Origin of the sequence: Streptomyces sp. x-80, assembly GCF_046549095.1 — a bacterium.
Classification (GTDB): Bacteria; Actinomycetota; Actinomycetes; order Streptomycetales; family Streptomycetaceae; genus Streptomyces; species Streptomyces celluloflavus.
Genome location: NZ_JAJPWM010000010.1, coordinates 230,687 through 288,357, shown reverse-complemented (window position 1 = coordinate 288,357; position 57,671 = coordinate 230,687). Strand labels below are relative to the sequence as shown.

Below are 57,671 nucleotides of genomic sequence, written 5' to 3'. Positions count from 1 at the left end.
GAAGAGCAGCACGAACGGGTCGACGCCGTCCGGGACGACGATGCGCGCGCCCTTGCCGCCGCGCAGGCACGACTCCACCAGGGCCTGGATCAGACCGCCGTCGGAGAGGTCGTGCGCCGCGTCGACCATGCCGTCCCGGGACGCGGAGATCAGGATCTCCGCGAGCAGCTTCTCGCGGCCCAGGTCCACCGTCGGCGGCAGGCCGCCCAGGTGGTCGTGGACGACCTGCGACCAGGCCGAGCCGCCCAGCTCCTCCTTGGTGTCACCCAGGAGGTAGATGAGGTGGCCCTCGTCCGCGAACGCGATCGGGGTGCGGCGGCTGATGTCGTCGATGACGCCGAGCACCGCGACCACCGGCGTCGGGTGGATCGCCGCCTCACCGGTCTGGTTGTAGAGCGAGACATTGCCGCCGGTGACCGGCGTGCCCATCTCCAGGCAGCCGTCGGCCAGACCGCGGATCGCCTCGGCGAACTGCCACATGACGGCCGGGTCCTCGGGCGAGCCGAAGTTCAGGCAGTCGGAGACCGCCAGCGGCTTGGCACCGGTCGCGGCGACATTGCGGTACGCCTCGGCGAGCGCCAGCTGCGCGCCCGTGTACGGGTCGAGCTTGGTGAACCGGCCGTTGCCGTCGGTGGCGATCGCGACGCCGAGGTTGGTGTCCTCGTCGATACGGATCATGCCGGAGTCCTCCGGCTGCGCCAGGACGGTGTTGCCCTGCACGAAATGGTCGTACTGACCGGTGATCCAGGACTTGGACGCCTGGTTCGGCGAGGCGACGAGCCGGAGCACCTGGGCGCGGAGCTCGTCCGCGTCCGCCGGGCGGGCGAGCTTGTTCGCGTCGTCGGCCTGGAGGGCGTCCTGCCAGGCGGGACGGGCGTACGGGCGCTCGTAGACGGGGCCGTCGTGCGCCACCGTCCGCGGGTCGACGTCGACGATCATCTCGCCGTGCCAGAAGATCTCCAGCCGGTCGCCGTCGGTCACCTCACCGATGACGGTGGCGGTCACGTCCCACTTCTCGCAGATGGCGAGGAAGCGCTCGACCTTCGACGGCTCGACGACCGCGCACATGCGCTCCTGCGACTCGCTCATGAGGATTTCCTCGGGCGAGAGCGTGGAGTCGCGCAGCGGTACGTCGTCCAGCTCGACGCGCATCCCGCCCGAGCCGTTGGAGGCCAGCTCGCTGGTGGCGCAGGAGAGGCCGGCCGCGCCGAGGTCCTGGATACCGACGACCAGCTTCTCGGCGAACGCCTCCAGGGTGCACTCGATGAGCAGCTTCTCCTGGAAGGGGTCGCCCACCTGGACGGCCGGGCGCTTGCTGGGCTTCGCGTCGTCGAAGGTCTCCGACGCCAGGATGGAGGCGCCGCCGATGCCGTCGCCGCCCGTGCGGGCGCCGTAGAGGATGACCTTGTTGCCGCTGCCCGACGCCTTGGCGAGGTGGATGTCCTCGTGCCGCATCACACCGATCGCACCGGCGTTGACCAGCGGGTTTCCCTGATAGCAGGCGTCGAAGACGGTCTCGCCGCCGATGTTGGGCAGGCCCAGGCAGTTGCCGTAGCCGCCGATGCCCGACACCACGCCCGGCAGGACGCGCTTGGTGTCGGGGTGGTCGGCGGCACCGAACCGCAGCGGGTCCACGACGGCGATCGGGCGGGCGCCCATCGCGATGATGTCGCGGACGATGCCGCCGACGCCGGTGGCCGCGCCCTGGTAGGGCTCCACATAGGAGGGGTGATTGTGCGACTCCACCTTGAAGGTGACCGCGTAACCCTGGCCGACGTCGACGACACCGGCGTTCTCCCCGATACCGACGAGCAGTGCGTCGCTCTCGGGGGCTTTCTCACCGAACTGCTTCAGATGGACCTTGCTGCTCTTGTAGGAGCAGTGCTCGGACCACATGACCGAATACATGGCCAGCTCGGCGCCGGTGGGCCGGCGGCCGAGAATTTCCCGGACGCGCTCGTATTCGTCCTGCTTCAGGCCCAGCTCGGCCCACGGCTGGTCGATGTCCGGCGTCTCGGTCGCGTGCTTGACGGTGTCCAGAGTCATCAGGCGTTGACCAGCTTCTTCAGGATCGAGGTGAAGAATCCGAGACCGTCCGTACGGCCCGAACCGATCAGCGGCTCGACGGCGTGCTCGGGGTGCGGCATGAGGCCGACGACGTTGCCCGCCTCGTTGGTGATACCGGCGATGTCGCGGAGCGAACCGTTCGGATTGACGTCCAGGTAGCGGAACGCCACCCGGCCCTCGGCCTCCAGCATGTCGAGGGTGCGCTCGTCCGCGACGTACCGGCCGTCGATGTTCTTGAGCGGGATGCTGATCTCCTGGCCGGCCTCGTACTCCGCCGTCCAGGAGGTGTTCGCGTTCTCCACCCGCAGCTTCTGGTCGCGGCAGATGAAGTGCAGGTGGTTGTTGCGCAGCATCGCGCCGGGCAGCAGGTGGGTCTCGGTGAGCACCTGGAAGCCGTTGCAGATGCCGAGGACCGGCATACCCGCCCTGGCCTGCTCGATCACGGTCTCCATCACCGGCGAGAACCGGGAGATGGCCCCGGCCCGCAGGTAGTCGCCGTACGAGAAGCCGCCGGGCAGCACCACGGCGTCGACCTGCTTGAGGTCCTTGTCACGGTGCCACAGCGGCACCGCCTCGGCTCCGGCGAGCCGGACCGCGCGCTGGGTGTCGCGGTCGTCGAGCGTGCCCGGGAAGGTGATGACACCGACCCGGGTGTTACCGCGGCCCGATGGGCCGTCGCCACCTGCGGTGGCGGGCGACGGGCGGGCGGTCATGAGTCGACCCGCACGGTGAAATCCTCGATGACGGTGTTGGCGAGGAAGGTCTCGGCCATCTCGCGGATGCGGGCGAGGGCGGCGTCGTCGACCGGTCCCTCCACCTCAAGTTCAAAGCGCTTGCCCTGACGGACGTCGGCGATTCCCTCGAAACCCAGGCGTGGCAGTGCACGCTGCACCGCCTGCCCCTGCGGGTCGAGGATCTCCGGCTTGAGCATGACGTCGACTACGACGCGTGCCACTGGCACTCCCGGTGGTGTGGTGCGTAAGGCGGTGACCTCACAGTACCGTGTTCGAAAATCTACGCGCATAGATACCGTTGCGTGCATCATGGCCGGGCGTCGGCGGGGACGCCTGCCGGGGAAAATCCTCGAAAAGATCCAGGCTCCGGATTGCGGGGTGACACGCTGACGAAATTAACTGGGCTTCACAATGCATTGCCCACCGCTGTACAAATGAAAAAGCATTGATCCCGATCAGCCGGATCTGGAGCATCACCCCATGTCAACACGGGGTCGCTCCCTGAAAGGACCGATATCCGTGGCGCAGCGCGTAGTAGTAATGCTCTCCGATGACATCGACGGGGGAGAAGCCGCAGAGACGGTCACCTTCGGATTGGACGGGAAGTCGTACGACATCGACCTCAATCCCGCCAATGCGAAGAAACTGCGCGACGCCCTCGCGCCGTTCGTGGCGGCGGGCCGCAAGCGGTCCAAGTCCGGCAAGGCGTACCACCGGACCGCGGTCACCCCCGACCCGGCGGCCGTCCGCGCCTGGGCCCGCTCCCACCATATGGACGTCCCGCCGCGCGGCCGGATCCCCAAGAAGGTCTACGAGGCGTTCAACGCCGCCAATCACTAGCCGACTTGCCGGCGCCCCGCGGCCGCGCGGAGCCGACTTGCACAGCACCCCTACTGATCAGCTAGAGTCTGGAGCACGCCGAGGGGCCAGGCCGAAAGGCCGAACCCCAAGGAGTCACGCGGGTGTAGCTCAGTAGTAGAGCGCCCCCTTTCCAAGGGGGAGGCGCAGTGTGCAATCCCTGTCACCCGCTCTGACTGCTCAACCAGTCCAATGGATCAGGTAGAGTAGCTGTCGCGCCGCTCGGTGAAAGCCGAGTGGATGCCTGCGGACGTAGCTCAGTTGGTAGAGCGCAACCTTGCCAAGGTTGAGGTCGCGAGTTCGAGCCTCGTCGTCCGCTCAGAAAAAGAAGGCCCCGGTCATCACGACCGGGGCCTTCTTCGTTTCCCTTCCGCTCCCTTCCGCCGTCTTCCGCTCCCTTCCGCCTCTTCGTCCGGCCGTCGCCGGTCTGGCAACTGACATTTGTCATCGACTGTGATGACAGGACGCACTGCCCGAAGCCCTGGCCCGGCGGAACGCTGGACACATGAACATCGGGGAGAAAACCATCGGGGGCGCCGGCCGTAGCGGGGCCGCGAGCGTCGGATCGGGCGAGAGCGTGATCGACGTCACCGGTCTGCGCAGGCGCTACGGCGCGGCCGGCCGGCGCGCGAGTGCGGGGAAGGGCTTCGAGGCGGTGCGCGGGATCGACTTCTCGGTCGCGCGCGGCGAGCTGTTCGCACTGCTGGGGACCAACGGCGCAGGCAAGACCTCCACCGTCGAGCTGCTGGAGGGCCTGGCCCCGCCCACCGCGGGGCAGGTGCGGGTGCTCGGCCACGACCCCTTCACCGAGCGGCACAGGGTGCGGCCGCGCATCGGCATGATGCTGCAAGAAGGCGGCTTCCCCGCCGAGCTGACCCCGGCCGAGACGCTGCGTATGTGGGCGGGCTGCACCAGTGGGGCGCGGCCGGTCGACGAGGCGCTGAGCTCCGTCGGGCTGACCCGGCGCAGAGACGTCCGCGTCAAGCAGCTGTCCGGCGGCGAGCGGCGGCGGCTGGACCTCGCCCTGGCACTGCTGGGCAGGCCCGAGGTGCTGTTTCTGGACGAGCCGACGACCGGACTGGACACCGAGGCGCGCCACGAAACCTGGAAGCTGGTCCGCGAGCTGCGGGATGCCGGGACGACGATCGTGCTGACCACGCACTACCTCGAAGAGGCGGAGGAGCTGGCGGACCGGCTCGCGATTCTGCACGGGGGACGGATAGCACAAGCCGGATACGTCGCGGATGTGGTCGCCGCGCATCCCTCGCACATCTCCTTCGAGCTGCCGGACGGTTTCCATCTCGGCGACCTCCCGCCGCTGGGAGAACTGGGCGTCATCGGACACGAGACGGTGGGACGGACCGTCCGGCTGCGGACGGACGAGCTGCAACGGACCGCGACCGGGGTGCTGGTCTGGGCCCGGGACCAGGGGATGGAGCTGGCCGGCCTGGACGTCCGGACCGCATCTCTCGAAGAGGCATTCCTGCACATCGCGAAGGGACTGGAGAACGCATGAGCGCGAACACGGTGGAGGCCCGCGCGGAAGAGCGGGCGGGCGCGCCCGCGGAAACCGGCGCAGGGGCCCGGCTGGTCGCCCTGGGGCGGGCGGAGCTGACCCTTCTCGTACGCAACAAGACCGCGCTGTTCATGACGCTGGTCATGCCCCTCACCATGGCGTTCGCCATGAAGCAGGCGGTCAGCGGCATGGACCTCGCGGGTACCGGCCTGTCGGTGGGGACGGTCCTGCTGCCGGCGACGCTCGGCTATGTCCTGCTCTTCGCCGTCTACTCCAATCTGACCGGGGCCTACGCCGCGCGGCGCGAGGAACTGGTGCTCAAGCGGCTGCGCACCGGTGAGCTGCGCGATCCGGAGATCCTGGCCGGTACCGCCCTGCCCTCCGTGGCCATGGGGCTGGCACAGTGCGCGCTGCTGGTGACGCTGGGCGGAATCGTGCTGGACACGGGCCTGCCCGGTGCCCCGCATCTGCTGATCGCCGGTGTCCTGATCGGCATGGTGATGGTGGTGGCGCTCGCCGCGGCATCGTCGGCGCTCGCCAAGTCGGCGGAGTCCGCACAGCTCGTGGTGCTCCCGATCACTTTTCTGTCGTTGGCCGGCTCCGGGATGGTCCTGCCGCTGGACATGCTGCCGGACCGTATCGCCGACGTCCTCGGGCTCCTGCCGCTGTCACCGGTGATGCAGCTGATACGCGACGGCTGGACCGGCGGTGCGGACGCCGTGGAGACGCTGAAACGGCTGGTCATCGGCTTGGTGTGGGTAGGAATCGCGGTGTTTGCTGTGAAGCGGTGGTTCCGCTGGGAGCCGCGGCGGTAGGCGACACAGCCGTAGCGCGCGACGCGCGGCGACCAGGACGACGGGGGCACGGGGCACATGATCGAACGGGTACAGGCGAAGTGGCGGCGGCAGAACACCCTGTCCAAGGTCGACACGTACTTCCGCTGGACGCTCTACTTGATCCCCTGGTTCGCCGTAACCGCCGGAGTGACACCGGTCACCCGGGCGACCACCGGCGGGGCGCTGCCCGTCACCCTGGCCAGTACGGCCCTCGGGCTGAATGTCGTGCAGAGCATCCTGACGATCACCCTGCTGAACCGCGCCTTGCAGCGCTATCTGGACCGGGGCCCGACACCGCACCGCCTGATGGCCGTCTCGGGTGTACTGACGATCGCGGCCGAGGCCGCCCTGCTCAAGCTCATCATCGTCGAGGGGATCAAGAGCCCGGACGGTATCGGCACGGTGACGCTGGCGATGACCGCGGCCCTCACCCCGTTCTTCATGGTCTACTCCCTGGTCGTGTCCAAGCGGAGGTATATGGCGTCACTCGGCGTGGGGACGGCGGTGCTGGTGCTGCTGACCGGCCTGGTGACCGATGTGTGGGCGTTCGGCTTGTATCTGGCGATCCTCTTGATCGTCGCCGGTCTGTGGAGCTTCGTCATAGCGCGCCCTTCGGGCTGGCTGCTCGCCGTGTTCTGGGAGCTGGACGCGGCCCGCAAGAACCAGGCGCTGCTCGCGGTCGCCGAGGAGCGGCTGAGGTTCGGCCGCGATCTGCACGACGTGATGGGCCGGAATCTGGCGGTGATCGCGCTGAAGAGCGAGCTGGCGGTCCAGCTGGCGCGGCGGGAGCGGCCGGAGGCCGTGGAGCAGATGGTGGAGGTGCAGCGGATCGCGCAGGAGTCGCAGCGGGAGGTGCGCGAGGTGGTGCGGGGGTACCGGAAGGCCGACTTTCAGGCGGAGTTGGCCGGTGCGCGGTCCATATTGCGTGCGGCCGGCGTCGACTGCCGGATCGAGGGCGAGGAAGACCCGCGGCTGCCCTCGGAGGTGCAGTCGGCTCTCGGCTGGGTCGTCCGCGAGGGCACCACGAACGTGCTGCGGCATGCCGCCGATGCCCGGCGTTGTGTCCTGCGGACCCGCCTCGACCCGGAGCGTGCGGTGCTGGTGCTGACCATGGAGAACGACGGTGTCGTGACTCCCCCGGAGGGCCGGCCCGCGCCGCTGTCCGGAAGCGGTCTCAGGGGCCTGCGGGAACGCCTGTATCCGCTGGGCGGAACGCTGGAATCGGGACCGGGACCGGACAGCTCCTACCGCCTGACCGTCGAACTCCCGATACCGGCGGACGGGCGGGCGAGGGCCGGTGAGGTGGTGAACGGCGCGCGGGCGTGAGGTGCCGTGAGTGAGACGCCATGGGCGATGGGACCCGCGGACGGGCGCCTGCGGAGAGCGGGTCCGGGAAGGCCGGTCTGCGGAAGGCGATCACGGGGTGACGGAGCGGGAGGAATCGAGTGGCGAGGCGATACGTGAGAGGCGGGGCCGTGGTGGATGGCAGGGCTGTGTCGGGCGACAGCACCATGAGGGACGGCCGGGCCGGAGTGGGGAGGCGGGGTGAGTGAGGGGGTGATCCGCGTGCTGCTGGCGGACGACGAGCATCTGATCCGGGGGGCGCTGGCGGCGCTGCTGTCGTTGGAGGACGATCTGCTGGTCGTGGCGGAGGCGGCGTCGGGGCCGGAAGCACTGGCGATGGCACGGGCGCACGCGCCCGATGTGGCGGTGCTGGATCTTCAGATGCCGGGGGCGGACGGTGTGGCGGTGGCCACATCGTTGCGGCATGAGCTGCCGGAGTGCCGGTCGATGATCGTGACGAGTCATGGGCGGCCGGGGCATCTGAAACGGGCGCTGGAGGCCGGGGTGCGGGGGTTCGTGCCGAAGACGGTGTCGGCGCAGCGGCTCGCGGAGATCATTCGCACGGTGCACGCCGGAAACCGTTATGTCGATCCGGAGTTGGCGGCGGATGCGATCAGCGCCGGGGATTCCCCGCTGACGGTCCGGGAGGCGGAAGTGCTGGAGTTCGCCGAGACCGGGGCACCGGTCACGGAGATCGCGGAGCGGGCGGCGCTGTCGCCGGGGACGGTACGCAATTACCTCTCGTCGGCCACCGCGAAGCTGTCCGCCGAGAACCGCCATGCGGCAGCGCGCATCGCCCGCGAGCGGGGTTGGCTATAGTGGACCCCGCACCGCGCGTCGGCGACTGTCTCCGGACGTTCTGCGCGGCGCCTGCGGACGTAGCTCAGTTGGTAGAGCGCAACCTTGCCAAGGTTGAGGTCGCGAGTTCGAGCCTCGTCGTCCGCTCAGCGAAGAAAAGGCCCCGGCCGGTAGCGATACCGGCCGGGGCCTTTCGTATGCGCGCGGGGCGGCGGTTACGACCAGGTGAGGCCGGTGAGACGCTCGTACGCCTCGATGTACTTGGCGCGGGTGCGGTCCACGATGTCCTGCGGGAGGGCCGGCGGCGGCTGCTCGCCGGTACGGTCCCAGCCGGCGGCGAGCGAGGTCAGCCAGTCGCGGACGAACTGCTTGTCGAAGGACGGCTGGGCGCGGCCCGGCTGCCACTGGTCGGCCGGCCAGAAGCGCGAGGAGTCCGGCGTCAGCACCTCGTCGGCAAGGGTCAACTCCTCACCCGCGAAGCCGAATTCGAACTTGGTGTCCGCCAGGATCACCCCACGCTCGCGGGCGATGTCGCGGGCCCTGCCGTAGACGGCGAGGGTCGTCTGACGGAGCCGGGCGGCGACCTCGGGGCCGACCTCGCGGGCGACCTCTTCGTAGGAGACGTTCTCGTCGTGGTCGCCGACAGCGGCCTTGGTGGCCGGGGTGAAGATCGGCGCGGGCAGTTCGGAGCCGTCGACCAGGCCCTCCGGGAGAGCCAGACCGCAGACCGTACGGGACTGCTGGTACTCGGCGAGGCCGGAGCCGGTGAGATAGCCGCGGGCCACGCATTCGACGGGAACCATGGCCAGGGACGTGCAGACGAGGGTGCGGCCGGCCCAGTCGGCCGGGGCGCCGGCCGGGACCTCGGTGGAGCGGACATGGCTGGGCACCAGGTCGGCGAGCTGGTCGAACCACCACAGGGACAGCTGGGTGAGGATGCGGCCCTTGCCGGGGATCTCGGTGGGGAGCACCCAGTCGTAGGCGGAGGTGCGGTCGCTGGCGACCATGATCAGTTCGCCGTCGGCGTTCTGGTAGAGGTCGCGCACCTTGCCGGTGTGCAGGTGGGTGAGACCCGGTACCTGCACGGGCTCGGGCTTTTCTACGAAACCGGACACGCTGCCTCCGCGTAGGTTGATCCAGGAGTCGTTCCGATTCTCCCGTATGCGAGAGTCCGGCGATGCCGCAGGGTGGGCCGGTCGGACGGAACGGGCGGTCAGGGCGTCGGCGACGGCCAGGTGAGACGACCTGGTGAGACGACCTGGCCGGCGGCGCAGAACGTGCACGGGCGGTGGGGCAGGCGGGTGGTGGGACGGGGGCGGAGAGACCAGGGGCGGAGGCGGCGGGGCCAGGCTGCGCCTCGCCGCCGTGACCGGGCGGCGGCGCGGGCGATCTTGGCCGGCACAGGTGTAAAACGCTTGCCGTGGTCGTCACGCGGTCATGAGGATGGCGCGATGCCGACCTTCACCGCTCTCGACGGAACAGAACTCGCCTTTCACGTCAGAGGTGAGGGAGAGCCGCTGCTCTGCCTGCCCGGTGGCCCCATGCGCGCTTCCTCCTACCTCGGCGACCTCGGTGGGCTGTCGGAGCAGCGCCGGCTGATCATGCTCGACCTGCGGGGCACCGGCGCCTCCGGCATCCCCGCCGACCCGGCCACGTACCGCTGCGACCAGCAGGTCTCCGATGTCGAGGCCCTGCGTCGTCACTTCGGTTGGGACCGCGTTGACGTTCTCGCCCACTCGGCGGGCGGCGATCTCGCCCTGCTCTACGCGGCCCGGTACCCCGGGCGCGTCCGCACCCTCACCCTGATCACCGCCCGCGCCCGAGCCCTCGGTGTCGACTTCACCGAAGAGCACCGCCGGGAAGCTGCCGCCCTGCGTACGGCCGAGCCGTGGTTCGGGCCCGCTCACGACGCCTACGAAGCCGTCCGGGCCGGCACCGCGGACGATGCCGACTGGGACGCCGTCGCCCCCTTCTTCTACGGTCGCTGGGACGCGGTCGCTCAGGCCCACGCCGCAGCCGACGTCGCACAGAGCAACGCGGAGGCCGCCGAGATCTACGCGTCTCCGGGCGCCTTCGAGCCCGGCGCCGCCCGCGCCGCCATCGCCGCACTGAGCGCGCCGGTGCTGGTCCTGTCGGGTGAGCTGGACAGCGGCCCCCGCCCCCGCGTCGCCGCCGCCATCGCGGAGCTGTTCCCCACGGCCGAAGTGGCCGTTCAGCCGGGTGGCGGCCACTTCCCCTGGCTCGACGACCCCGATGGCTTCGCCCGGACCGTCGGAACATTCCTCGCCCAGGGCGCCCAGGAATTCCGGGCCGACCAGAACTCCCCGGGCACCTCGGACGCCCAGGCGGGTACCCGGCCGGGAGTCTGACCGCCGGCGGGCCATACGGAGGGGAATCGACCGCTGTGGGTAGGCGCGGCTCCGGTCCCCGTCGCTCCCGGTGAGCGACGGTCACCATGGGCCGCTGGCGGGACCACAGCCAGGTGGCACACGTGGCCGACGGGCCGAGAGCGACGGATGCGCGGCAGGGCCTCCAAGAGACGTACGAGAGCGCCGGCCCGCCAGCCGCCTGGATACGCGACCGGCGCACACACCGATCCGCCACCGCGGGCCAGTGGCGGGGCTGCCGCCAAGTGGCCGACGGGCGACCGACGGATGCGCGGCAAGGACTCCAGGGACGTACGCAAAAGTGCTGGCCCGCAGCCGTACGGCACACGGACACGCAGGCACCACACACCCCGATCCGCCGCCGCAGGGACTGCGGCAACTGCGGCAAATACGGCAACAGGGGTCCGAAAGCCCTCAGTCGCGTTTGCAGATGCGGTCGAGGAGGTTGGCGGTGGCGCGCTGGACGCGTCGGTCGACATGGCCGGGGCGGTCGAGGGACGGGGACCAGGCGAAGGTGCCCGAGGAGAAGACCAGGGCGCCGCTGGGGGCACGGTAGAGCGAGGTTTCCTGGTGGCGGCGGTTGCCCTCGGTGTCGCGGTACGGGGAGTGGGCGAGCAGGATGCGGTGGGTGTGGTCGGGGAGGCTGACGCGCGGGAAGTAGCGGTCGGCCTCGCCGGCTACCAGGCCGGGGAGTTCGTCGCCCTCGTGGGCGCCGGTGGCCTCCCACAGCCAGTGGCCGGCGTTACGGACGACGAGCGGGGCGGGTTCGGGCACCCGGCCCGCGTACTGGACGCCCATCAGACGCTGTTCGGGGTCGCCGGCCTCGCGCCACAGAGCGGGTCGTCCCGGGCCCTGGCGCTTGCGGCAGCTGAGCAGGGAGTCCGGCCCGGAGGGTGACGGGGAGAGCTCGATCTGCCAGTACATGGTGTTGGCGGAGAGGAAGACGAGGGACGTGCCGCTGTCGCGGGCGCGTTCGACGGTGCTGCGCATCGGCACCGACCAGTATTCGTCGTGGCCGGGGAAGACCAGGCCGCGGTAGCGGGTCGGATCGACGCGGCCGGCGTGCAGATCGCGGGCGTCGGCGTAGGCGAGGTCGTATCCGTAGCGCTCGGCCCAGCGGATGAAGTCGTAGGCGTGGCCGACATGGAGGGGGAGCCCGGCACCGGCGTAGGGGCGGTCGAAGGAGACCGTGGTGGCGGCGTCCTGCTCGCCGAGGAGCGCGCCCTTCTCGTCCCAGGCGTGGTAGAGGCTGGCGCCGGTGTGGCCGTCCTCGGGGTAGAGGTTGTACGCCTGCCAGGTGATGTCGGGCAGCAGCAGGAGGAGGTCGGCGGGGTGGTCGTCGCGGACCGTGAAGGGGATGTGGCTGCGGTAGCCGTCGGCGGTGGTGAGCACGGCGACGTACGCGCCGAGATTCCAGTACTCGGGGACCTGGAGGCGCCAGGACAGCCACCAGTGGTGGCAGGAGACCGTGCGGTCGACGGTGAGCGGGGCCGGCTGGACGATACCGGCGAGACGCGGGCTCGTGGTGATCTTGGAGGCGCCGGCGCCTCCGTAGTGGCCGATGCGGTAGACGTCGATGCTGAACGGCTGCGGCGGATCGACCGAGACGCGGAAGTCGATGGCTTCGCCGGGGGCCACCGCGCCGGTGCTGGCGAAGCCCTTGATCTGCCGGCGGACGTCGTCCGCGGTGCGCGGGCCGTTGTGCTTACGGGGTGGCGGGACGCGCAGATCGCCCTGGGCGACGGCGGGGTCCACGTACCAGGGCACCACCTGACCGGACTCGAAGTAGTTCTCGCTGCCGCGCAGCCAGGGCAGCGGACCCTGCCCGAACGGGTCCGTGACCGCGTGGGCGAGCGCGCCCGACTCCCAGCGCCTGATCTCTTCCGTCCCCACCTTCCACTCCCCTCCCGCGTCCCGCGTGGCCACGGCGGACCGGTGTTTCCGTTCGCCTGCCCGTAGGGCCGTCGCCGCGCGCGGGACGGGGTCCGTTGGTCCGGCTGGACGAACGCGGCCGCCCCCAGCACATCACATTACGCACTCACTTCGTCACCCTTCGTCGTGAATTTAGAGCCTCTGGGCCCCGAAACACGAACTGGAGGGGAACATTCAGCCGATGGGGCGAGGGGGCGCCGGCCGGCGGCGCGCTCCGGGGTGCGCGGGAGCGGCGCGGACTCGGTGCGGGCGCGGCGTGCGCGGTGCGCGCGCTCGTGCGGGTCAGCCGAGCCGGACCGGCTTTTCCGGGCGCACCCCGACCGTGGTCAGCCAGCCGCGGAGCGGTTCGGCGTCACCGTCGTCGACCAGGCTGAGCACCGGGCTGCCGAGGTCGGACCGGCGGGCGCCGTCCACCAGCAGCGCCGGGCCGTCCAGCCAGTCCAGGCCGGGGGCCGCGCCCGCGGTGTCGACGGCGGCGCAGCAGACCATGGCCGTGACGTGGTCGGCGAGCAGCTCACGGGCCGTGCGGGGCGGCCGCAGTGGGAAGAGCGGGAGGCCCCCCTCGGCCAGGCCGTCGCCCCAGGCCACGCCCGCGGCGGCGTCCGACGCGGAGCCGCCGTGGCCGGTCGAGCGGGCGGCCGCGGCGCGTTCCGCACGCTCCTCGCGCTCGACCTCGGCCCCGAGCCGGGCGGCCACGAGGTCGCCGGTGCGGTCGTCGTGGGCCAGCCGGTCGAGGACGCGGGCGAGCGTCGGCCCCGGGGGCGTCGCACCCGGGGCACCCGAGGCGCGGCCGGCGGGCCGGGCGCCCAGGGACGCGCCGGCCGCGGGCGTACGGGCCGCCGTGCGGGCGTAGGAGAGGGACGGGGCGGCGGCGCCGGGAGCCGGGGCGTCCGGGGGCGGTACGACGGGGAGGTCGTCGAGGACGCGGTGCAGCCGGGCGGCCTCCAGGCGCCACTTACGGTCCACGACCTCCTGGGGGTACTGGTGCCAGCCGACCGGCGACCAGTCGGGGCCCGCCTCGGCGGGGCCGCCGTGGAAGAGGCGGGCGGCCAGCAGCGAGGCGGCGCGGTCGAAGGCGCCGGGCTCCTCCAGGAGGTCGCAGGCGGGCCGCTCGCCGAGGCGGGAGGCGAAGCCCTCGGCGAGGCGGTCGCGGCGGGAGAGTTCGGTGAGCGCCGAGACCACGCCGGCGTCCAGCCGGGAGGGCCAGCGGCCCATCCGCCAGGCGGGCAGCGCGACCCGGGTCAGCAGCCGGTCCCAGCCCGCGTACGCGAGGCCGACCTGCTCCTGGGCGACGATCCGCAGGCCGTAGTCGACGGTCCTGGCGCGTTCGGAGGCGGCGGCCGCGACGCCCCGCTCCATGAGCGTGGCGTGGTCGCGGCAGGCGCGCAGCAGCAGTCGCGCGATCCGGCCGGTGAAACGGAGCGGCAGGGCCCGCAGCGGCCCACGGGGGCGGGCCGGGACCGCGGCGGCGGCGTCCAGGCCGCGGATGAAGCGGCGGGCGGCGGCTATGTCGGGGTGGGCGGACGGGCCGGTCCCGGCGACGACCGGGGCGAGCAGGGCGCGCAGCTCGGCGACCCGCATCCACCACAGGAAGGGCGAGCCGATGACGAGGACCGGCGCCCCGGAGGGCCGTCCCGCGCCGTCGGCGGGGTGCGGGGTGCGGTGCAGCGCGGCATGGGCGGGGTGCGTACGGTCTTCGAGCCAGCTGTCGCAGTCCGGGGTGAGCGCTATCGCGGACGGCGCCGGGACGTCGAGGCGGTCGGCGAGATCGCGTACCAGGCGGTACAGGTCGGGGGCCGACTTCTCGGCGACCGGCACGGAGGGGCTGAGCGCGGGGCGGGCGCGGGCGACGACCACGGCGACCAGCGCCGCCAGGAGCAGCACGAGGACGGCGAGAGCGCCGATGGTCCAGCACGCGACGCCCCAGCCGGGGGCCGCGCCGAGCCGGCCGGTCGCGCAGCCGAAGAGCAGCACCACGGCGACGGCGGCGGGCAGCAGGGCGACACCCAGCGCGGCACCGCGGATCCGCAGTACGGCGAGGGCGCGGGCACGCGCCGCCAGGACACCTGTTTCCGGACCTGCCACGAGTCTGTACACCCCCTGCTGTCCTGGTCGAGCGGATGGAGAGAACACGGGACGGAAGTACCTGAGACGCGGGAGTGCGGCGACGGTGCGGGCGGACGCGGACGTCCGCCGTGGTCGTTGCCCACTCCCCCACCACTGTGGCACCGGCCACTGACATCGCAATGCCGGTGAGCCACTTGCCGGACGCCGCTGCGGCAACCGCGCCGATTTCCGGTACGGCGGCCGCAGAACGCCTGCGCGGCACCCTAGTTGGGGGTGTCGCTCGCGTCAGTCGGTTACCGGCTTGGTCACTCGATGGAATGGCTTTGGGTAAAGCCACGGGACGCGCGCGGGCCCGTGTGGGCCGGTGCGGACGGGCGTGGCGCCCTTCCGGCCGGAACGGGCGCATGCGCCCCGCATATGCCCCGCCCACGGCCCCGTACGCCCCCGGATGACCCCGTCCACCTGCGCGTATGCGCCCCGCCGGTGTACCGCGGCCCCGCCCGTACATCCGGTCAGGACGTACGGGCGGGGCCGATGGGAACGCCAGGGGAGCCGCGGACCCTAGGCCCGCGGTGCCGCCTCACCCGCGGCCTGCTCCGCCGCCTCACCCGCGGCCTGCTCCGCCGGCTCGCCCGCGACCTTGGCGGCGATGTCCGTGCGGTGCTGGGAGCCGTCCAGCGAGATCCGGTCCACGGCGCGGTAGGCGCGCCGGCGGGCGGTGGTGAGGTCGGCGCCGGTGGCCGTCACGGACAGCACCCGGCCGCCCGCGCTGACCACCGCGCCGGAGCCGTCCCGCTTGGTGCCCGCGTGCAGGACGTACGCCTCGGGGGCGTCCTGCTCCGCGACGTCGGCGAGGCCCGCGATCGGATCGCCGGTGCGCGGGGTGTCCGGGTAGTTGTGGGAGGCGATGACGACGGTGACCGCCGCGCCGTCGCTCCAGCGCAGCGGCGGGAGGGCGGCGAGGGTGCCGGTGGCCGCGGCGTGCAGCAGCCCGGCCAGCGGGGTGGTGAGCCGGGCCAGGACGACCTGGGTCTCCGGGTCGCCGAAACGCGCGTTGAACTCGATCACGCGGACACCGCGCGAGGTGATCGCCAGGCCCGCGTAGAGCAGCCCGGAGAACGGGGTGCCGCGGCGGCGCAGCTCGTCGACGGTGGGCTGGAGGACGGTCGCCATGACCTCGTCGACCAGTTTCGGGTCGGCCCAGGGCAGCGGGCTGTACGCGCCCATACCGCCGGTGTTGGGGCCCGCGTCGCCGTCGTAGGCGCGCTTGAAGTCCTGGGCGGGCTGGAGGGGGACGACGGTCTCGCCGTCGGTGACGGCGAAGAGGGAGACCTCGGGACCGTCGAGGAACTCCTCGATGACGGCCTGTCCCCCGGCGTCCGCCGTCCCGGCAGCCGCGGCGCGCGGCGGGGAGACACAGGCGAGGGCGTGTGCGCGGGCCACCTCGATGTCCTCGGTGACGACGACGCCCTTCCCGGCCGCCAGACCGTCGTCCTTGACGACGTACGGGGCGCCGAAGGCGTCCAGCGCGGCATCGATCTCGGCGGCGGTGGTGCAGACGTAGCTGCGGGCGGTGGGGACGGCCGCGGCGGCCATCACGTCCTTGGCGAACGCCTTGGAGCCCTCCAGCCGGGCGGCCTCGGCCGAGGGGCCGAAGACCGGGATGCCGCGGTCGCGTACGGCGTCCGCGACGCCCGCCACGAGGGGGGCCTCCGGGCCGACGACGACCAGATCGGCCCGCAGACCGGCGGCCAGTTCGGCGACGGCCGCGCCGTCGAGCGGGTTGACCCCGTGCAGTTCGGCCACCTCGGCGATACCGGCGTTGCCGGGAGCGCAGTACAGCGCGGTGACGTCGGGGTCGAGGGACAGAGAGCGGCACAGGGCATGTTCGCGGGCGCCGCCGCCGATGACGAGGACCTTCACGGGTGCAGCCTAGTCGCCCCCGGCGCCGCGCCCGGACGGGGGCGGTACGGCCCGGTGGCGGCCGGGCGGAGGCCGGCGGCGGCCGGGCGGGGACAGGAGCGGCCGGAAACCGTCGGCCGCCGTGGTGGCAACTCTTTCGGGTGAGTTGCCCGGTGGGCTTATACCCGATCCCGCGCCACTTCCCGGCGGAAATGCGGTGATCTTGCGGGCAACGCCAACCGTTCGGCGGTAGGAAGGGGCTGCGCGCCATCCGCCGTCTCGTATGTCACGCGCACACCGCACGTATCCGTATACGCGCACCGCAGGTATCCGTATGGAGGAGTGCACGGGTGAGTCAGCCGGAGATGCAGCCCGAGGGGCCCCCTCGGGAGAAGGGCGGGCGCCGGGACCGGAAGGACCTCGCGGGGCGGACCTTTCCGCTCGGCGACTGGGGGGAACCGGCCGACCGTCTGGATGCGCTCTACCTGTGGACCGAGGACGGCGCGCTGCGCGCCGCCGACTGGTATCTGCGCGACCGGCTGGCGAAGCGCCGCGGCGCACGGGCGCTGCGCCTGGTGACCGCGGCGGCGGTCTCGGTGGCCGGGGCGCTGCCGCTGCTGGACCTGACCGGGGCCTGGACCGGCGGGGCGCCGTGGGGCTATCTGGCGCTGCTGCTGGCGGCGGTGTGTGTCGGCTGCGACCGGTATTTCGGGGTGACGGCGGGCTGGATGCGGGATGTGGCCACCGCGCAGGCGATCCAGCGGCGGCTGGAGGCGTTGCAGTTCGACTGGGCGTCGGAGAGCGTGCGCGAGGTCCTCGGACCGGCGGACGGCACGGCGAGCGAGACCGCGGAGCGCTGTCTGGGGATGCTGCGGCGGTTCCACGAGGATCTGACGGAGCTCGTACGGTCCGAGACGGCGGACTGGATGGCCGAGTTCCGGGCGGGGCCGGCGCCGCCCGCCACGCAGACGACGGTGCCGTGCGCGGCGCAGCGGGCGGAGAGCCCGGGGCCGCCGGGGCGGTTCCTGCTGCCGCCCGGCCGACGGCCGAACATGCCGCGGCAGCGGCCGCCGGAGCCGCCGCACTGAGCTTTCGGGACGCGCCGACGGGCCCAGGGGCGAGCGCGGGCGCGCACGCCGGGCGGATGCCGGGGGCGGATGCCGGGGGCGGGCGCCCCCGGCACACCCGTCAGCTGAAGACGATCATCGAGCCTTGGCCCAGGCTCCGAGTGGCGGCCGCGTGCAGGCCGAGCCAGACATGCCGTTCCCGGGCGAACGGGCCGTCGTCCAGGGGGACGGCGCCGGTCCGCTCCTCCAGAGAGGTCGGACCGGCCGGCGGGGCGGGTGCGGCCGGCGGGTTGGCCGGGTCGATGCCGAGGGCGGGTGCGACCAGTTCGAGGTCGCGCAGCAGACCGTGCGAGGAGCCCAACGGACCGCCGCCCGCCAGCAGTTCGTCGCCGCCGAGCGGATGCGGGAAGTCGACCGGGACGTAGGCGCCCGCGTGGTCGTAGTGCCAGACCAGGTGGGACTGCTGCGCGGTCGTCTCGAACATCTCCAGCAACTGCTCGTAGTCGCCGCCCAGTTCGTCCACCGGCGTCACCTCCAGGCCGCACAGCCGCAGGAGATAGGCGCGGCGCAGGAAGTGCAGCGCGTCGTAGTCGAAACCGGCCACCGGCGCGACGTCACCGGAGAGACCCGGCATATAGCTGTACACCGGGACCGGGGGCAGGCCCGCGTCCGTCAGCGCCCGGTCGTAGGCGGCGAGCTCTTCGGAGAAGGGGTTGTCGGGGCTGTGACAGAGCACATCGACGAGAGGTACCAGCCACAGGTCACATGCCACGGGTGAGGACTCGCTTCCGGTAGGGGTCGGGGCGCGTGCGCACGTACGGCTACGGGTACGGCCCGTTACGGCCGATGGTCGGGACAGCGTAGTGCCAAGGGCCGTTCCGTAATACCTGGCGGGCAGCGCGACGACAGCTACGACACCTCGCCGCGTTGCCGGAACATCCATATACATCCAGTATGCGGACACTCCTCCGCCTTGCGCTGGACCGCGTCCGACGCCGCACGCTGATCCACCAGGCAGGACGGGACAGCCCTCAGCGCTTTCTCACGAGGGTGAGGGAGTGCTCGTGGTACTCGGTCACCAGCCGCTGGGCCGCGCACAGGTCGTGCCGGGCGACGGCGGTGACCAACTCGCCGTGGTCGTGCCACAGATGGCCCCTGAGATCGCCCAGCCGACGCAGCAGGGGCACCGCGAACATCCAGGTCTGGACGCGCATCCGGTCCAGGAAGTCGCTGATGTACGCGTTCCCCACGACGCTGCCGAGCTCCCGCCAGAAGCGCAGGTCGTAGCCGATGAGGACGTCCAGGTCTCCGGCGCGCGCGGCGCGTTCGGCCTCCTCGGCCCGGCGGCGGATGGAGACCATCATCTCGGTGGGGAGCCGGCGCGGCTCCCGGCCGGCGCCGCTGCGGAAGATGCCCTCGACGACCAGGGCGCGGGCCTCGACCATGGCGCGGTAGTCGTCGGCGGTGAAGGCGTGCACCTTGAAGCCGCGGTGCTGTTCGACGTCGAGCAGGCCCTGGGCGCAGAGGTCGAGCAGCGCCTCGCGCACCGGTGTCGCGGAGACGCCGTACTGCTCGGCGATCTCCTTCACGGTGAAGGGGTGGCCGGACGGCAGCCGGCCGGCCAGGACTTCGTCGCGCAGTGCGTCGGCGATCTGCTGGCGCAGGGTGTTGCGCCGTATGACTCCGCGCTCTCCGCCGTCGGCCATCCTGTGCGTCCCCTTCGACGACTCATGACCGCGCAGGTGGGAGGCGGCCCCCGCCCACGATAGGCGAGGGCCGCCGGAGCCACCCTCCGCACGTCGGGCGCGGAGCGGGGTGAGGCGGGAAGCACGGGCCGGCCGGACGGACGGTACGTCAGAGGGAGTGCGGGTACCGGGCTCAGGCCCCGGTCGTGTGCGCGTCCGCCGCGGTCAGCGCCTCGTCCAGCGCGGCGAGGCCCTCCTTGGCCTCGGTCTCGGTGACCGTGCAGGGCGGGACGACGTGCGTACGGTTCATGTTCACGAACGGCCACAGACCGCCGCGCTTGCAGGCCGCCGCGAACTCGCCCATCGGGGCGTTGGCCGCGCCGGACGCGTTGTACGGCACCAGCGGTTCGCGGGTCTCCCGGTCCTTGACCAGCTCCACGGCCCAGAAGACGCCCATACCGCGGACCTCGCCGACCGAGGGGTGGCGCTCGGCGATCTCCCGCAGCGCGGGCCCGATGACCGTCTCGCCGATCCGGTCGGCGTTCTCCACGATCCGCTCCTCGGCCATCGCGTTGATGGTGGCGACGGCGGAGGCGCAGGCGAGCGGGTGGCCGGAGTAGGTCAGGCCGCCGGGGTAGGGGCGCTGGTCGAAGGTGGCGGCGATCTCGGCGCTGATCGCGACGCCGCCGAGCGGGACGTAGCCGGAGTTGACGCCCTTGGCGAAGGTCAGCAGGTCGGGCGTGACGCCGAAGTGCTCGGCGGCGAACCAGCGGCCGGTGCGGCCGAAGCCCGCCATGACCTCGTCGAGGACGAAGACGATCCCGTGGCGGTCGCAGATCTCGCGGACGCCGGCGAGGTAGCCGGCGGGCGGAACCATGATCCCGGCGGTACCGGGGACGGTCTCCAGGACGATCGCCGCGATCGTCTGCGGCCCCTCGAAGGCGATGGTCTGATCGAGGTGGGCGAGGGCGCGCTCGCACTCCTGGGCCTCGTTCTCCGCGTGGAAGGGCGAGCGGTAGCGGAACGGGCCCCAGAAGTGGACGACACCGGCCGAGGCGGTGTCGGAGGGCCAGCGGCGCGGGTCACCGGTCAGGTTGATCGCGGCGGCGGTGGCGCCGTGGTACGAGCGGTAGGCGGAGAGCACCTTGGGTCGGCCGGTGTGCAGCCGGGCCATGCGGACCGCGTTCTCCACGGCCTCCGCGCCGCCGTTGGTGAAGAAGATCTTGTCGAGGTCGCCGGGGGTGCGCTCGGCGATCAGCCGGGCGGCCTCGGAGCGGACGTCGACGGCGAAGCCGGGCGCGAGGGTGCACAGCTTCGCGGCCTGCGCCTGGATGGCCGCGACGACCTTGGGGTGCTGGTGGCCGATGTTGGTGTTGACCAGCTGCGAGGAGAAGTCGAGGTAGCGGTTGCCGTCGTAGTCCCAGAAGTAGGACCCCTCGGCGCCGGCGATCGCCGGCGGGTCGATCAGGCCCTGCGCGGACCAGGAGTGGAAGACATGCGCGCGGTCGGCGGCCTTCACAGCCGCGCCGGCGGCCGGATCGGCGGCAGCGGCGGCGGAAGCGGGATGCGTCGTGGTCACGGTCAGTACCTCGGATCGGGTCGCTCGGGTCCGCCGAGACTAGGGCGGCACACGCCTCCAGCCTAGGGATCACCGTTCGACCGCCGGTACCGACAGTGTGTGTGAATCCTCCGGCGCGGCACCGACAGTGTGTGTGACTCCTGGTGCGGCCCCCGTCAGGCCCTCGCCGTACGGGACCGGGCGGGTGGCCGCACCGCCTCGCGGCCGCCCTCAGACCGCCGACGGGAAGGCCGTCCCGACCGCCCGCTGCCAGTGGCCGGCGGTCAGATCCGGGCGCAGGGCCGACAGCGCCCCGCAGTACTTGGTGAATTCGGCGGCCCGCAGACCGTGGCCGCGCAGCAGCCGGTCCGCCTCGGCCAGACGGCCGGAGGTCTTGGTCTCGACCAGGACCAGACCGCCGTCGGCGCGTATGGTCCGGCCCGTCTCCAGATCCCGGCAGACCAGGCCCGCGTCACAGGTGATGCGCTGCCCGTCGGCGACGAGGGTGGTCCGCTGGTAGGAGGTCTCGACGGACCGGCCCAGGTCGGTGGGCGCCTCGATGCCGTACGAGCGGTGCAGTACGGAGCTGAGGAAGCCGCGCGGGGCCGGGCCGAGGGCCGCGTCACCGGGCAGCAGCGGCTGCCGGTGCTTGACCGTCTCGCCGTGCCGGCCCTTGAGCTTGACCTCGAACTGCCGCTCGCCGGTGTCCGCGTAGAGCCGCTCGCGGATCTTGAAGCGGAGCCGGCGGAGCTCCCGGTGGTCGTGGAAGGTCCGCAGGTCGGGGGTGTCGTAGTGGACGGAGCGGTAGCGGAACCAGCGGCGGCCGTTGATGCACAGCGCGGCGAACGGGCCGCCGGGCCTGCGCCGGTCGGTGAGTTCGGCGGCGAAGGCGGCGAAGACATCGACCGGAACGAGATAGCTGTGGCCGAAGCGGGCCAGCAGTTCGGCGCGGGCCTGGACCTCGGCGAGCGGGACGGGACGCGCGGCCATGGCGGCGCGGGCAACGGCTCGTACGGCGGGAATCACACGGTCTCCTCGGCGGGCTGCGTAGGGGAAAGGGGTGATCGTGCGGACCGGGGTGTGCACGGTGCGGTGTCAATGGTTCTACGCTCCGTACCCGCGAAAAGTTCCCGCCCTGCGCACCGGGGACCGCGGGCACCGCGTACGGGCGCCGGGTGCGCGCCCCGCGGCCGACCACCGGGCCGGGGCGCCAGGAGTCCTCGATATCCTCGGGGCGGAAGAGAGCGCGACACGGCACAACGGGACCCGGCGGAGGACGACTTGGCCCCCGGGGGGACGGCCGGCATCGTCCCGCATGTCCCGTGCCCGCGCCGGTCTCTCCGGCACGGCGGAATTCGGGGGAAGGGGCGACGGATCGTGCAACAGCCGGGACACGCAGAACAGTTGGGGCGGCCAGGGCAGGTATGGCTCCCCGGTGGGCCGGCCCCGCTCGGGGCCCGGGATCCGCAGCGGATCGGGGAGTACCGCCTGATCGGGCGGCTGGGCGAGGGCGGGATGGGGCAGGTGTTCCTGGCCCGTTCGGACCGTGGCCGGACGGTCGCCGTCAAGCTCGTCCGCGAGGAGCTGGCCGGCCAGGAGGAGTTCCGGGCGCGCTTCCGGCAGGAGGTGCGGGCCGCGCGGCGGGTCGGCGGGGAGTGGACCGCGCCCGTCCTGGACGCGGACACCGAGGCCGGCACGCCGTGGGTCGCCACCGGCTATATCGCGGGCCCCTCCCTCCGGCAGGTCGTCGCCGGGGACGGCACACCGCTGCCGGAGCGGACGGTGCGCATCCTGGCCGCCGGGCTCGCCCGCGCCCTGGAGTCGGTCCACGCCGCCGGGATCATCCACCGCGACCTCAAACCGTCCAACATCCTGATCACCATCGACGGCCCCCGGGTGATCGACTTCGGGATCGCGCGGGCGCTGGAGGCGGCGGCCGGCGCGGGCACGACCCGCACCGGCGCCGCGCTCGGCTCACCGGGCTTCATGGCGCCCGAGCAGGTACGGGGTGAACCGCTCACCCCGGCGTGCGACGTCTTCTGCCTCGGCTCGGTCCTCGCGTACGCGGCCACCGGCCGGCTCCCGTTCGCCACGGCCGGCAACGCGGCGCACGCGGTGATGTACCGCATCGCCCAGGAGGAACCCGACCTCACCGGACTGCCCGAGGGGCTGTACGACCTGGTCACCGCCTGTCTGGCCAAGGACCCGGCACAACGCCCCACACCGGCACAACTGTGGGAGCGGACGGCGGCGGGGCGGCCGGCCGGGGACGCGGACGAGCCGTGGCTGCCCGCTGCGCTGATCGCCCGGCTCGGGCGGCACGCCGTGGAGCTGCTGGCGGCGGAGACTCCCCCGTACGGTGCGGACGGTGGCGGCGCACGGCCCGCGCCACCGGCGGCGCCCCGGACCACGGACGGACCGGACGCACCGCACCCGGCGGACCTCCCGAAGCGGACGACGGAGCCGGGGCGGCCGCACGGGTCCGCCTCATCGGCCAGGGGAACCGGCCCGAACCGGCCGGCTCGGCAGACCGAGCCGGAAGCGCCCGGAACGCACCCGACGCCGGCCGCGGTCTCGCCCGCCCTCGCGCCCCCGGCCGCCGACCCGCCGCCCGTCCCCGGCGCCGTACCCATACCCGTACCCGCCGCCCCGAAGCCGCGCCGTCGCCGGGGCGGTGCCGCGCTGATGACCGCGTACGCCCTCGTCCTGGCCGTGGCCGGTGCCGGTGCCGCGTACGCGGTGCTGAGCACGCAGGGCCACACCGAGTCGCAGGCCGGGCAGTCCGACGCGGGCGGGGGCGAGCGGGACGGCGGCCACGGCAAGCAGGTGGCGGCGCCGTCGTCCGGGAACGGCCGCCTGCCCGAGGACTACCTCGGCACCTGGGAGGCGACGGTCGGCAGCGACACCTCCGACGTCCGGCGTCTCACGCTCAGCCAGGGCGGCCCCGGGGACACCGTGCTGGCGATGACGGCCACCGGGCCCGCGTACCGCTGCGCGTTCGCGGCCGCCCTGGCGTCCGCCGGGCCACCGGTCCGCCTCAAGCCCTCCACCGTGGTCTCCGGTACGCCCGCGACCTGCCGGCCCGGCGCCCCGTCCACCCTGGAGCTGGTGGACGGCGGACTGCGGCGCACCTCCGACGACGGCAAGGGTCCGCTGACGTACCACCGGACGGGCTGATCCCGCGCGGGAGGGCGGGGGTGCGCCCGCGCCACGGCGGCCCCCACGTCATGGCCGCCACGCCCTCATAGGAGGGCCGCCGCATCCGCGCGGCGGCCCGGACACGACATCGCCGTGGCCGGCGGACGCACGGTCCGCCGGCCACGGCGCGCGCCTTACAGGAACGAGTTGATCTCGATGGTCTCGTCGCGGCCGGGGCCGACGCCGATCGCGGAGATCGGGGCGCCGGACATGTCCTCCAGCGCCTTGACGTACGCCTGCGCGTTCTTCGGCAGGTCGGCGAAGGACTTCGCCTTGGTGATGTCCTCGGACCAGCCCGGCAGCATCTCGTAGACCGGCTTCGCGTGGTGGAAGTCCGTCTGGCTGTAGGGCAGTTCCTCGACGCGCTTGCCGTCGATCTCGTACGCGACGCAGACCGGGATCTGCTCCCAGCCCGTGAGCACGTCGAGCTTGGTGAGGAAGAAGTCCGTCAGGCCGTTGACCCGGGTCGCGTAGCGGGCGATGACCGCGTCGAACCAGCCGCAGCGGCGGTCCCGGCCGGTGGTGACCCCGCGCTCGCCGCCGATGGTGCGCAGCGCCTCGCCGTCCTTGTCGAACAGCTCGGTCGGGAACGGTCCGGCGCCGACGCGCGTGGTGTACGCCTTGAGGATGCCGATGACGCGGCTGATCTTCGTGGGGCCGACGCCCGCACCCGTGCAGGCGCCGCCCGCGGTCGGGTTCGAGGACGTGACGAAGGGGTACGTGCCGTGGTCGATGTCGAGCAGGGTGCCCTGCCCGCCCTCGAAGAGCACGACCTTCTCCTCGTCCAGCGCCTTGTTGAGGAGCAGGGTGGTGTCGGCGACGTAGCCCTTGAGCTGGTCGGCGTAGCCCAGCATCTCCTCGACGACCTGGCCGGCCTCGATGGCGCGGCGGTTGTAGAGCTTGGTCAGCAGCTGGTTCTTGACGTCGAGGGCCGCCTCGACCTTCTGGATCAGGATCGACTCGTCGTAGAGATCCTGGACCCGGATGCCGGTGCGGTTGATCTTGTCGGCGTAGGTCGGGCCGATACCGCGCCCGGTGGTGCCGATCTTGCGCTTTCCGAGGAAGCGTTCCGTCACCTTGTCGACGGTGATGTTGTACGGCGTGATCAGGTGCGCGTTACCGCTGATCAGCAGCTTGGACGTGTCGACGCCACGCGCGTTGAGTCCGCTCAGCTCGGAGAGCAGGACCGCTGGGTCGACAACGACGCCGTTTCCGATGACCGGGGTACACCCCGGCGAGAGGATTCCGGAAGGGAGAAGGTGCAGCGCGTACTTCTGGTCGCCTACGACAACCGTGTGGCCGGCGTTGTTGCCGCCCTGGTAGCGCACCACATAGTCAACGGACCCACCGAGCAGATCGGTGGCCTTTCCCTTGCCCTCATCACCCCACTGAGCACCGAGCAGCACAAGTGCGGGCACAGGCGTACACCCCTTCCGGGCGGGGCATGTCCAACGTGCGTGGACGGCGTAAACATGCGTCTGCACGCGTACGTCATCGCTGGAGCCGTTGAACCGGTGCCCCGGAATAGACGAAGCCCCTGGCGCAATAGCGCAAGGGGCTCTTGCACCGAGATGCTACCTGAGGAAGGACCGAGGTGTCGGCGCAGCCTTCTGGGGACTCACCCCCGGACTCCGTCCGGGGGTATCCCCTGCTCGTGGTCATCGACCCGGTCGCCCGCAGTACGGACGGGGAGTCCGTGCGGATCGCGAAGGATGTCCTGTGCGCGGGCGCGGGGACGAAAATCTGCCTTCCGGAGGGCCCCGAGGAGTTCGCGCGGGCGCTCGCCCGGCGCGGTCATCGGCGCCCGGTGGTGATCGGTGACGACCGGGCGCTGCTGCGGGTCGTGGCACTGCTGCACAAGGAGCGCGAGCTGGCGGCGGTGGCCGTGTCGATGGTGCCGGTGGGCGCGCCGGCCACGGTCGCGCTGAGCCGTCTGCTGGGCGTCCCCACGGACACGGTGGCCGCCGCGCGGGCGGTGCTGGACGGCGACGAGCGGCCGATGGATCTGCTCACGGACGACAGCGACGGCATCGTGCTGGGCGGGCTGCGCATCCCGTGCGGGAGCGGTGCGACGGGGCATGCGCACGGTGCGTATGTGCCGGGTGCGGCGCATCCGGTGGACGACGTGGACGAGACCGGCGGCGCACCGGACGGCGCGCGGCCCCGGCCGTGGTGGGTGCCGGCCGCGCGGACCGCCCGTTCGGCGCTGGCGCTGCTGGTGTCACCGGCCGGCCGGCTGACCGGGCGGCGCGGCCGGGCGGCGGTCCAGCGGCTGCGGATCGAGGCGGACGGTGTGCTGCTGGCGGACCTGGACCGGCCGGTGCGCGGGGTGTCGGTGGTACCGGCCGGGTGGGCGGCGGACGACGGGGCGGTGGCGAGCGGTGCGGCGGCGGACGGCGGGACGGCCGGGCCGCCGTCCGGTGGCGGCGGCGGTGCCCCGGACGGCGGCAGGGGCCGTGCGGACGGGGGCGCCGCCGGGCTGGCCGAGGTCGTCGTGCACTGGCCCGGCGCCGAGCGGCCCGTACGGACCCGGGCCCGCGCGGTGACGGTGTCCGGTGCGGACTTCCACTACCGGGCCGACTCGGTCGTCGGCGGGCCGGTCAGGACCCGTACGTGGACGGTGCAGCCCGGGGCCTGGCGGCTGACACTGCCGCGCGACGGCTGAGCGGCGAGGAGCGGGGCGGGCGGCAGGGGACAGGCGGTACGGGGCTCAGTGGCGGGCGGCCCTGGTATCCGCCCCCGTGTTCGCTCCGGCGTCCACTCCGGAGCCGGTCTCGGCGGCGGCTTCGGTGCCGGTGCCCGCCTCGGTGCCGGTGCCCGCCTCGGTGCCGGTGCCCGTACCTGCGGCGGTGCCCGTGTCGGTGTCGGTGCCGAAGTCGGCGCGCAGCTGGTCGCGGTGGTCGCGCCAGCGATCCAGCATCACCACCAGCTCCTCCTGCATGAACTCCATGAAGGCGAGCGTCTCGCCGATCCGACGGCCCGCGAGGGTGCGCTCGCCGAGGCTGTCCACACCGTCGCGCAGGGTGCTCTCCCAGCGGGTGAGGACGCTGCCCTTGTGGGTCAGCGCCTCGTACCACTGGTCGCTGTGCACGCGGTAGCGGTCGCGCCGGGAGCCGGGCTCGCGCTCGCGGCTGATCATGCCGACCTGGGAGAGGTAGCGGATCGCGCCGGAGACGGCGGCGGGGCTGATCTGGAGGCGTTCGCTCAGCTCGGCGGAGGTCAGGACGCCGGACTCCGAGGCCAGCAGACAGGCGAAGACACGGGCGGGCATCCGCTGCATACCGGCATCGACCAGCTGGGCCGCGAACTGTTCGACGAACTGCGAAACCGCCTCGTCGTCGCGCGGCCCCGCGGCCGGCCGGCGCTCATCCTGCTGTCCTCGCTCGGTCATATCCGCATCATCTCCCCTGATCAGAGCCACCGGCTCCAACTTTATACGGTTTCTTAACTTCACAAATTTATGAAATTAGCGTACCTTCCAAATCATGACCAAGGCAAACTCCGCCTCTGCCGCGATCCGGGTGGACGGCCTCCACAAGTCGTTCGGCCGGACCCATGCGCTGGACGGCCTCGACCTCACCGTCGAGACCGGTGAGGTGCACGGCTTCCTCGGGCCCAACGGCGCGGGAAAGTCCACCGCCATCCGCGTCCTGCTCGGCCTGCTCCGCGCCGACCGGGGCACCGCCCGTCTCCTGGGCGAGGACCCCTGGCGCGACGCCGTCGAGCTGCACCGCCGCATCGCCTACGTCCCCGGTGACGTCACCCTGTGGCGCAACCTCTCCGGCGGCGAGGTCATCGACCTCTACGGGCGGCTGCATCAGGGCGGCGGCGCGAAACGCCTCCGGGGGGCGGGCGACGGCGGGCGGCGGGCGGGTCTCGACGCCGCGCGCCGGGCCGAACTCCTGGAGCGGTTCGAACTCGACCCCACCAAGAAGGGGCGGACGTACTCCAAGGGCAACCGGCAGAAGGTCGCCCTGGTCGCCGCCTTCGCCTCCGAGGTCGATCTGCTCATCCTGGACGAGCCGACCTCCGGCCTCGACCCGCTGATGGAGGAGGTCTTCCAGTCCTGCGTCGCCGAGGAGCGCGACCGCGGCCGTACGGTCCTGCTCTCCAGCCATGTGCTCTCCGAGGTCGAGGCGCTCTGCGACCGCGTCAGCATCATCCGCAAGGGGCGGACCGTCGAGTCCGGCTCGCTCGGCGAGCTGCGCCACCTCACCCGCACCTCCGTCAGCGCCGAACTGGCCGGCCCGCCCAACGGCCTCGCCCGCCTGCCCGGCGTCCACGACCTGACGGTCCAGGGCCACCGCGTCCGCTTCCAGGTCGACACCGACAAGCTCGACGCGGTGCTCCGCTCGCTCGGCGAGTCCGGCGTCCGCAGCCTGACCAGCACCCCGCCCACCCTGGAGGAGCTCTTCCTGCGGCACTACCAGGACGGCGTCCGCACCGAAACGGCGGTGGCGCGATGACCGCCGTGGCCGCGGCCGCCCCGCTCCGCCGCGGCGGCTCCCGCCCGCTGGCGGGCACCGGCACCCTGTTGCGCCTCGCGCTGCGCCGCGACCGCCTGCTGATCCCGGCGTGGGTGCTGGCCCTCGGGCTCGCCGTCGCGAGCACCGGCTCCGCGTTCGAGACCCTCTACGGCACCGCCGCCGAACGCGCGGGCCTGGCCGCGTCGATGAACGCCAACAGCTCGCTGCGCGCCCTGTACGGACCGGTCTTCAGCGACTCCGTCGGCGGTCTCGTCGCCTGGCGGATGGCCGGTCTCGGCGCCGTGCTCGCCGCGGTGATGAGCCTGCTGATCGTCGTCCGGCACACCCGCGAGGAGGAGGAGACCGGCCGTCAGGAGCTGCTCTCGGCGGCGGTGGTGGGCCGCCGTGCACCGCTGACCGCGGCGCTGCTGGCCGCCCTGATCGCCGATGCCGGGCTGGCCGTGCTGATCGCCGCCGGACTGGCCGGGTCCGGCCGGCCGGCGGCCGGTTCGCTCGCCCTCGGTCTCGCCGTCGGCGCCACCGGCCTGCTCTTCGCGGGCCTGGCCGCCATCACCGCGCAGCTCACCGAGAGCGCCCGGATGGCCAAGGGGCTGACCGGCGCGGTCCTCGGCCTCGCCTTCGCGCTGCGCGCCGCGGGCGACGCCGCCGATGCCACCGCCACCTCCCTGCCGACCTGGCTCTCACCGGTCGGCTGGGCCCAGAATCTGCGGCCGTACGCCGGCGAGCGCTGGTGGGTCCTGCTCCTCTTCCTGGCCGCGACGGCGCTCGCCGTCTCCGCCGCGTACGCCCTGACGGCCCGCCGCGACCTCGGCATGAGCTTTCTGCCGGCCCGGCCGGGACCGGCCCGCGCACCCGCCTCCCTGAGCGGCCCCTTCGGTCTGGCCTGGCGGCTCCAGCGCGCCACCCTGTTCGGCTGGACGGCCGGTTTCCTCTTCGCCGGCGGGATATTCGGCAGCATCGCCAAGGGCGCCGCCGACATGGTCGGCGGCAACGAGCGGACCCGCGAGATCTTCGAGCGGATGGGCGGCCAACAGGGCCTGACCGACGCCTTCCTGGCCACGATGACCGGCCTGCTGGGCATGGTCGCGACGATCTACGCGGCCGGTTCGGTGCTCCGGCTGCGCGGCGAGGAGACCGGCAACCGCGCCGAACCGGTACTGGCCGGGCCCGTCGGCCGCCTGCGCTGGGCCGGCAGCCATCTGGCCATCGCCTACCTCGGCACGGCCGTCATCATGACGGCCGGCGGCCTGGCCCTCGCCGTCGGCTACGGCAGCACGGTCCACGACGTCACCGGACAGCTCGGCCCGGTGCTGGGCGCCGCCCTCGCCCAGGTCCCGGCGGTCTGGACGCTCACCGGCCTGGCCGTGCTGGTCTTCGGCCTGCTCCCGCGGGCGGCCGGCGCCATCTGGGCACTCATCGGCGGCGTCCTCGCGATCAGCTGGATAGGCCCCGCCCTGAAGTTCCCCCGGTGGACCATGGACCTCTCCCCCTTCAGCCATCTCCCCAAGCTGCCCGGCCCCACGGTCACCGCGGCCCCGTTCGGCTGGCTCCTCACCCTGGCAGCCCTCCTCACGGCCGCGGGCCTGGCCGCCTTCCGCCGCCGCGACATCGGCTGACACCCGGCGGCCCCGCCGTCCGCCGGGCCGCCCCCACCACGTACGCCGCCGGAGCTGTAGCGGACTCCGGCGGCGTACTCGCACCGCCTCTCACCGCGCCCGGACGCAGGCGCCCCCACGGCCCACGACCCACGACCCGCGCCCCGTCACCGGCCACCGGCGGACGTTGTCCACACCCGGTGGACAAGCGGCAGCGGTCCGTACGCGGCCGCACGCAGCGGTGTCAGAGGCTTCCCTCAGGTTCGTCCCACAGGTTCGTCCCATGAGTTCTTCGCTGAGCGTCCACCTGCTCGACGTGGCCGCTACGCATGCCTTGGCCGTCACGCAGTGTCCCGGCCGGCTGCGGCGCGCGGCGGGACGGCCGGGCTTTGGCGTTGTCGGCTTCCGTTGCTGAGGTCCTGGACGGGGCGACCGGACGGCCGCCCCTCCTCCCGGAGTCGGCGCCGGTGGTTCCACCGCACCGCACGGGTTCGGCCCGGTGCCGGCCCGGGGCCGGCCACCGCTCCTCGCACGGGCCGCCCACGACTCCTTCGAAAGCGTCTGCCGGCCGGACCGCGGCGAACTCGGGGCCGTCCAGCGGTCCTCGTCACCATGAGGCCGCACGGGACCGCACGGGACCGCACAGGTCAGCCGCCCGGCGTGACCAGCCGCACCTCGTACGCGAAGACCGCCGCCTGGGTGCGGTCGCGCAGGCCGAGCTTCACCAGGATCCGGCTGACATGGGTCTTCACGGTGGATTCCGCGACGACGAGATGTGCGGCGATCTCGCCGTTGGACAGGCCCTGGGCCACCAGGACCAGGACCTCCGTCTCGCGTTCGGTCAGGTCGCCGATGCGCTCCTGGGCGGGTGCGCGGGGCGTCCCCAGGCGGGAGAACTCGGAGATGAGGCGCTTGGTGACGGTGGGGGCGAGCAGCGCCTCACCGGAGGCGACGATGCGTACGCCCTCGGCCAGTTGGCCGGCCGAGGCGTCCTTGAGCAGGAAGCCGCTGGCCCCGGCGCGCAGCGCCTGGTAGACGTACTCGTCCAGGTCGAAGGTGGTCAGCACGAGGACCTTGGCGTCCGCGTCGGCCGCGACGATCTCGCGGGTGGCCTCCAGGCCGTTCATCTCCGGCATCCGGATGTCCATCAGGACGACGTCCGGCCGCAGCAGCGCGACCTTCTCCACGGCTTGGCGGCCGTCCACCGCCTCGCCGACGACCTCGATGCCCGGCATGGCGTTCAGCAGGACCGAGAAGCCTTCCCGGACCATCACCTGGTCGTCGACGATCAGTACCCGGATCACGCCGCGGCCCCCTCTCCGGCCGCCGCGTTCGCGCCCGTGCCGGCCACCGGGAGGAACGCGGCGATCTCGTAGCCGCCGTCCGCCGTGTGGTCGGCCGTCATCTCGCCGCCCAGCATCTGTACCCGCTCGCGCATGCCCAGGACGCCATGGCCGGCGCCCGGGGACGGCTTGGCGAGCCTGCTCGGGGTGCCGTTGACGATCCGCAGGCCGATCCCGCCCAGCACATAGGAGATCTCGACCCGCGCATCGGCGCCCGGCGAATGCCGCAGCGCGTTGCTCAGCGCCTCCTGCACGATCCGGTACGCGGACAGTTCCACGCCCTGCGGCAGCGGCCGGACCGCACCGGTGATCACCGCCTCGACGGTCAGCCCCGCGCCGCGGACGCTGTCGAGCAGCGAGTCCAGGCTGGCGAGGGTGGGCTGCGGGGCCTCCGGATCGCCGCCCACGAAGGCGTCCGGGTCCTCGGAGCGGACCACGCCCAGGATGCGGCGCAGTTCGGTGAGCGCGGCGACGGCGTTCTCCCGGATGGTCGCGAAGGACGTGGCCAGTTCGGGCGGGGTGTCCGCGACGCGGTACGGGGCCGCCTCCGCCTGGATGGCGATGACGGACATATGGTGCGCGACGACGTCGTGCAGCTCGCGGGCGATGGTGGCGCGCTCCTCCAGCAGCGTGCGCCGGGAGCGTTCCTCCGCGGTCGCGGTCTTCGTCTCGACGACCTGCCGGCGCTCCTCACGCCAGGCCCGCATCGCGGCGGCGACGGTCAGGACGAGGGCGGAGAACGTCCCCATCGCCGGCATGTCCGATGTTCCGGGCATACCGACGAGAACGGCCAGCGTGGTCCCGGCGCCGAAGGTGACCGCCCACATCTCCAGGGCGAGCCGTGGCCGGGTCCGCAGCACGACCAGGGTCATCACCACGAGGTGGGTGGCGAAGGCGACGCTGAACCACTGGCTTCCGTACAGCCCGACGAAGGTGGCACTGCCGAGCACGCCGAGCACGACGCCCCCCATGGACACCCAGAAGGCGCCCACCGGGCGGAAGAGGGTGAGGACGACCGGGACGGAGGTCAACAGGCAGAAGCCCACGGTGATGACGGACCGAATGCTCCCGCCGCCATGCATCGTCGAGCTGAGGGTCAGCAGAAAGATGATCCCGGCGCCGAGGGCCACGGCGCAGTGCGGGGCCCAGCGCACATGGCGCCGGATCCGCTTCGGCACCCGCTGGCGCCAGCCCACCACGCGGGCGTCGTCCAGCGGCATCAGCGGGTGGAAGGCGAAGGCGCCGGCGAACAGGTCCTGGCGCAGCCGTTGCAGCGCGCCATGGGCTATCCGGGCCTCCGTGCGCAAGGGGTTCTGCGTCTCGGTCGTCTGGTTCACGCTGTCTACGGTAAGCAGCGGGCGCCGTCCGGGCGTCCCCAGCAGTGGGGATCTGCCGGTATCCGCCTCAAGTACTACACGCCCGGGACCGGTCCGGGCCGGGCACGTGACCATGGCCACGAGGAGACGGCCACGGTGCCGCGGGATGACCGCCACGGGCCGTACGAGACATACGGCCCGAGCCGGGCCGAGCCGTACAAGCCGGCCCTACGAGCCGTGTCGTACGGGCCGTGTCGTACGGCGCCGCACCGGTCGTACAGCGCCGCACCAGCCATCCAGCACCACCCCACCCGTACGCCTCACCCCTCACACCCCTCACACCGCTCGGCCGCCGAGCAGCTCCGTGAGCAGGGTGCGGCAGGCGGGGGTGCCGGGTGTGACGGGGGCGTAGTGGCCCACGCCGGGCAGCTCGTGCAGGGTCGTACGGGCGGGGCCGACGGCCGCCGTCCCCGCGGCCCCGGTCCCCGCCCTCGCCTCCGCCGCCGTTGCCACCGCTCCCGCGGCGGCCGCGTAGCGGCGGGAGAGCTCCGGCGGCACCTCCTGATCGTCGCCCCCGTGCAGGATCGTGACCGGCACCCCGGTGGGCGGGTGGCGCGCCGGGTCGGCCGCCGCGATCCGCGCCGCCAGCCCCGGCCCGCCGCCGAGCAGTTCGGCGACCGCGCCCCCGCTCAGCCCCAGTTCATGGGCGCGGGCCAGGTCGGCGACCGGTGAGACGGCGACGACCCGCGCCACCGGGGCACCGGGGCGGGCGGCCGCGAGCAGTGCGAGATGGCCGCCCGCGGAGTGCCCGAGGAGGACGGCGCGGGCGCCGCCCGCCGCCTCGTCCCCCGCCTCGTCCACGGCCGCCGACACCGCCGCCGACACGTCCTCGGCCATCCGCGCCGCGCCCCCGGCGGCCCTGCGGTACTCGGCGAGCGCGACCGGCAGGCCGTGTCCGGCCAGCTCCGCGGCGAGCGGTGACAGATGGCGGCGGTCATAGGCCGCGCGCCAGAACCCGCCGTGCAGCAGCACGACGAGCGGACCGCGCGCCGCCCCCGCCCACGGCCCGTACAGGTCGATGACCTGATCCGGACCGGAGCCGTACGCCACCGTCCGGTCCGGCGCCACCGGGGCGAGCCCCAGCAGCGCCGACTCCTCGTCCGGTGCGCTCACCCGGCGGCCCCGGCCACCGGTTCCGGCAGCTCCCGCAGCACCTCGCCGAGCACCCGGGCCGCCCGCTCCGCGTCCGCGAAGGAGGTGTAGAGCGGGGTGAAGCCGAAGCGCAGCACGTCCGGCCGGCGGAAGTCGCCGACCACCCCGCGCCGGATCAGCTCCGCCATCACCTCACCGGCACCCGCGCACTCCAGCGACACCTGGCTGCCGCGCCGCCGGTGCTCCTGCGGGGTGACCGGGCGGACCCGGCCGGGCGGGGCGTACGCGGCCACGCGGTCGAGGAAGAAATCGGTCAGCGCGAGGCTCTTGGCGCGGACCTCCTCGATCGTGACGCCGTCCCAGACGTCCAGCGCCGCGTCCAGCGCGAGCAGCGACAGGATGTCCGGGGTACCGACCCGGCCGCGCACGATGCCGTCGGCCGGGGCGTAGGCGGTGTCCATCCCGAACGGGTCGGCGTGCGAATTCCAGCCGGGCAGCGGCGAGTCGAAACGCTCCTGGAGGCTCTCGCGCACATAGAGGTACGCGGGCGAACCGGGGCCGCCGTTGAGGTACTTGTACGTGCAGCCCACCGCGAGGTCGACGCCGTGCGCGTCCAGTCCGACCGGCAGCGCGCCGGCGCTGTGGCAGAGGTCCCAGACGGCCAGCGCGCCCGCGGAGTGCAGCGCGGCGGTGATCGCGGGCAGGTCGTGGAGCCGGCCGGTGCGGTAGTCGACGTGGTTGACCAGCGCGAGCGCGGTCCGCTCGGTGACCTCGTCGGCGATCCGCGCGGGCTCGACGGGCCGCACCGCGAGACCGGTCATCCGGGCCGCGGACCGGGCGATATAGCCGTCGGTGGGGAACGTCGTCACATCGACGAGGATCTCCGTACAGCCCTTCCCGGCCATCCGTACGCCGCCGACCACGGCCTTGAAGAGGTTGACGCTGGTGGAGTCGCCGACGACGATCCGGCCGGGCGCGGCGCCGAGCAACGGCGCGATCTTGTCGCCGATCCGCTCGGGCGCCGTCCACCAGCCGGACTCGGTCCAGGACCGGATGCGCAGCTCGCCCCATTCGCGGGCGATGACGTCGGCGATCCGGGCGGGCACCGTACGGGGCAGCGCGCCGAGGGAGTTGCCGTCCAGGTAGACGGTGTCGTCCAGGGTGAAACGGTCACGGATCGCGGCGAGCGGGTCGGCGGCGTCCAACTCCCGCACCACCGCGGCCTGTTCCCGTGGGGCCTCCTGACTCTCGCGAGTCGTGGACGCCTCATGGGCTTCAGGGGTCTCGTGGGTCTCAGACATAGCTGCGCGCCGTCCACAGCTCGGGGAAGACGTTCTTGCGGACCCGCTTCTCCAGCCAGGCCACCCCCGCGGAACCGCCGGTGCCCATTTTCGCTCCCATCGCCCGCCGGGTCGCCACCAGATGATCGTTGCGCCAGCGCCACACCAGCTCGCCGACATCCGTCAGCACCTCGCCGAGCCGGACCAGTTCGGACTCCTGCGAGCCGGCGTATATATCGGCCCAGACCGCCTCGACGGCCCGGTCCGGTTCGTAACGCAGCGCCGGATCGCGCCGGAGGACGGCGTCCGGGACGGGATGGCCGCGCCGCGCCAGCAGCCGCAGCACCTCGTCCCACAGGCTCGGCTCATCAAGGGCCTTCGCCAGCTCGGCGTGCTCCCGGGGCGCACCGCGGTGCGGCACCAGCATGGTGGCGGACTTCTCGCCGAGCAGGAACTCCATCCTGCGGTACATCGCGGACTGGAATCCGGAGCCCTCGCCGAGCGCGCTGCGGTAGGAGTTGAACTGCGCCGGGGTCAGCCGGGCGAGCGGCTGCCAGGAGGCGTTCAGCGCCGTCAGCTCATGGGCGGACCGCTTGAGCGCGTCCATGGCCACCGGCAGGTCGTCGCGGCGCAGCGCCTCGGCGGCGGTCTGCCACTCATGGACGATGACCGTGAACCACAGCTCCATGACCTGGGTGGTGACCAGGAAGACCATCTCGCCGGGGTCGTCGGAGAGCGGATGCTGGAGGTGGGTGAGGACGCCCGCCTGGACGTAGTCCTCGTACGGGGTGGTGTGCCGGCTGCCGATGCTCAGATCGGGGGCGAACGGCGGATCCGTCTCGGCCGGGGCGGGCTCGGCCCCGTTGGCTCTTGGCGGGATGCTTCCGGTGGGAGATGGCTGCGACATGAGGGACTCCTCAGGTGCGAACTACCGGGTAGCGGTCCGCCCCTTCCTCTTGGCTCGGGAGCCCCGGTCCCCTCGGGCGCGGGGTGCCCCGGCCCACTGAAATCATCCGCGCTGGATCCGGACCGCGCAAGGGCCGGCCGCGATCACGCGGCCGGCCCGTCGGTCCCGCCCCTGGGGGCGGCACCCTCAGGTCAGGATGTCGGCCGCGGTCGGCGAGGAATCGCGCAGGAACGTGGCGCAGCGCTCGTACTCCGCCTCCTCGCCGATCGCCTGGGCGGCGCGGGCGAGGGCGTGCAGTGCCCGCAGGAAACCGCGGTTGGGCTCGTGCTCGAAGGGCACCGGGCCGTGGCCCTTCCAGCCGGCCCGGCGCAGCGCGTCCAGACCGCGGTGGTAGCCGGTGCGGGCGTAGGCGTACGACTCGACGACCCGGCCGGCCTCGAACGCGTCGTCGGCGAGCTGGGCCCAGGCCAGGGAGGAGGTCGGGTACTTCGCGGCGACGTCGGCCGGCGCCGTGCCCGAGGCGAGCAGCTCGCGCGGCTCGGGGTCGTCGGGCAGATGGGTCGGGGGCGGTCCCCCGAGCAGGTTCTCGTGAATGGCCATGCCCCAAGTCTGCCTGGTCCCCGCCCCGGCCCGCGGGCGGACCGGCATCTCGGCGGCCGGGGCTCCCCCGGCCCCGGTGCCGACGGGGCGGCGGGGCCGGCCGGGGCGGCCGGACCCCCACGGTCACCTGGTCACGAAGGGTTACGGGGCCCGTCCGCCGGCCCGGAGCCCGGCTCCCCCGGCTCTCCAGAACCCGGCTCCCCCGCCCCTCCGGAGTCCGGCTCCCCCGCCCGCGGGCCCGGTCCGCCCGCCGACGGCCGCGGCTCGCCCGGGTCCAGCGGCGGTGCGCTCACCCCGCAGTGGTACGCGCACTCCGGGTGGCCGGGCTCCGCGGCATCGGCGTCCGCGCCGCGCGGCGCCGGGCCGCGCACCGTCAGCCAGGCGATCAGCGCACCGGCCAGCAGCACACCCGCGCACAGCGGCATGGCGCGCCGGAAGGTCGCCGCGAACTGGTCCGCCGAGCGGTACGCCTCCGGGCCCATCCCCGCCAGCAGCGGCAGCGCGGCCACCGCGATCAGCCCGGCGGCCCGCGCCGCCGCGTTGTTGATACCGCTGGCCAGGCCCGCCCGGTCCACGTCCACCGACGCCAGTACGGTCGAGGTGAGCGGCGCGACCAGCGTCACCATCCCGATGCCCAGCACCACCAGCGCGGGCAGTACCTCGGTCGGATACGAGGCGTCCACGCCCACCCGCACCATCAGCAGCATCCCGGCGGCACAGAGCACCGGGCCGACGGTGAGCGGGATCCGCGGGCCGATCCGCTCTCCCAGCTCCCCCGACCGGGCGGACAGCAGCAGCATCAGCACGGTCGTGGGCAGCAGCGCGGTGCCGGCTTGCAGCGCCGAATAGCCCGCCACGACCTGGAGCTGGAGCACGGACAGGAAGAAGAAGCCGCCGAACGCCGCGTAGACACAGACGGTCACCGCGTTGACGGCGCTGAACTGCCGGATGGTGAAGATCTCCGGCGGCAGCATCGGGTCCGCCCGCCGCCGCTCGACACGGACGAAGACCACCCCGAGCAGCAGCCCGGCCACCGCGGGGAGGATCACCCCCGGCGCGGCGCCCCGGCCCGGCGCGGCGATCAGCGCGTACGTCACCCCGGCCAGCGCCAGCGCGCCCAGCGCCGCACCCGCCACATCGAAACCGCGGCCGGGCGCGCCCCGCTCCCGCGTCTCCGGTACGTGCCGCAGCGCGACGGGTACGCAGATCGCCGCCAGCGGCACGTTCAGGAAGAACACCCAGCGCCAGCCGGGGCCGTCCACCAGCCAGCCGCCGACGAACGGGCCCACGGCCGCGGCGACCCCGCCCAGCCCCGACCAGGCGCCGACCGCCCGCGCCCGGTCGTCGGGGTGGAAGACCGCCTGCATCAGCGCCAGCGACCCGGGCGTCAGCAGCGCCCCGCCGATGCCCTGGAGGGCGCGGGCCGCGACCAGCACCCCGGCGTGCGGGGCGAGACCGCACAGCAGTGAGGCGGCCGCGAACCACACCACGCCGATCACGAACACCCGGCGCCGGCCGTAGCGGTCGCCCAGCGCCCCGCCCAGCAGGATCAGCGAGGCGAGGGTGAGCATGTACGCGGTGACGGTCCATTGCAGGACGCCGAGATCCGCGTTCAGATCCAGGCCGATCCGCGGCAGCGCGACATTGACGACCGTGCTGTCCAGCATCGCCATGCCCGATCCCAGCACGGACGTCAGCAGCACCCAGCGGCCCCGGGGCGAGGCCAGGCGGACCCCGCCGGGCGGGCTCGGCTCACTCATCTCGGCTCGCTCACAGGGTGAGCATGCCCGGATCCGTCCGCCGGACATGCCCGCATCCGGGTTGCGCCCGCCCGCACCCGGGCGCCGGACCGCCCACCGCGCCCGGCGCCCGTGCCCCGCGCCTCAGCGCTCCGTACGCAGCGCCGTCAGTGCCCGGACGAGCGCGTCGATGCCCGCCGCCGCCTTGGTGCGCGGGCAGCCGACATTGAGCCGGACGAACCCCTCGCCGGCCGGCCCGTACGTCGATCCCGGCATGATCGCGACCCGCTGCCGCTCGATCAGCTCCCGCTGGAGCGCCGCCTCGGGCACGCCGAGCGGGCGCAGATCGATCCAGGCCAGATAGCCGGCCTGCGGCGGCTGCCAGGCCAGTTCGGGGAAGGCCGCGCCGAGCCGCTCGGCGACCAGCCGCAGATTGCCGTCCAGGTAGGCGCGGAGCGCGTCCAGCCAGGGGGCGCCGTGCCGGTAGGCGGCGATATGGCCGGCCACCGACAGCACGGCGGGTGAGGACAGCCCGTCCGCGTCCTTCAGCCGGTGCAGATACGCGTCGCGGTCCGCGTCGCTGCCGAGAATCCCGTAGGAGCCGGTCAGCGCCGGGATGTTGAACGACTTGGAGGCGGAGGTGACGACCGCCCAGCGCCCACTGCCGAACCGGGCCCAGGGCAGATGCGGATGGCCGTCCCGGGCGAGATCGGCGTGGATCTCGTCGCTGATCACCGCGACGCCGTGCCGGGCGCACAGCTCGGCCAGCCGCGTCAGCTCCCCGGCCGTCCAGACGTGCCCGGTCGGGTTGTGCGGTGAGCACAGCAGCAGCACCGACGAATCGGGCAGCGCCAGCAGCCGCTCCAGTTCCGCGTCGTCGCCCAGCGGGCAGCCGCGCAGCTCCCGGCCGTGGGCGGCGACGGTCTTGGGGAACGCGTCGTAGGCGGGGGTGTGCACGACGATCCCGTCGCCGGGCCGCGACCACATCCGCAGCAGCTGCGACACCTGGTAGATCACCGAGGGCCCGTAGACGATCCGGTCCTCGGCGATATCGGTGGCGTACCGGGTGGCGTACCAGTGCCGGACCGCCGAGAGGAAGTCGGCGTGCCGCCAGCGGCTGTAGCCGAGGACACCGTGCGCCAGCCGGCCGCGGAGGGCGTCCAGCACCTCGGGCGCGGTCTCGAAGTCCATGTCGGAGATGGTGAACGGCAGCAGGTCCGGCGCGCCGAAGCGGTCCTCGACGTAGTCCCACTGGGTGCACCAGGTGCCGTGCCGGTCGACGGGGGTGTCGAAGTCGTACGCCGCTCCGGCGTCCGCGTCTGTTCCGTGGGGCATCTCGGCTTCCTGGGTCATGTCAGCGCTCCGGGACGAGCGTGGCGAGGGCGTCCTTCACGGACTGCACCTGGGGGCCGATGATCACCTGCACGTTGTGCGGGTCGAGCGTGACGACGCCCACCGCGCCGAGCTTCTTCAGCCGCGCCTCGTCCAGCAGTCCCGCGTCCTCGACGGACATCCGCAGCCGGGTGATGCAGTTGTCGAGGGAGCGGATGTTGGCCGCGCCGCCCAGCGCCGCCAGGATCGCCACCGGGTCGTACTTCCCGGCGACGAGTTCCACGGCGGGCGGCGTGGCGGCGCCGGTGCCGGCGGGCTCGGCGCCCTCGGCCGCCGCCGGAGCGGCCGCTGCGGCGCCCGTCGCCCCGTCGTCGTCCGCCGGCTCGTCGCGCCCCGGCGTCTTGAGGTCGAACTTCCTGATCGCCCAGCGGAAGAGGAAGTAGTAGACGGCGAACCAGACGGCGGCGATGACCGGGATGAGGTACCACTTCGTGCTCGTGCCCTGGAGGACGCCGAAGACGAACAGGTCGATCACGTTGCCGTCGGTGTTGCCGACGTAGACGCCGAGCACGGCCACCGTCAGGAAGCCGAGGCCGACCAGCACCGCGTGGATCAGGTACAGCCAGGGCGCGAGGAACAGGAAGAGGAATTCCAGCGGTTCGGTGACCCCGCCGACGACACAGGCGACCACACCGGAGATCAGCAGCGCCTTGATCTCCGGACGCATCCGCTTCCGCGCGCAGTGGTACATCGCCAGCGCGGCGCCCGGCAGTCCGCCCAGGTAGGCGGCCATCTTGCCCTGCGAGAGGAAGTGCGTGGCGGTGTGCGCGGCGCCGGAGGGCGTGGGACAGGACAGCTGCGCGTAGAAGAGGTTCAGCGCCCCGCTGACGTGCTCACCGCAGACCGCGCCCGCGCCGCCCGCATCGGTGAAGCGGAACATCGCGACGAGGATGTGGTGCAGGCCGATGGGCCGCAGCAGCACCTCGCCCATCCCGAAGAAGAACGGCCCGAAGACCCCGGTGTGCCCGATGCCCTTGCCGAGGTCGGCGATCCAGCCGCCCAGCGTGGGCCACACCAGCGGGACGAGCAGCCCGAGGACGCTCATCACCAGCGCGGAGACGATCGGTACGAACCGCAGCCCGCCGAAGAAGGCCAGCGCGTCCGGCAGCCGTTTGGTGCGGTAGCGCTGATGCAGCAGCGCCACCACGATGCCCACGCCGACGGCGCCGAGCAGCCCGGTGTCGATGGACTCGATGCCGAGCACCTGGGCGACGCCGTAGTGCGCCTTCCCGGCGTCGGACGTCACGCCCTTGGCGGTCAGGAAGAAGTTCACCGCGAGGTTCATCGACGCGAAGCCGACGAAACCGGAGAAGGCCGCCACGCCCTTGTCCTGGCGGGCCAGACCGAGGGGTATCGCCATCGCGAAGAGCACCGGCAGGAAGGTGAAGGCGACCTGCCCGGTGTTGGCCATCCAGGTGAAGGCCAGGTGGAACGCACCGGCTTTGAGGAAGGGCAGGTTGTCGGTGACGGACTCGCTGGAGAGCGAGCTGCCGATGCCGAGCATGATGCCGCAGAACGCCAGCAGGGCGACCGGCAGCATGAAGGTCTTGCCGAGCCCCTGCAAGAACTCCCACAGCGCGGCCCTGGCCTTGCCGCCCTTCCTGCCCTGCCCGGCCTCGGCCCCGCTGCCCCTGGCTTTGCCGCCCTCGGCTCTGCTGCCCTCGGTCTCGCCGCCGGACGGCGCCGGCCCGCCCGGTGGTTTCGACGCGCCGGACGCTTTCGCACCGGCCTGCTCGGCCCCGTCTCGCGCGTCGCTGTCCACAGCCCGTCCCACGGTGTTCTCCTCAGCTTGTCCCACGGGCATACGCTCCCTCGGCCCCGCGGCGGGCCACAGGGTCGCAGGTCCTGACTTCACACGCGGAAGGGCTCCGCATCCTGGACGGATGCGGAGCCCTCGGTGAACCGCGGTGCACCGGCGCCGGGCGGTGCTGCCGCCCGGAGGTGCCGGTGGCTACTTGAGACGGGTGCCCGTGGAGCGCAGGTTGGCGCACGCCTCGGTCACGCGCTTGGCCATCCCGCCCTCGGCGGCCTTGCCCCAGGTGCGCGGGTCGTAGGTCTTCTTGGAGCCGACCTCGCCGTCGACCTTCAGCACACCGTCGTAGTTGCGGAACATGTGGTCCACGACCGGGCGGGTGAAGGCGTACTGGGTGTCGGTGTCCAGGTTCATCTTGACCACGCCGTTCTCCAGCGCGGTGGCGATCTCCTGCTCGCTGGAACCGGAACCGCCGTGGAAGACGAAGTCGAACGGGGACGCCTTGCCGTACTTGGCGCCGACACCCTCCTGGAGGTCCTTCAGCAGCTCGGGGCGGAGCACGACGTTGCCCGGCTTGTAGACGCCGTGCACATTGCCGAAGGAGGCGGCGAGCAGGTAACGGCCCTTCTCGCCCAGGCCCAGCGCCTCGGCGGTGCGCAGCGCGTCGTCCACCGTGGTGTAGAGCTCGTCGTTGATCTCGTGGGTGACGCCGTCTTCCTCGCCACCGGTCGGGGTGATCTCGACCTCAAGGATGATCTTGGCGGCGGCGGCCTTGGCGAGCAGCTCCTGGCCGATGGCCAGGTTGTCCGCGAGGGTCTCGGCCGAACCGTCCCACATGTGGGACTGGAAGAGCGGGTTGATGCCCTTGGCGACGCGCTGCGCGGAGATGTCGATCAGCGGACGGACGTAGCCGTCGAGCTTGTCCTTGGGGCAGTGGTCGGTGTGCAGCGCGACGGTGATGTCGTACTTGGCGGCCACGATGTGCGCGAACTCGGCGAGCGCCACGGCGCCGGTCACCATGTCCTTGTTGTACTGGCCGCCCAGGAACTCCGCACCACCGGTGGAGATCTGGATGATGCCGTCGCTCTCGGCCTCGGCGAAACCGCGCAGCGCCGCGTGCAGGGTCTGCGACGAGGTCACGTTGATGGCCGGGTAGGCGAACTTGCCTGCCTTCGCCCGGTCCAGCATCTGGTTGTAGACCTCGGGAGTTGCGATGGGCATCTGTCCGCTCCTTGTGATGTGCGGGAGTGTGCGTTCTTGGCCCTGACCAGGGGGCGACGACATCGCCGTCCTCATCTTCCCAGACTTACCCGATTGCTCCACATCCCCCATACGGCGGGCACACTCAAGGGGCGGTCGGTTTCACGTGAAACCGACCGCCCCTTGAGAAAGCCGCTGGTCAGAGCGGTCGGCAAAAAGGTCCGGGACCTAAGTCACGACTTCTCCGCCGCTACCGGCCGTGCCCGGGACCGCTCCTGGCCGCGCTCAGCCCAGGCCGAGATCACCGAGCTGGTAGCCGGTGATGTAGGGCAGACCGGCGTCGGCGATGGCCGACGCGGCGCCCCGGTCGATGATCGTCGCGACCGCGACGACCTCGGCGCCCGCCTCACGTGCCGCCGTGACGGCGGTCAGCGGCGAGCCACCGGTGGTGGAGGTGTCCTCGACCACCAGCACCCGGCGGCCCTTGATGTCCGGCCCCTCGATACGGCGCTGCATACCGTGCTTCTTCTGCTCCTTGCGCACGACGAACGCGTCCAGCCGCTTTCCGCGCGCGGCGGAGGCGTGCAGCATCGCGGTGGCGACCGGGTCGGCGCCGAGCGTCAGCCCGCCGACCGCGTCGTAGTCCAGGTCGGCGGTGATGTCCAGCATCAGCTGCCCGACCAGCGGCGCCGACTCTCCGTCCAGCGTGATCCGGCGCAGGTCGATGTAGTAATCGGCCTCCATACCGGAGGAAAGCGTCACCTTGCCGTGCACCACGGCCTTGTCCTTGATCTGTTGCAGCAGCGCGCCGCGTACGTCCTCGCTCATACGGACGAGCTTAGGGCAGCCCGGGGACGGGGCAGGGGCCCAGCCGGGGCCGCGGCCGGTGCCCTCCTGCGGCACCGGCTGCGCCATGGGCGCGGCCGCGCACTCAGGTCAGGGTCCGCCAGCTCCAGGTCGTGGAGATCTCCAGCGGGTCGATGGGGGTGACCAGGCGCGGCAGCGTGTTGAGGCCGTTCGGCGGGCCCGACTGCGGTTCGACGCAGACCGCCGCCTCCTGCTCGTCGTAGATCACCACCCACTCGGCGCGGCTGGTCACCTTCAGCTCCAGCCGCCCCGGCCACGTCACCGTGACGTCCACACCCTGCGGCATCCCGAAGCAGTCGTCCCAGGGCCCCGGCCGCGGCGGGATCCGCCGGCCGGTCGGCAGGTGGTCCTCGCCGCGCTCCTCCTGCCACTCCGCGGCGAAGTCGAGGCGCACCTGCGCACCGCTGTCGTCCCCGTTCTCCGCCGTATCGAGGTTCCGTACGAACCAGGGATGCCAGCCCGCCTGCGCCGGGAAGGAGTCCTGGGCCGCCTCGACGCCCATGGTGAGGGTGAGCGAACGGCCGTCCTCGGCGAGTTCGACCAGCTGGGTCACCATCCCCGGGTACGGCCAGGGGGCCGCCGGGTCGGCGAGATCGTAGGTGAAGGCGGCCGCGGTGGCGCTCGAACGGGCCGTCCGCCAGCGAAGGTTGCGGCCGGTGCCGTGAATGGCGTGCGGTGCGGCGTTGACGGGCATCTGGTGCAGCTCACCGCCGTTGCGGAACCGCCCGAGCGCGATCCGGCCGCACCACGGAACCATCGGGAAGCAGCCGTACTGGGCACCCTGCCGCAGCAGTTCCGTGCCGCCGACGCGGAGACTTCCGATGCGGCAGCCGTTGTCCGGATGGACGGTCAGTTCGGCGTCTCCGGCGGCCAGCCGCACGCCGTCCGCCGGCGTCTGCGACGCGCTCTGCGTGGTGTTGTCGGTTCTCACGGAACCGACCCTAACGGTGCGCCGCCACCCGCACCGCCGGACGCGGGCCCGTGGTGGACGCGGGTCACCGCGGGCCGCGCACCGGCCACCCGGCGCACGCATCCGGCCCCGCCCGTACACCCCCCGCGAACCCCCGTACACCGCCGGGCTCAGCCGCGGCGGGCCGACGGCAGCGGGCTCACCGGCGGCGGCGCAGCACCCGGCCGACGACCACGGCGGAGGCCAGCACCACCGCGGCGGCCGGCGCCGCCCAGCGCAGCGCCACCGAGGTCCCGTTCGCCTCGGGCGCGGGTACCGGGGAGTACCGCCCGCGCGGCGGGGCGTGGTCGACCTCCTCCGCGCTGCGCCCGATCATCGTGCGCCGCGCGTGCGCGGCCTCGGCGGGCACGGAATCGTCCGCGTCGCTGTCGTAGCCGTCGTCCGCACCGTCCGCGTCGGCGAGCGGACCGAGCGCGGGCGGCGGCACCTCGGCGTCGAACGCCCCTCGCCCGTCCGCCTCGTCGGCACCGGCCCCGCCGGACCCGTCCGCCTCGCTCACGTCCCCCGCGTCGGTGTCCGCCGCCGGCTCCCCCGCCCCGCCCACCGGGCGCTCCGCCAGGTCCGCGGCGAGGTTCTCCGCGAAGCGGTCCAGCAGGCGGCGCCCCGCGGTCGCGGCCGACTGGGCGGTGACCTCGGCGAGCCGGCCGGCGCTGCGGACCGTGCCGGAACAGGCCAGCGTCGTACCCGGGCCGGCACCGAGGTCGGGGCCGGCGGCCGGGGACAGCCGTACGGTCAGCGTCAGCGCCGCCGTCCCGTCGCCACGCACCTCCGCACCGTGCGCCTCGGCACGCACCCCGTCCGCGCCGCCGCCGGTACCCGCGTCCGCACCGGGGGCGACGGTCAGGGTGCCGCGATAAGTGATCGTGGAGCCGCCGATACGCAGCCGCAGGCGGCCCTTGGGCTGTCCCGGGGCGGCGTCGGCGTCGAGCTGGACTCCCGGGACACAGCGCGCCACGCGCTCCGGCTCGGTCAGCGCCTGCCGCACCGTCCGGACGGGAAACGGAACGTACACCTCGTGCTCCATGACATGGGAGCCTACCCAGCACTCCCCGGACCCGTGCCCGCCCCCGCGCGACTTTCTGCACACCGGCCCTTCGTGCCCCCGCCGCAACACCCCGGCACCCCGGCCCGGTCCGCCATGCCTCACGGCTGATAGCGCGGATGCATCAGGGTGGACGGCGGCAGACCGGGGATCCGGCCGCGGGCGACCGCGTACCGGCCGGCCCGCAGCGTCTCGCGGCTGACGGCCGCCGGCGCGGGCGCGTCCGGCGCCACGTCCAGCCGCGGCGGATGGCGCGCGGCCAGCAGAAAACCCCAGTACCGCAGCGCGCCCGCCGCCGGCACCGCGGCCGCACCCGGCCGAGCGGACCTGGGGGCCGGATCGGCAGCACGGTCCGGGCCCCCGGCGAACTCCGGACACCCGCCGTCGATGCGGTACGGGACGGTCGACAGGCCCACCGCCCGGATGGTCGCGTCCACCGTCCAGTAGGACCGCGGCCGCGCGCCCGGCGGCCCGGCATGCACCACCAGCCGCCCGTCGTCGGCCAGCGCCCGCAGCGCGAGACCGTAGAACTCCTGCGAGTAGAGCTTGGTGCTCGCGCTGATGCCGGGGTCGGGCAGATCGGAGACGATCACGTCGTACGGTCGCGGCCGGCGCCCCTGGGCGGGCGCGACCCGCTGCCGCAGCCAGTCGAAGGCGTCGGCCGTCACCACCCGTACCCGCGGATCGCTCAGCGAACGGCGGTTGAGGGAGGACAGACCGGGGTCCGTACGCGCCAGCGCCAGCAGCCCCGCGTCGAGTTCGACGACGGTCACCGAGCGGACCGTGCGATAGCGCAGGAGTTCGCGCACCGCCAGTCCGTCGCCGCCGCCGAGGACCAGCGTCCGGCCGTGCGGACCGCCCGCCATCGCCGGATGCACCAGCGCTTCGTGGTAGCGGAACTCGTTGTCCGCGCTGACCCGCAGCCGGCCGTCCAGATAGAGCGCCAGCGGCCGGCCGGAACCTTTCCTCGCCCGCCCCGCACCGGCACCGCCGCCCGTGCCGCCGGTCAGCACCACCTCCTGGACGCCGGTCTGTACCGCGACCCGCGCCGCGGAGCCGTACACCGCCTGCCGGGCGGCCCGTTCGAAGGGCGTCGCCAGCATCACCCCCGCCCCGAGCAGGGCGAGCACCAGCGCATTGACGGCGAGCAGCGCCCAGCGCGCCCGGCCGGTCAGATCCTCCCGGAACAGCCACAGCACCAGCGCGCCACCGGCCACCGCGTTGACCGCTCCGGTGACCAGCGCGCCGGTCAACTGGCCGAAGCCGGGCAGCAGCAGGAACGGGAAGGCCAGACCGCCGACGAGCGCGCCGACATAGTCCGCGGCGAAGAGGTCGGCGACCGCGCCGCCCGGGTCCTGTCTGCGGACCCGCTGGATCAGCGTCATCAGCAGCGGCACCTCGGCGCCGACGAGCACGCCGATGGCCAGGGAGAACGCGACGAGTGCGGAGCGGGACTGGCCGAACCAGGCGAAACAGGCGTAGAGCGCCATCGCGGAGCTGCCGCCGACCAGCGCGAGGGCCGCCTCGACCGCGCCGAAGCCGACCGCCGCCCGGCAGCGCAGCCGCTTGGCCAGCAGCGCACCGACGCCCATCCCGAAGACCATGACGGACAGCACGACCGACGCCTGGGTGACGGAGTCACCGACCAGATAGCTGGCCAGCGCGACCAGTTCGAGTTCGTAGACCAGACCGCAGGCGGCGCAGACGAAGACGACAACGAGGACGAGCAGCCGCCCGAGCCCGGCGGGCACGGGCAGCCGCACCGGCGCCGTGGCCTCCGACGGCCCGAGGACACCGGTGACAGCGGACTCTGGCGGATCGATCATGAAATGCACGCTACGTGACGATTCCGTGCCTCTTCGTCACCCACAGGAGTGCAGTCTGCGCCCCACGCCGGACAGCCGGAACCGGCACCGGTACACGGGGCGGCTGTCCGGCTACGCCCCCGCGCACCGCACGGAGCACCTCCGCACCACGCGGAGCACCTCCGCACCGCCCAGGGCGCACGCCCCCGAGCGCCCACGACAGCAGCGCGCCCCCACGGCCGCACAGGGCGGGCCGGGCGCACATCCGGCCCACCCGGCCCGGACCGGGGCTACCTCGCCGCGACCGGCGCCCGTACGCCCACGCGGGTACGCGTGGCGACCAGCCGGCCCTCCTGCGGGTAGGCGTGCCAGGTCCGCCAGCGCACCTGGCCCTGCCGGCGCTGCGCCAGCATCGCGGTGAACGCGTGCGGCGAGCCGGGGAACGTCCCCGCGAGGCCGTGCGGATGCTCGGCGACCAGCGCGAGCAACTCCTGCGCACGCCCGGCGAACGAGCCCCGCGACAGGGTCTCCACATGCGCGGCGAACTCGTACTCCCAGTCGCCGAACTGCTTGGCCACGCCCAAGGGGAGCGGAGTACTGCTCCCCGGCATACAGGCGACCGTCTCGGAACAGCTGCCGCGCTCCTCTTCCAGAAGCACCTGATGCGAGGCCCCGAGAAGCCTCAACTGCACCCGCGCATCGTCGAGTTGAAGATCCAGTACAGCCAGGGCGGGCAGGGGTTCCCTGCCCAGCGCCCAGGCGAGGTCGGAGGAACGGGTATCGGTGTAGGCCGTTTCGAGAGTCGTGAGCATGGGTCGGCTCCACAAGCATGCAAGGGATGGTGGGACGGCCCGCCCGAGAAGGATCAGGAATGTACGACTGCCTGCCGGCTCGTGCCCACATGGGGGTCCGAGAACTGGGGGATTCTCAAGGAAGAGGGAACCACGAAAGGCACATCGCCCACAGCGTTTTTACCCATCTTCGCCGGGTTTCCATCCCCCGGAGGGCAATGCAGCTCAGTTGTTCAACGGCCAAGTATCGCAAGGGTGTTGATACCGCCCCGCCCACCGCCCGGCGCATATGCGGACCGCCATGGGCCATCCGCATGTGTGCGGGTCAGGACCCGCCGCCGCAGCCCCCGCCGCCGCAGGAGGAGTGGCCGCCACCGCAGGAATGGCCACCGCCGTGATGCCCGCCGTGGTGGCCGCCGCCCGACCCGGAATCCCCCGCCCACCAGCTGCCGCCGCCACCCGAGTCCCCGGAACCCGACCCGGACCCGGAACCCGGCCTGGACCCGCGCCGCGCGGTAACGCTCCCGCGCCGCACACCGGCCCCGGACCCCCGCCGCGCACCGGCGCCCCGGCGCCGCCGCCCGATACCGCCGCGCGCGGCCACCGCCACCAGGCCCACGACCACCACGAAGATCACCAGGAAAACCGCAATGCCCATCTGCCCCACACCCCTTTTCCCGTCCCCCGAAGCGAGGCATCCGCTCTGTCCGCGCCCGCCCGCCGCCCGGTACCGTCCTGCGCCGCCCGGCACCGCCGTCGCGCGAACCGTCACCGTGCGAACGGCCGCCGCGCCGTTCTTGCCGGGTGATGCCCTCGCCCCGCGGATCTCAAAGCACAGTTGAGGAACTTCTGAGGGTTCAAGCACGGAATCGGCCCCTGACCTGCCCAGACGGGCATTTCAGGGGCCGATCGGACTTCACCGGGCCGTCTGTGGGCCGTGCTCCTCCCCAGGGGGACCCTGAAACACGTCGTCGATGGCACGGCGGGCGCGCTCTCGGCTGTCGGGCATCAGGTGGGCGTACACCCGCAGCGTCAGCGCCGGGTCGGCGTGTCCCATGTACTCGCTGACAGCTTTGATGTTCTCGCCCGCGTCCAGCAAGGCGGAAGCGTAGAAGTGCCTCAGAGCGTGCATTCCGTGCTCACGCGCCGACTCATACTTGCCGTCCTGGTCCGCTTCCGGGATGAGGCCCGCGACCGCGAGAGCAGGCTTCCACTCCTTGCCGTTGAAGTTGCTCCTCCACACGATGCCCCCTTGCTCCGCCGTGAAGATCAGCCGAGCAGATACCTTCGGACCCTCCGGCACGCGCCACGGCAATGTGATCTCCACGGGCTTGTAGGCGTCCATGTGCACTCGGAAGGCTCCCGCCACGGAGTCGGGCAACGGAGCGTCCCGCTTCTTGCCGCCCTTCGGGAGATCGAACACCGGGTGTCCTTCCACATGTTTGATCTGCCGGACGACATGGAGCGTGCGCCCGTCGATGTCGATGGAGTCCTCAGCCAACCCGAACACCTCGCCCTGACGCAGGCCGCACCCAGCACCGACATCGACCATCGCCTGATACCGCTCCAGAAGGGCCGCTCGAACGGCGAACACTTGGGCGGGCACCCATGGGACTACGGGGTGCGCGTCGGGCTTGGGTCGCCGGACGGTCCGCGCGCCGCAGGGGTTGCGTGACAGCAGCGAGTCGTCGACAGCAGCAGAGAGAACCGACTGAACGTCGGCAAAGATGTTCCGGGCATAGGAGGCGCTCACCCCGGGCTTTGCCTCCAACACGGCGAGAAGCTCCCTGATGTGCTCGGGCCGGAATGTCCCGACCGGCCGGGAGCCAAGCACCGGGTAGACGTGCAGCCGCAGGCGCCGGCCGAGTTCCTTCCGGGCCATCGGACTAGAGGTCTTGTTGTCCAACCACTTCTCGGCGTACTGCCGGAGCGTGACCCGAACGGACTTGGGGTCGGTGTACTGGCCGCGCGTCATATCCGTCTCAATGGCGCTCAGCCACTTCTCAGCGAGGCGCTTCTGTCCGTCGGGGAACGACTTGGACTTCTCGGCGCCGTCGGGGCCGATGTAGCGGGCGCGGTAGCGCTTGCCGGTGCCGTGGCGGTCGGTCTTGACGCGGTGGGCCTTGCCGTTGGCGTCGGTTTCGGTCTTGTACCAGCGGTCTTGGATGTGGCCAGCCATGAGGGGCTGACTCCCTTCTCGGTAGCAGGGCGCGGGAAGGCCACGAGGGGCCCGTCCGGCTGGTTTTGGGCAGTGCGGTGCCGGGCCCGCTACTTGCTACGGGCCTGGTCGGTGGGGGTTCGGGTCGAGGGCCGGTGCCCCCTCTACCCCCTCTACTTCGCAGGTCAGGCCCCTCTACCAGGGGCCTCTACCGGGGTAGAGGCCCCCCTTTACCGGAAGGGGCCGGGTAGACCCCTTGGAGGTCCCGGGTAGAGGGGGTGGGGTCTACCTGCGTGTGTGCGGCCGGTCTTGGTCAGGCCGCTTCGGCGGAGGTCTGCTGGTCGATCCAGTCGCGGACGGCGGCGGGGTCGTAGCGGACGTGCCGGCCGACGCGGAAGCCGGCTGGGCCGGTGCGCTTCTTGCGCCAGCCGTAGACGGTCTCGATCGGCACGGAGAGGAGTGCTGCGAGGTCTTCGGGGGTGAGGTAGCGGTCGGGCAGTCCGGCGCGGAGGGTGGCGCGTGGATCGTCGGCCGGGGCGGTGAGGCGCTTGGGCATGGCGGGTGACTCCTGGTCCCTGGTGGTGTCGGGGTCGTGCCGGTGCCGTCCAGCAGAGGCGCTGCGCCGGGCGGTGGTGACGTGTCCGGGCCGCTGGTGTGCGGCCCGGCCCGGAGGTGCTCCGGCTGCGTCAGGCGCGCGCCTGGCCCGGCCTTCGTGCGGGGGTGGGTTCGCATGTGGGGTGTGTGGTCTGGCCTGGCTCGATCGGGTAGAACGGCTCCCCGCAAGCGGCGCAGGGCGGGTTGGGTTGCCCGGCGCGGTTGAGGGAGTTGCCGTACCCGGCCGCTGGCAGCCTGCTGGGCGTGGTGGCGTCAGGGGCGAGCGCGATTCCCGTGTAGGTGGGGACCTGGCGGCCGTCGGGGCCGCGGGGCTTGCTGCGGCGCAGCTGCGGTACCACCGAGAGCAGGTCGCGCCCGAAGATGGCCTTCGACCCGGCGGGGACGCCGCTGTCCTCGGCCCATTCCTTCCAGGCCGCCCAGAGCGTGTCCACGGTCACGGTGCACTCCGGGCCCGTCTCGCACAGCTCCCGCAGGAATGCCGAGGTGGGGGAGGCGGTGTCTTGCATGGTCGTGATCGCTTCCCGGGACGTGGCGGGCTGCGTCAGGCGGCCGGCGCGCTGGAGCCGGTCAAGGCCGTCCAGGGCCCAGTTGAGGATGCCGGGCATCTCGGCGACGAGCCGCTCGGAGAGGGTGGGGTCTTCCTTGCCGAGCCAGGAGATGTCCATGCGCAGCACCACGAACCGGTTGGCGATCACTCCGCTGCTGTCGCCGAAGTTCGGCAGCACGTTGGACAGGATCATCAGCCGGGTGGGGAGCTTGCCGGTCCAGGGCTGCTTGAACTTCCGGTCGATGTCGATCGGGTCTTCCCCGCTGATGGTCAGCAGCCGCTCCACGACCTTGTGGCCGTCACGTCCGTCGAGGCGGGCGTCGGAGACGACTCCCAGGGACTTGCCCAGCAGCGGGGAGAGGCCGAAGTTCGTGGCCATGCTGGCGAGCGTGGGCCCGGCCATGTTCCCCGCGCCCACCAGCGTGGACAGGACCCGGGCGATGGTGCCCTTGCCGGACCGGGTCGGGCCGATGATGAGGAGAATCTTCTGCTGGTCGGTCCGCCCGGACAGGACGTAACCGAACCACTCCTGGAGAGCCTCGACCGCTTCCCGGTCGTCCGGCCAGACCTTCTCCAGGAACGCCGTCCAGGTGGGGGCGGTGGCGCCCGGGTCGTAGTCGAACGGTACGGACACCAGGTTGAAGAACTGCGGGGTCAAGTCCAGCAACGTCCGATCGGCCACCCTCAGAAGGCCGTTGGTGCATGCCACCATCGGGCCGTCGTCCTGCCCCGTGGCGCCGTCATCGTCAATCCAGGCCGGCGGGTCCACGCGGGGGGAGAGGTGGGTGACAGCGTGGATGGCCTGGGTGAGGTTGGCAATCTTGGGGATGGTCGGCGCCCAGTCCCGTTCCTCCACCTCCCCCTTGGGGGTAGTGAACTGGTAGGTCGCGTGCTCCAGGTGCTTGTAGAGCCAGGCGCGGATCTCCTCGTCGTCCATCTCGCGCCAGGAGGAGTCCTCCCAGCGCATCCAGGTGGCGCGCCAGCGCCGCAGCGTCAGGACGCCGTCGGTCTGCCAGTGCGGGGCCAGGTGCCGGGCGACGGCCATCGGGTGGCTGGGCGGGGGCACCTGCTCGTCGTTGGTGGCGTCGCTCATGCTGCTGCCTCCTTCGGGGCGGTGTCGCGGTAGGGGAGATCGATCTGACGGCCGTCGCGGCAGTGGCGCCACCAGCCGGGGCGGCCGGGGATGGCGACCGGCGGCCATCCGGGGGTGACCCGCAGCTGGTGCGGGGGCAGGGGCCGCCGCAGCTCGGCGCGCTCGCGGGCGTCCAGAAAACTGGACAGCCGCAGGCGCCGCAGCGTGCGCCGGGCTTCTTCGTCGGCGTCCTGGGTGGCTTCCTGCCACCACAGGCCGGGGTCGGTCTCCAGCAGGTCATCGAGGCGGGCCTGTTCGGCGACGTGGCGCCGCCACAGCTCGGCCGCCTCCAGGACCGCCGCCAGCCGCTGCGGACTCTCCGGCGGCAGGTCGCGCCACTGGGAGCTGCCGTAGGCGGGGAAGTCACCCGCGAGGTAGGAGATCTTCGCTTCGGCCCACAGCGCGGTGGGGTCGTCCAGGTATCGACTCATGCCGGCACCGCCGATCCGCGCCCGGCGCGCTCTCGATCGGCGGGCGTCGAAGTCGAGTTGACGCCCGCCGGAGTCGGGGGCAGCTGGTTCGCGACCCGCACCGACGGGCGGGGGTGAACGAGGACCGGTCGGTGTGGGGGCGGGGTCGATTCCTTCCCCGTCGAGGGGCCGCAGCCGTGCGCGGTGACGGGCGTCGATCGGATGGGGTGTATGGGCAGGTCAGGCATAGACCGTTCCGGCCCGCAGTCGGCCGACCGGTCGGCCGACTGATCGGCCGACTGATCGGCCGACTGACGGGCGTGCGCGAGACGCGCCAGCAGCGGCCAGTCGAGGACGGGCCCGGGTCGATCGGTCGGGCTGTCCGACTCGATCGAGGCGGACAGCAGCAGGGCGATCGAGAGGGGCAGTCGATCGGCCTTGGTGTGGTTGCAGGGGTAGCAGGCGAGCACCAGCGCGGAGCGCGACCAGGTGCGAAGAAGGCTGAGGGGAACGATGTGGTCCAAGGTCGCTGCCCGCAGGCTGCGGAACGGGCGGTGGCAGTAGTAGCACCGCTTGCCATCGCGGGCGGCGAGCTGGAACTTACGCGCCCGCCGCCGGGGTGCATTCAGACGTGGTGCGCTCACGCGGGAGCTCCCAACGTCCGGGAGAGCGCGGCCGTCAACTGCATGACCATCGACTCCAGCGACTCCACCCGCGCGCTGAGCGCGGTCTTCGTCATCACCTGCGGGGCGGTGAAGCCCAGCGTTTCGGGCGTCGCCTGGAAGATCGCGCACAGCAACACCCGGTACGACTCGCTGGGACGCCCCTCCTGGTGCTCCCAGCGGTGCAGCAGCACCTTCAGCGAGTTCTCCGTGGCGACCTGCCAGCCCCACCGCTCCGCCAGCGCCATCAGCACCCGCACCGTGCGCCCACGGGACCATCCCCGGGCCAGACGCGCCCGGCCCAGCGGGGTGTCCGGCGCCCGCAGCGGCTGCGGACGCGGCTGACGACCCGGCCGCGCCGGCGCCTCACCCTCGAACGACACGGACACCTTCACCTGCGCGGAGTCGGCCGGAGCCATCCACCGGCGCTCAGGAACGACGACAGTCACCGGGCCACCGCCAGCCCACGGGTGGAGGCGGCCGTCTGGCGCGGCGCACGCTGGGGAACAGCGGCGTCGAAGACGTGCTCCAGACCGGTCAGGTAGATGCCCGCCAGCGGGGCGTCACCCAGGCGCCGCAGGTGCAGCACGGGGGAGGCAGCCGGGGGGCAGCCGTCCACCCGGGCGGTCGCCAACAGGTCGTCGTCGCCGCGCACGACCTCGTTGGTCACGCCGTCATGGGTGGCCAGCCGCACGCCGGGCACCGACAGCAGCGGGGCGAACGACTCCTGGGCCAGCACCGCCCGCGCGGCCAGCGCAGGACTCGTGAAGCTCGCCGGGTCCGGCAGCGCGATCCGCACCCGGGCCCCGGCCGTGGCTCGCTCCGCCAGCAGTGGCACCAGGTCGGCCACCGCGTCCAGCAGGAACAGCCCGCAGCTGACGCTGATATCGATGGACTCCTCAGCGCGGGCAAGGGTCTCCCGCCACAGCGGCACCGGTACCGCTCCGCGGCTGGCGTAGCAGGCCACCACCTCATCACGCGGCGCGGCCTTGGCCGCGGTGCGTGCCTCCATCTGGGGCCACAGGTAGAACACGTCCGCACGCAGGGCTTTCGCGGCGGCGTGGGCGTGGCGCGGGTAGGGCGTGCGGCCGGCAGTGTTGACCCACCGCTCCACCGACTTCGGATCCACACCCAGCCGCCCGGCCAGCTCCTCGTGAGTCATGTTCGCGTCCAGCAGCGCGGCCCGCAGACGCGCATTCCGGGTAGCAGTCACAGCGCCACCCCCAGCTCACCGGCGGGGATGCCCTGCGCCACGAGGTACTCACGGAACGCCCGGCGGGTGACGCGGATGGTGCCCCGGCCCGTACCGACCCGGTAGGAGGGCAGACGGCCGCTGGCCACCTCCCTGTAGACGGTCTCGTCGCTCACTCCGAGAGCGGCTGCAATGTTCTTGACACGCAGCGACTTGAGGTCCTGATGCATTATGGGGTTGCCCCTTTGTGTGGGTGTGGGAGCGGCTATCTGCTTGGCGGTAGGGAGCCGCTCCCGCGGCATGTTCAGATCCGGAGGCTGCCGGCTTCAGCCGGACCTCCCGTGCGACAGGTGGCAAACCTGGAAGGGATGTGCCACCTGCTCAACTTGTGGGAACAAGTTGATGCAGTGATGCTGCACCCACGGACGGTGAGGCGTCAAGCACTTCGACGCCACATGTACCAACAAGTTGCGCGAGTGCGTCATGATGGGGGCATGAACAAGCAGCCGAAGTACCGGCAGGTGGCCGACCTCCTGCGACGAGAGATCGACGACGGCACCTATCCCCCCGGGGCGCGGCTCCCCTCGGAGAGCGAGCTCTCAGCGCGCTTCGACGCCTCACGGAACACTGTCCGGTCGGGACTGAATCTGCTGGTCAGCGAGGGGCTGATCTCATCGAGTCAGGGTCTCGGGTACGAGGTGCGCAAACACGAAGTCTTCGAACTGAACGCATCTCGATTCGAGAACCTGGACTTCCCGCAAAACGGCGATGCGTACAACACTGATGTGGCGAACGCCGGGCGACGGCCGCATCAGACGTTTCGGGTGGAGCTGACACCTGCACCTGCGTACATCGCCGAGCGGCTGAGAGTTGAGGCAGGTTCGACCGCCATCCTGCGCTTCTGCCATCGGTTCGTGGACGACGTGCCCTGGTCCACCCAAGCCACGCACTACCCAGAGTGGCTCGTGGAGAAGGGACCGAGGCTGACTGAGCCCGGCGACATCAAGGAGGGAACAACGCGATACCTAGCCAGCCTCGGCATCGAACAGAGCGGCTACTTCGACGAGATCGCAACCCGGATGCCGACCCCTGAAGAAGCCCGGCTTCTTGAGGTCGGCGCGGGAGTGCCGGTGCTGCTCTGGACGCGCACCGGCTATTCCAACGAACGGCCAGTACGGTGCACTGTCACGACCTTCCGCGGCGACCTGAACCGGATGAACTACGAGATTGGCGACCTGTCCGCCCGGAGTGAGGGTGAACCGTCGTGAGGATCATCTCTGCTGTGCCGGGCGACCTCCCCAAGCTGCTCGCCTTCCGCGAAGAGGCAGCAGCGTGGTTGACCAACCTCGGCACTGACCAGTGGAGTCGTCCATATCCTGCGGGCCGTCTGCTCGCGGCCATAGAGGGCGGAACCGTCTTCATGGTCCGTGACGGGCATACGACCGCCGCGACCATCACTCTCACGCCCGATGCCGAAGAAGGACTCTGGTCGGACGAAGAGCTGCGCGAGGCTTCCCTATTCGTCAACAAGCTCACGGTGGCGCGCACGCATGCCGGCCGGAACTTGGGAGGCCAACTGCTGGACTGGGCGGCAGACCGGGCGTTCTCAGCCGGCGCCGAGTGGTTGCGATTGGATGCCTGGACGACGAACAGCGCCCTTCAGCGTTACTACCTTCGGCAGGGATTCCAGCACGTCCGCACCGTCCGTGAGGGGGGCGCGGTCAACGGAGGCCCGCGGGTGTCAGGCTGGCTCGCTCAGCGTCCCGCGCAGGCAATCAAGCACGGTTTCGTGGACGCATCACCGGCCCCCGAACTGGTTCTCCCGGCGCGGTGACGGGAGTTTCTCCCCGTCTCCCCGCGCCGAGGGAGGTCGCCCCTCATGACTCTCTCTAGCGGCGGAAACTTTTTGGATTTGCCCGGCTCACCCGGCTCACCCGGCTCAACCCCAGGTCAGGGGCATGATCACGAGTGTGGGTTGCCCGGCTCACGCCCGGCTCAGCCCGGCTCAACACAGGGCTGGACACCGCCGGCCGGGCCCAGCCCCTCCCGGCCGCGGGCGCCCCAAGGGATGTCGCCCGAAGGGCGTCCTTCTCTCTAAACCGGGCTTGTGGGACCCCGTTGGAGGGGCGCCTCCATCAGGTCCACCAGGTCCATCAAGGCGGCGTATCCGCAGGTGAGGGGTGGTGGAGGCGGGTGGTGGACCTTCTGATGGAGTTCTCCATCAGGTTCCGCTGCCTCCACCACCCGCCTCCATCAGTCTGCGACTACCCTGCGTCGCTCTCGGTGGCGTCTCGCACGCGGCGGCCCCGGGTATCGCTCATGTGGCAGGAACTTTTTGGATTTGCCCGGCTCACCCGGCTCACCCGGCTCAACCCCAGGTCAGGGGCATGATCACGAGTGTGGGTTGCCCGGCTCATGCCCGGCTCACGCCCGGCTCAGCCCGGCTCAACACAGGGCCGGACGCCGCCGGCCGGGCCCAGCCCCTCCCGGCCGCGGGCGCCGAAGAACGCCGCCCGAAGGGCGTCCTCTGTGCTGGTTGGTGTGTGCGTTGACGCGGTCGCACGTGCCGACCGTGCCGGTGACGGTGCGTGCGGGGAGGGAGGCGGGGGGAGGGTCGCATCCGCGTGATTTCGCGGGGTATCCCGGGTCTCTGGCGGGTGCCTCCCCAGCCTCCCCAGGCTCCCCATCAGGGGTGTTGTTGCAGGTCAATGCTGGGGAGGCGGGTTGGGGAGGCGGTTGGGGAGGACTCCCCAGGATTTCTGGGCCT

The 57,671-nt window shown here is 72.4% G+C and carries 48 protein-coding genes, 3 tRNA genes and 1 pseudogene (1 of these 52 cut by a window edge); 16 read left to right on the top strand and 36 right to left on the bottom strand.

Annotated elements, in window-relative coordinates; translation table 11 throughout:
• The 3 genes in view from purL to purS are tightly spaced (each overlapping or abutting the next) and all read right to left on the bottom strand, a layout consistent with a single transcriptional unit that may run on beyond the window.
• On the bottom strand, positions 1-2,046 hold the 5' portion of the coding sequence (gene purL / locus ACLJWH_RS22245) for a phosphoribosylformylglycinamidine synthase subunit PurL (protein WP_411143491.1). It extends 204 nt beyond the left edge of the window; 2,046 of the gene's 2,250 nt are visible here — the first part of the coding sequence; its start codon is at positions 2,044-2,046; the stop codon falls past the left edge of the window.
• Complete coding sequence (gene purQ, locus ACLJWH_RS22240) at positions 2,046-2,780, bottom strand: phosphoribosylformylglycinamidine synthase subunit PurQ (RefSeq protein WP_411143490.1); 735 nt, start codon at positions 2,778-2,780, stop codon at positions 2,046-2,048. Before purQ ends, purL begins: the two co-directional genes overlap by 1 nt.
• A complete protein-coding gene (purS, locus tag ACLJWH_RS22235; protein WP_052858499.1) occupies positions 2,777-3,022 on the bottom strand; it encodes a phosphoribosylformylglycinamidine synthase subunit PurS in 246 nt (81 codons plus the stop codon). The genes purQ and purS overlap by 4 nt, the downstream gene beginning before the upstream one ends.
• 298 nt (positions 3,023-3,320) lie before the next feature.
• Here purS and ACLJWH_RS22230 point away from each other — a divergent pair, with 298 nt between their 5' ends.
• The 8 genes from ACLJWH_RS22230 (at position 3,321) to ACLJWH_RS22195 (ending at position 8,300) form a co-directional block, all read left to right on the top strand.
• Entirely contained in the window at positions 3,321-3,641 is a 321-nt protein-coding gene (locus tag ACLJWH_RS22230) for a histone-like nucleoid-structuring protein Lsr2 (RefSeq protein ID WP_052858497.1), read from the top strand.
• Between the two features lie 118 nt (positions 3,642-3,759).
• A tRNA-Gly gene (locus tag ACLJWH_RS22225) sits at positions 3,760-3,831 on the top strand.
• Between the two features lie 74 nt (positions 3,832-3,905).
• Positions 3,906-3,978: transfer RNA gene (locus ACLJWH_RS22220), tRNA-Gly, on the top strand.
• Positions 3,979-4,164: 186 nt separating this feature from the next.
• Positions 4,165-5,175 (top strand): ABC transporter ATP-binding protein, encoded by a 1,011-nt coding sequence (locus ACLJWH_RS22215; protein WP_411143489.1) that lies wholly within the window; start codon positions 4,165-4,167, stop codon positions 5,173-5,175.
• Positions 5,172-5,990: an ABC transporter permease gene (locus ACLJWH_RS22210; RefSeq protein WP_411143488.1), complete on the top strand. Its 819-nt coding sequence runs from the start codon at positions 5,172-5,174 to the stop codon at positions 5,988-5,990. The genes ACLJWH_RS22215 and ACLJWH_RS22210 overlap by 4 nt, the downstream gene beginning before the upstream one ends.
• Before the next feature lie 57 nt (positions 5,991-6,047).
• Positions 6,048-7,337, top strand: a complete 1,290-nt coding sequence (locus tag ACLJWH_RS22205; RefSeq protein ID WP_411143487.1) for a sensor histidine kinase — start codon at positions 6,048-6,050, stop codon at positions 7,335-7,337.
• 234 nt (positions 7,338-7,571) lie between these two features.
• Positions 7,572-8,174, top strand: a complete 603-nt coding sequence (locus ACLJWH_RS22200; protein WP_411143529.1) for a response regulator — start codon at positions 7,572-7,574, stop codon at positions 8,172-8,174.
• Between the two features lie 53 nt (positions 8,175-8,227).
• Positions 8,228-8,300: transfer RNA gene (locus ACLJWH_RS22195), tRNA-Gly, on the top strand.
• Between the two features lie 68 nt (positions 8,301-8,368).
• On the opposite strand, the gene ACLJWH_RS22190 is transcribed toward ACLJWH_RS22195, so the two are convergent.
• Entirely contained in the window at positions 8,369-9,268 is a 900-nt protein-coding gene (locus tag ACLJWH_RS22190; protein ID WP_411143486.1) for a phosphoribosylaminoimidazolesuccinocarboxamide synthase, read from the bottom strand.
• Between the two features lie 336 nt (positions 9,269-9,604).
• Between ACLJWH_RS22190 and ACLJWH_RS22185 the strand changes: the two genes are divergently transcribed.
• On the top strand, positions 9,605-10,522 hold the full coding sequence (locus ACLJWH_RS22185) for an alpha/beta fold hydrolase (protein WP_411143485.1): 918 nt from the start codon (positions 9,605-9,607) through the stop codon (positions 10,520-10,522).
• 432 nt (positions 10,523-10,954) lie between these two features.
• Here the strand turns inward: ACLJWH_RS22185 and ACLJWH_RS22180 are convergent, their stop codons facing one another.
• The 3 genes from ACLJWH_RS22180 to purD form a co-directional block, all read right to left on the bottom strand.
• Positions 10,955-12,433 (bottom strand): N,N-dimethylformamidase beta subunit family domain-containing protein, encoded by a 1,479-nt coding sequence (locus tag ACLJWH_RS22180; protein ID WP_411143484.1) that lies wholly within the window; start codon positions 12,431-12,433, stop codon positions 10,955-10,957.
• Between the two features lie 321 nt (positions 12,434-12,754).
• Positions 12,755-14,557 (bottom strand): hypothetical protein, encoded by a 1,803-nt coding sequence (locus ACLJWH_RS22175; protein ID WP_411143483.1) that lies wholly within the window; start codon positions 14,555-14,557, stop codon positions 12,755-12,757.
• Between the two features lie 543 nt (positions 14,558-15,100).
• The gene (gene purD, locus ACLJWH_RS22170) at positions 15,101-16,462 is read right to left on the bottom strand and encodes a phosphoribosylamine--glycine ligase (protein WP_411143482.1); all 1,362 of its coding nucleotides are present in this window, start codon (positions 16,460-16,462) and stop codon (positions 15,101-15,103) included.
• 329 nt (positions 16,463-16,791) lie between these two features.
• Here purD and ACLJWH_RS22165 point away from each other — a divergent pair, with 329 nt between their 5' ends.
• Positions 16,792-17,529 carry an SLATT domain-containing protein gene (locus ACLJWH_RS22165; protein WP_411143481.1) on the top strand — a complete coding sequence of 246 codons (738 nt, stop codon included), beginning with the start codon at positions 16,792-16,794 and terminating at the stop codon, positions 17,527-17,529.
• A 100-nt stretch (positions 17,530-17,629) separates the two neighbouring features.
• Here ACLJWH_RS22165 and ACLJWH_RS22160 read toward each other — a convergent pair whose 3' ends face one another.
• The 4 genes from ACLJWH_RS22160 to ACLJWH_RS22145 form a co-directional block, all read right to left on the bottom strand.
• Complete coding sequence (locus tag ACLJWH_RS22160) at positions 17,630-18,280, bottom strand: hypothetical protein (protein WP_411143480.1); 651 nt, start codon at positions 18,278-18,280, stop codon at positions 17,630-17,632.
• A gap of 259 nt (positions 18,281-18,539) precedes the next feature.
• A complete protein-coding gene (locus ACLJWH_RS22155; RefSeq protein WP_411143479.1) occupies positions 18,540-19,214 on the bottom strand; it encodes a GntR family transcriptional regulator in 675 nt (224 codons plus the stop codon).
• A 172-nt stretch (positions 19,215-19,386) separates the two neighbouring features.
• A complete protein-coding gene (locus ACLJWH_RS22150) occupies positions 19,387-20,772 on the bottom strand; it encodes an aspartate aminotransferase family protein (RefSeq protein ID WP_411143478.1) in 1,386 nt (461 codons plus the stop codon).
• Between the two features lie 210 nt (positions 20,773-20,982).
• Entirely contained in the window at positions 20,983-21,777 is a 795-nt protein-coding gene (locus tag ACLJWH_RS22145; protein WP_411143477.1) for a polyphosphate polymerase domain-containing protein, read from the bottom strand.
• A 351-nt stretch (positions 21,778-22,128) separates the two neighbouring features.
• Between ACLJWH_RS22145 and ACLJWH_RS22140 the strand changes: the two genes are divergently transcribed.
• Positions 22,129-23,928, top strand: a complete 1,800-nt coding sequence (locus tag ACLJWH_RS22140; protein WP_411143476.1) for a protein kinase domain-containing protein — start codon at positions 22,129-22,131, stop codon at positions 23,926-23,928.
• Between the two features lie 155 nt (positions 23,929-24,083).
• Here the strand turns inward: ACLJWH_RS22140 and ACLJWH_RS22135 are convergent, their stop codons facing one another.
• Positions 24,084-25,367 carry an adenylosuccinate synthase gene (locus ACLJWH_RS22135; protein WP_411143475.1) on the bottom strand — a complete coding sequence of 428 codons (1,284 nt, stop codon included), beginning with the start codon at positions 25,365-25,367 and terminating at the stop codon, positions 24,084-24,086.
• A 236-nt stretch (positions 25,368-25,603) separates the two neighbouring features.
• Between ACLJWH_RS22135 and ACLJWH_RS22130 the strand changes: the two genes are divergently transcribed.
• The gene (locus tag ACLJWH_RS22130) at positions 25,604-26,614 is read left to right on the top strand and encodes a hypothetical protein (protein ID WP_411143474.1); all 1,011 of its coding nucleotides are present in this window, start codon (positions 25,604-25,606) and stop codon (positions 26,612-26,614) included.
• A gap of 210 nt (positions 26,615-26,824) precedes the next feature.
• Here the strand turns inward: ACLJWH_RS22130 and ACLJWH_RS22125 are convergent.
• Positions 26,825-27,340 (bottom strand): annotated as a pseudogene (locus tag ACLJWH_RS22125) (GbsR/MarR family transcriptional regulator); the annotation flags it as partial.
• A 94-nt stretch (positions 27,341-27,434) separates the two neighbouring features.
• Here ACLJWH_RS22125 and ACLJWH_RS22120 point away from each other — a divergent pair.
• Together ACLJWH_RS22120 and ACLJWH_RS22115 are read left to right on the top strand one after the other, a co-directional pair.
• Entirely contained in the window at positions 27,435-28,415 is a 981-nt protein-coding gene (locus ACLJWH_RS22120) for an ATP-binding cassette domain-containing protein (protein ID WP_411143473.1), read from the top strand.
• Positions 28,412-30,052: an ABC transporter permease gene (locus ACLJWH_RS22115; protein ID WP_411143472.1), complete on the top strand. Its 1,641-nt coding sequence runs from the start codon at positions 28,412-28,414 to the stop codon at positions 30,050-30,052. The genes ACLJWH_RS22120 and ACLJWH_RS22115 overlap by 4 nt, the downstream gene beginning before the upstream one ends.
• Before the next feature lie 626 nt (positions 30,053-30,678).
• On the opposite strand, the gene ACLJWH_RS22110 is transcribed toward ACLJWH_RS22115, so the two are convergent.
• The 23 genes from ACLJWH_RS22110 to ACLJWH_RS22000 all read right to left on the bottom strand — a co-directional run bounded on the left by ACLJWH_RS22110 (position 30,679) and on the right by ACLJWH_RS22000 (position 55,134).
• The gene (locus ACLJWH_RS22110) at positions 30,679-31,302 is read right to left on the bottom strand and encodes a response regulator (RefSeq protein ID WP_411143528.1); all 624 of its coding nucleotides are present in this window, start codon (positions 31,300-31,302) and stop codon (positions 30,679-30,681) included.
• Between the two features lie 29 nt (positions 31,303-31,331).
• Positions 31,332-32,711, bottom strand: coding sequence for a sensor histidine kinase (locus ACLJWH_RS22105; RefSeq protein ID WP_411143471.1), 1,380 nt, complete (start codon positions 32,709-32,711; stop codon positions 31,332-31,334).
• A 315-nt stretch (positions 32,712-33,026) separates the two neighbouring features.
• On the bottom strand, positions 33,027-33,863 hold the full coding sequence (locus ACLJWH_RS22100; RefSeq protein WP_411143470.1) for an alpha/beta hydrolase: 837 nt from the start codon (positions 33,861-33,863) through the stop codon (positions 33,027-33,029).
• Positions 33,860-35,143, bottom strand: a complete 1,284-nt coding sequence (gene kynU / locus ACLJWH_RS22095; protein WP_411143469.1) for a kynureninase — start codon at positions 35,141-35,143, stop codon at positions 33,860-33,862. Before kynU ends, ACLJWH_RS22100 begins: the two co-directional genes overlap by 4 nt.
• The gene (locus tag ACLJWH_RS22090) at positions 35,136-36,029 is read right to left on the bottom strand and encodes a tryptophan 2,3-dioxygenase family protein (RefSeq protein WP_411143468.1); all 894 of its coding nucleotides are present in this window, start codon (positions 36,027-36,029) and stop codon (positions 35,136-35,138) included. Before ACLJWH_RS22090 ends, kynU begins: the two co-directional genes overlap by 8 nt.
• Positions 36,030-36,215: 186 nt before the next feature.
• Positions 36,216-36,629 carry a DUF3151 domain-containing protein gene (locus ACLJWH_RS22085; RefSeq protein WP_411143467.1) on the bottom strand — a complete coding sequence of 138 codons (414 nt, stop codon included), beginning with the start codon at positions 36,627-36,629 and terminating at the stop codon, positions 36,216-36,218.
• A 131-nt stretch (positions 36,630-36,760) separates the two neighbouring features.
• The gene (locus ACLJWH_RS22080; protein WP_411143466.1) at positions 36,761-38,389 is read right to left on the bottom strand and encodes a DHA2 family efflux MFS transporter permease subunit; all 1,629 of its coding nucleotides are present in this window, start codon (positions 38,387-38,389) and stop codon (positions 36,761-36,763) included.
• A 123-nt stretch (positions 38,390-38,512) separates the two neighbouring features.
• Complete coding sequence (locus ACLJWH_RS22075) at positions 38,513-39,721, bottom strand: MalY/PatB family protein (protein WP_411143465.1); 1,209 nt, start codon at positions 39,719-39,721, stop codon at positions 38,513-38,515.
• A gap of 1 nt (position 39,722) precedes the next feature.
• A complete protein-coding gene (malX, locus tag ACLJWH_RS22070) occupies positions 39,723-41,300 on the bottom strand; it encodes a maltose/glucose-specific PTS transporter subunit IIBC (RefSeq protein ID WP_411143527.1) in 1,578 nt (525 codons plus the stop codon).
• Between the two features lie 411 nt (positions 41,301-41,711).
• Positions 41,712-42,734 (bottom strand): class II fructose-bisphosphate aldolase, encoded by a 1,023-nt coding sequence (gene fbaA, locus ACLJWH_RS22065; RefSeq protein ID WP_411143464.1) that lies wholly within the window; start codon positions 42,732-42,734, stop codon positions 41,712-41,714.
• Positions 42,735-42,998: 264 nt separating this feature from the next.
• On the bottom strand, positions 42,999-43,541 hold the full coding sequence (pyrE, locus tag ACLJWH_RS22060) for an orotate phosphoribosyltransferase (RefSeq protein WP_411143463.1): 543 nt from the start codon (positions 43,539-43,541) through the stop codon (positions 42,999-43,001).
• A gap of 103 nt (positions 43,542-43,644) precedes the next feature.
• Positions 43,645-44,511 carry an aldose 1-epimerase gene (locus tag ACLJWH_RS22055; RefSeq protein ID WP_411143462.1) on the bottom strand — a complete coding sequence of 289 codons (867 nt, stop codon included), beginning with the start codon at positions 44,509-44,511 and terminating at the stop codon, positions 43,645-43,647.
• A gap of 178 nt (positions 44,512-44,689) precedes the next feature.
• Positions 44,690-45,574, bottom strand: coding sequence for a carbon monoxide dehydrogenase subunit G (locus tag ACLJWH_RS22050; RefSeq protein ID WP_411143461.1), 885 nt, complete (start codon positions 45,572-45,574; stop codon positions 44,690-44,692).
• A 119-nt stretch (positions 45,575-45,693) separates the two neighbouring features.
• Complete coding sequence (locus ACLJWH_RS22045; protein WP_411143460.1) at positions 45,694-47,418, bottom strand: polyamine aminopropyltransferase; 1,725 nt, start codon at positions 47,416-47,418, stop codon at positions 45,694-45,696.
• Positions 47,419-47,687: 269 nt separating this feature from the next.
• A complete protein-coding gene (locus tag ACLJWH_RS22040) occupies positions 47,688-48,209 on the bottom strand; it encodes a DUF2617 family protein (RefSeq protein WP_411143459.1) in 522 nt (173 codons plus the stop codon).
• An 895-nt stretch (positions 48,210-49,104) separates the two neighbouring features.
• The gene (locus ACLJWH_RS22035; protein WP_411143458.1) at positions 49,105-50,367 is read right to left on the bottom strand and encodes a tyrosine-type recombinase/integrase; all 1,263 of its coding nucleotides are present in this window, start codon (positions 50,365-50,367) and stop codon (positions 49,105-49,107) included.
• A 292-nt stretch (positions 50,368-50,659) separates the two neighbouring features.
• Positions 50,660-50,902, bottom strand: a complete 243-nt coding sequence (locus tag ACLJWH_RS22030) for a helix-turn-helix transcriptional regulator (protein WP_411143457.1) — start codon at positions 50,900-50,902, stop codon at positions 50,660-50,662.
• 130 nt (positions 50,903-51,032) lie between these two features.
• Entirely contained in the window at positions 51,033-52,601 is a 1,569-nt protein-coding gene (locus ACLJWH_RS22025) for a phage/plasmid primase, P4 family (protein WP_411143456.1), read from the bottom strand.
• Positions 52,598-53,071, bottom strand: a complete 474-nt coding sequence (locus ACLJWH_RS22020) for a hypothetical protein (RefSeq protein WP_411143455.1) — start codon at positions 53,069-53,071, stop codon at positions 52,598-52,600. The genes ACLJWH_RS22025 and ACLJWH_RS22020 overlap by 4 nt, the downstream gene beginning before the upstream one ends.
• Positions 53,068-53,694 (bottom strand): HNH endonuclease, encoded by a 627-nt coding sequence (locus ACLJWH_RS22015; RefSeq protein WP_411143454.1) that lies wholly within the window; start codon positions 53,692-53,694, stop codon positions 53,068-53,070. The genes ACLJWH_RS22020 and ACLJWH_RS22015 overlap by 4 nt, the downstream gene beginning before the upstream one ends.
• Positions 53,691-54,131 carry an XRE family transcriptional regulator gene (locus tag ACLJWH_RS22010; protein WP_411143453.1) on the bottom strand — a complete coding sequence of 147 codons (441 nt, stop codon included), beginning with the start codon at positions 54,129-54,131 and terminating at the stop codon, positions 53,691-53,693. The genes ACLJWH_RS22015 and ACLJWH_RS22010 overlap by 4 nt, the downstream gene beginning before the upstream one ends.
• Positions 54,132-54,157: 26 nt before the next feature.
• Complete coding sequence (locus tag ACLJWH_RS22005) at positions 54,158-54,925, bottom strand: XRE family transcriptional regulator (protein WP_411143452.1); 768 nt, start codon at positions 54,923-54,925, stop codon at positions 54,158-54,160.
• Positions 54,922-55,134: a helix-turn-helix domain-containing protein gene (locus ACLJWH_RS22000; protein ID WP_411143451.1), complete on the bottom strand. Its 213-nt coding sequence runs from the start codon at positions 55,132-55,134 to the stop codon at positions 54,922-54,924. Before ACLJWH_RS22000 ends, ACLJWH_RS22005 begins: the two co-directional genes overlap by 4 nt.
• A gap of 264 nt (positions 55,135-55,398) precedes the next feature.
• Here ACLJWH_RS22000 and ACLJWH_RS21995 point away from each other — a divergent pair, with 264 nt between their 5' ends.
• Together ACLJWH_RS21995 and ACLJWH_RS21990 are read left to right on the top strand one after the other, a co-directional pair.
• Positions 55,399-56,172 (top strand): GntR family transcriptional regulator, encoded by a 774-nt coding sequence (locus tag ACLJWH_RS21995; RefSeq protein WP_411143450.1) that lies wholly within the window; start codon positions 55,399-55,401, stop codon positions 56,170-56,172.
• The gene (locus ACLJWH_RS21990; RefSeq protein ID WP_411143449.1) at positions 56,169-56,738 is read left to right on the top strand and encodes a GNAT family N-acetyltransferase; all 570 of its coding nucleotides are present in this window, start codon (positions 56,169-56,171) and stop codon (positions 56,736-56,738) included. Before ACLJWH_RS21995 ends, ACLJWH_RS21990 begins: the two co-directional genes overlap by 4 nt.
• Positions 56,739-57,671 lie beyond the last annotated feature (933 nt).

Coding starts and splice junctions, on each gene's coding strand:
- ACLJWH_RS22080 (WP_411143466.1), bottom strand. CDS start 38,389: ATGAGTGAGCCGAGCCCGCCCGGCGGGGTCCGCCTGGCCTCGCCCCGG.
- ACLJWH_RS22210 (WP_411143488.1), top strand. CDS start 5,172: ATGAGCGCGAACACGGTGGAGGCCCGCGCGGAAGAGCGGGCGGGCGCG.
- ACLJWH_RS22155 (WP_411143479.1), bottom strand. CDS start 19,214: ATGGCCGACGGCGGAGAGCGCGGAGTCATACGGCGCAACACCCTGCGC.
- ACLJWH_RS22025 (WP_411143456.1), bottom strand. CDS start 52,601: ATGAGCGACGCCACCAACGACGAGCAGGTGCCCCCGCCCAGCCACCCG.
- pyrE (WP_411143463.1), bottom strand. CDS start 43,541: ATGAGCGAGGACGTACGCGGCGCGCTGCTGCAACAGATCAAGGACAAG.
- ACLJWH_RS22040 (WP_411143459.1), bottom strand. CDS start 48,209: ATGCTCACGACTCTCGAAACGGCCTACACCGATACCCGTTCCTCCGAC.
- kynU (WP_411143469.1), bottom strand. CDS start 35,143: ATGTCTGAGACCCACGAGACCCCTGAAGCCCATGAGGCGTCCACGACT.
- ACLJWH_RS21995 (WP_411143450.1), top strand. CDS start 55,399: ATGAACAAGCAGCCGAAGTACCGGCAGGTGGCCGACCTCCTGCGACGA.
- ACLJWH_RS22030 (WP_411143457.1), bottom strand. CDS start 50,902: ATGCCCAAGCGCCTCACCGCCCCGGCCGACGATCCACGCGCCACCCTC.
- ACLJWH_RS22020 (WP_411143455.1), bottom strand. CDS start 53,071: ATGAGTCGATACCTGGACGACCCCACCGCGCTGTGGGCCGAAGCGAAG.
- ACLJWH_RS22035 (WP_411143458.1), bottom strand. CDS start 50,367: ATGGCTGGCCACATCCAAGACCGCTGGTACAAGACCGAAACCGACGCC.
- ACLJWH_RS22010 (WP_411143453.1), bottom strand. CDS start 54,131: ATGGCTCCGGCCGACTCCGCGCAGGTGAAGGTGTCCGTGTCGTTCGAG.
- ACLJWH_RS22115 (WP_411143472.1), top strand. CDS start 28,412: ATGACCGCCGTGGCCGCGGCCGCCCCGCTCCGCCGCGGCGGCTCCCGC.
- ACLJWH_RS22120 (WP_411143473.1), top strand. CDS start 27,435: ATGACCAAGGCAAACTCCGCCTCTGCCGCGATCCGGGTGGACGGCCTC.
- ACLJWH_RS22090 (WP_411143468.1), bottom strand. CDS start 36,029: ATGTCGCAGCCATCTCCCACCGGAAGCATCCCGCCAAGAGCCAACGGG.
- purQ (WP_411143490.1), bottom strand. CDS start 2,780: ATGACCGCCCGCCCGTCGCCCGCCACCGCAGGTGGCGACGGCCCATCG.
- ACLJWH_RS22085 (WP_411143467.1), bottom strand. CDS start 36,629: ATGGCCATTCACGAGAACCTGCTCGGGGGACCGCCCCCGACCCATCTG.
- malX (WP_411143527.1), bottom strand. CDS start 41,300: ATGCTGCCGGTCGCCCTGCTGGCGTTCTGCGGCATCATGCTCGGCATC.
- ACLJWH_RS22205 (WP_411143487.1), top strand. CDS start 6,048: ATGATCGAACGGGTACAGGCGAAGTGGCGGCGGCAGAACACCCTGTCC.
- ACLJWH_RS22185 (WP_411143485.1), top strand. CDS start 9,605: ATGCCGACCTTCACCGCTCTCGACGGAACAGAACTCGCCTTTCACGTC.
- ACLJWH_RS22110 (WP_411143528.1), bottom strand. CDS start 31,302: ATGGTCCGGGAAGGCTTCTCGGTCCTGCTGAACGCCATGCCGGGCATC.
- ACLJWH_RS22215 (WP_411143489.1), top strand. CDS start 4,165: ATGAACATCGGGGAGAAAACCATCGGGGGCGCCGGCCGTAGCGGGGCC.
- ACLJWH_RS22045 (WP_411143460.1), bottom strand. CDS start 47,418: ATGATCGATCCGCCAGAGTCCGCTGTCACCGGTGTCCTCGGGCCGTCG.
- ACLJWH_RS22075 (WP_411143465.1), bottom strand. CDS start 39,721: ATGACCCAGGAAGCCGAGATGCCCCACGGAACAGACGCGGACGCCGGA.
- ACLJWH_RS22050 (WP_411143461.1), bottom strand. CDS start 45,574: ATGGAGCACGAGGTGTACGTTCCGTTTCCCGTCCGGACGGTGCGGCAG.
- ACLJWH_RS22000 (WP_411143451.1), bottom strand. CDS start 55,134: ATGCATCAGGACCTCAAGTCGCTGCGTGTCAAGAACATTGCAGCCGCT.
- fbaA (WP_411143464.1), bottom strand. CDS start 42,734: ATGCCCATCGCAACTCCCGAGGTCTACAACCAGATGCTGGACCGGGCG.